Genomic DNA, 56,714 nt, shown 5'->3' with positions numbered 1-56,714 from the left:
CGGAATTGAGCTCGGAGGAGAAGAACGCCATCAGCCACCGTGGACAGGCGTTCCGTGCACTGCTTCCCGCGATCGTCGCGGCGTTGTCCGGGCCCAACGCCACGTAGCTTCTTCCCCTACGCGAAAAGGCACCCCGCTGTTGCGGGGTGCCTTTTGTGTTTCAGGGTTCAGGGAGCTTAGTGCTCGCTGTGCTTGCCGCCCTCGTGTTCGTCGATGAATTCCTCCACAGGGTCCGTGCCTTCGGCAGCGGCCCGGCGCTTGGCCATGAATCCACGCCCGATCTCAATGAAGATCGGGATGACTGAGATCAGGACGATGACGATGAAGATGATGTCGATGTTGTTTCCAACCCACTCAAACTGGCCAAGCCATGCGCCGAGCAGGGTAACGCCGCCGCCCCACAGGACGGCACCGATGACGTTGAAGAGGAAGAACTTACGCTTGTCCATCTGAGCCACGCCCACGATCACCGGCACGAACGTGCGGATGATGGGCACGAAGCGCGCCAGAATCAAGGCCTTGCCGCCGTGCTTTTCGAAGAATGCGTGGGCGCTCTCCACGTTTTCCTTCTTGAAAAGCCTGGAATCCGGCTTATTAAAGATGGCAGGGCCGGCCTTGGACCCAATGAGATAGCCGGTCTGGTTGCCAATGATCGCGGCCACGATGATCATGCCGCACATGGCCCAAAGATTGAACTCGATGGCACCCGTGGAGACCAGGAGTCCCGCCGTGAACAGCATCGAGTCGCCGGGAAGGAAGAACCCCACCAGGAGGCCCGTTTCTGCGAACACAATGGCGCAGACCAGAAGGACCACCCACGGCCCCAGGGGTGAATCACGGAGGAAGACGTCGGGGTTCAACCAGTCCGGCAGGAACGAAGCCATAGGCGGCTGTACCGGGCCCGCGCCCCCGAAAGTGGATACGGCAAGGTCGCTTATCGCAGAGAAGATCACCCATCAAGCCTACTTGACGGCCGTCGTCGTATTTTTCCCGGGGACCTCTTGACACTAGGTCTGTCAGTTGTATGGTTGGTTACATGAGTAATGAACCAATGAGGCGGTGGAGCTCATGATCGATGACAGCAAGCCGATCTTCTTGCAGATCGCCGAACTCATCGAGAACGGCATCGTGGACGGCACCATGGCAGAGGAATCCCAGGTGCCCTCCACCAATGAGTTCGCGGCCTTCCACCGCATCAACCCAGCAACCGCCGCCAAAGGCGTGAACGTGCTGGTGGATTCGGGAATTCTCTACAAACGCAGGGGGATAGGGATGTTCGTCGCCACAGGAGCCCGCGCCCAGCTGATAGCGCGCCGCACCGAAGAGTTTGTTGAGCAGTACGTCAAGCCGCTGGCAGTGGAGGCCCGGAAGCTGGGCATTTCGGCAGAGCAGCTGAACACCATGATCGAACGCAATTCCGGGCTGGCCCCGGACACCGGGACAGACAAGGAAAGGAGCGCGGCCCTGTGAACGAGACCATCATCGAGGCCCGTCATCTGGTCAAGCATTACAAGGAACTCAACGCGCTGGACAACGTCAATCTGAGCCTGACGGCCAACCGCATCTACGGATTGCTTGGGCGCAACGGCGCAGGTAAGACCACCTTGATGTCCATTCTGACCGCGCAGGCCTTTGCCACGTCCGGTGAAGCGCTCGTCTTCGGCGCCAGCGCCTACGAGAACGACGCCGTGTTGTCCCGGATCTGCTTCATCCGGGAATCGCAGAAGTATCCTGAGGACTTCCATCCGCAGCACGCCTTCCGCTCCGCCGCACTTTTCTACAAGAACTGGGACCAGGACTTCGCTGACCGCCTGGCAGAAGATTTCCAGCTTCCCCTCAAGCGAAGGATCAAGAAACTCTCCCGCGGCCAGTTGTCCGCGGTGGGAGTCATCATCGGCCTCGCCTCGCGCGCCGAGCTGACGTTCTTCGATGAGCCCTACCTCGGCCTTGACGCCGTGGCCCGCCAACTGTTCTACGACCGCCTCGTGGAAGATTATGCAGAACACCCGCGGACCATCATCCTGTCCTCCCACCTGATCGACGAGGTAGCGAACCTCCTGGAACATGTTGTGGTCATTGACAGGGGACGGATCATCATGGACGCCGACGCCGAAGAAATCCGGGGTTCGGCTGTGACTGTCTCGGGCTCCGCCGAAAAGGTGGACACGTTCCTGGCCGGCCGGAAGATCCTGCATCGCGAAACCCTCGGTTCCCTGGCATCAGTGACTGTGGATGAGGCGCTGGGCAGCCGCGATCGTGCCGAAGCGCAGGAGTTGGGCCTGGAGCTCTCGCCCGTCTCCCTGCAGCAGCTGGTAGTCCGCAAGACCATGGCGGGACCGGGAGCCACCGGAGCCGCGTCAAAAACAAACGATTTCGCCGATGACACGTTGGAGGCAAGGCGATGAGCAGGACCGTAGCAGTTGCCCGGATGCAGCTGATCAACAAGTGGACATACATCGGATGGCCCTTGACCATCCTGGCGGCATCGTTCCTGATGTCGATCGCCATCTTCGCGCTGATCCCAGTCACCGAAGGAAAAAACGGTGGCGGAAGCCAGGCACCCCTGTGGTACTTCCTGGTCCTCGGCATCCAAAGCATGACCTTGGTCTTCCCGTTTTCGCAGGGTCTGAGCATCAGCCGGAGGGCCTTCTACCTGGGGACCCTGGGCCTGTTCTCCCTCATTGCCCTGGGGATGACGGCGCTTTACCTGATCGGTGGCGTCATTGAGAAGGCAACCACCGGCTGGGGAGTATATGGGTACTTCTTCAACATTCCATGGGTAACCGAGGGCCCCTTGTACTCCACCGCAGCATTCTTCTTCGTGGTCATGATGTTCATGTTTATTGTCGGATTCTGGTTCGCCACCATTTTCAAGCGCTGGGGAACCACAGGCACCCTCATCTCAACCCTGGGCACGGGGTTGGTCCTGATTGGCCTGGCAGCTTTGGCAACATTGGCCGAATGGTGGGGGTACGTGGGCAACTGGTTTGCCCAACAGTCGCCCCTGAGCATCAGCGGATGGACGGCGCTCCTTTGCGTAGTCCTCGCAGCAGGTTCCTATGCAACCCTGCGCAGGGCCACTCCATAGAGGCCCAAATGTCACGTTGACCACAATGCAGGCCGGAAGGGCCGCCCCGCCGTGCAAATCGGCAAGGGCGGCCTTTTTCGGCTGTAATCTTGTCCAGTGGCATTGGACTTTACGGCGATCGACTTTGAAACAGCCAACGGCTTCCGGGGGTCGCCGTGTTCGGTGGGCCTCAGCAAAGTCCGTGGCGGCGTCGTGGTGGAGGAAGCCTCCTGGCTCATGCGCCCGCCGGAGAACCATGATCATTTCGAGTTCCACAACACCCGAATCCACGGGATCCGTGCCGAAGACGTGGCGGGGCGCCCCCGCTTCGGTGAACTCTTCCCGGAAATCGGCGCCTTCATTGGCAACGACGTACTCGCCGCCCACAATGCAGCCTTCGACCTCGGCGTGATTCGCTCAGGACTGGAAGTCTCCGGCCTTGCCGGACCCGCTTACGACTATGTGTGCACGGTCATGCTCTCCCGCCGCTGCTATTCACTGGTTTCAAATTCCCTGCCTTACGCCGCCGAGGAAGCCGGGGTTCCCTTGGTCAACCACCACGACGCCGCGGAAGATGCCCGCGCTTGCGCCGGCATTCTGGTGGACATTGCCAGGCGGAACAACGCCAACAGCATCGCCGAACTCTACCTATCCCTCGGCCTGAACCTGCCACAGCAACCCGCCTTCGATCCCGCGCATGGCCTCTCCAAGGCGACCATGTCCGCGCTCGCGGCACGGACCCGAAGCGCCGCCGAACGTACGCTCGAACGCGCACTGGGCGTTGCAGGAAGCTTCCAGGCCTGGCCGGAGGAGGGACCCAACCCGTTGCCCAACCCTTCCGCTGAACCCGGACATCCGCTTTTCGGGCAGACCGTGGTGTTCACGGGCGACCTCGCCATCACCAGGCCGGAGGCGAAGTCACGGGCCGCGGACATGGGAGCACGTCCCGAAAGCCGGGTAACAGCGCGGACTACTGTGCTGATAGTTGGTGACGGTTTCGTGGCAGGTGACTTGCGCGCAGGCCGCCTCACAGGCAAGGCCAAGCGCGTCCTGGAGCTGCACGCCAAGGGCCAGCAAATCGAGGTTGTCTCCGAAGGTGAATTCCTGCAGATGGTGGGCGGCGCATAGCTTCCAACCACGCGGTCAGCAGTTCATACTGCGCAACAAAGCTATCCGCTGGGAGAGCCGCACTCCTAGCCTTGGGGCATGGCCAAACCAGTCCTTCCCCAAGCACCCGCTCGCCAGCCTGCCGCTGCGGCTACTTCTGCTGGCGCTGCTACTTCTGACGGCGCTGCTCAACGCGGCGGGGTGGACTGGCGGGCAGTTTTTGCTTTCCCCAACCCGGTTAACGAGTACGCCGCCCGGATCACGGCCGGCTTGGTGGTGGCGGTGGCCGTCGCCACCCTCTTGACCGGCTGGGCTTGGGGGCTGGTGGCTCTGGCTGTGGGCTTCTGGCTCCGTGTGTTGTTCGGTCCGCGGATCTCCCCGCTCGCACTTCTGTCAGTGAAGGTGTTGGCACCCCGGCTTGGACACGCCAAGCTCGTTGCCGGTCCACCAAAGCGTTTCGCGCAAGGCATCGGCGCCGCCTTGACGAGTGCCGCCGTCGTGCTGTTTTTCACCGGTTTCCAGCCCGCCGCCTGGATCCTGCTGACGCTGCTGATCGTGGCGGCTTCGCTGGAAGCATTCGTGGGCTTCTGCCTCGGATGCGCGATCTTTGGCTTCCTGCAGCGCCGCGGCCTTATCCCTGAGGACGTGTGCGAAGCCTGCAACAACGTCACGCTCCGCAAGGCGTAGCCACTACCTACCCGGTGGTGACGGCAAGCAATCTGTCCGCCATACCGCGAATGACTTCCGGGGCCTCCAGCGCCTCCAGCCAATCGGCCGGCAAGCATGCCAGACCATAGTAGGCGCCCAGGATGTTCCCGGTTATGGACCCTGTGGAGTCACTGTCGCCACTGTGATTGATGGCCACGGCGATTGCGTTGCGGAAGTGCTCTGCCGGCGTGCCGCCTTTGGTTGCCAGCACCGCGTAAAGCCCGACGGCGAGCGCTTCCTCGGCGATCCAACCCTCACCAAGTGCTGTGGTCAGTTCTTCCGGGTCCAGAGGGGCGGGCCGCAGGGACAACTGCAAGGCTCCTTCAAGACGCTCCACCAGTTCGGGTGCTTTGGTAGGAACGGCGTTGACGTAGTTGAGCGCCTCGGTTGCTGCGGTGCGGACGTCCATACCGGCCACGACGTTGTGGATCAGCAGGCTGAAGGCGGCTGCGCTGAGCCGTGCTGAAGGGTGTCCGTGCGTCAACGACGCGGCGTCCGAACTGAGCTTGTACACGGCTTCGCGTGAAATGTGGGGGATTAGTCCAAACGGGGCTGAACGCATCACGGTGCCACACCCTTTGGAGTCGGCATTGACCGGACGGGCCACCGTTCCCATAGTGCCCGTTGCCAAACCGCTGAGGCAGGCGTTACCGGGTGCGCGGCGGTGGCGCAGGACCTCCTGGGCATCGATCCACCGCGGTTGCGGCACGGGAGCGGCGGAGTCAACAGCAACGTCCTGGGTGGCGAGCCAACGCAGGTAGGCAAGCCATAGGCAGGCGATCTCGTCCGCAGCTACGCCATCGTTGGCCCATTCGAGTGCTTCCACCAGGCCGTCAACGGTGTACAGCGTCATTTGCGTGTCGTCCGAGAAGTGGCTGGCGCCGTCGAGCTGACCGAAAGTCTTCAGGCCCTCGGAACCATACCGTGCGCGGATCGCGGCGATGGAGTCGAACTCCACTGCGTAGCCAAGCGAATCACCCAGTGCCCCTCCCAAAAGTGACCCATGGACACGGGACTCGAAGGATGGATCAGCGGGCGATTTAGGTTCAACACTCATGCCAGTAACTTACCGTGCCGTGAGGCCCCGCTGGTATGGTGGGGAAGCTGCCCGGCACTGACAAAACTTGGAGAGACATGGCGCGTGAACCTCAGTGGCGACGGACAGGCAAGACACCCGACTACAGGTTTTCTCTCGCCAACGAACGTACTTTCCTCGCATGGATCCGCACATCCCTGGCACTGCTTGCCGGGGCGGTTGCCGTAGACCAGTTGGCCCCGAACATCGCGCCCACCCCGGTGCGGCTGGTTCTTTGTGTTTTGCTTGCCTTGGTTGGCGCGGGGTTGGCGGCACTTTCGTATCGTCGTTGGGGTCAGATGGAAGCGGCGATGCGCAACGATCAGGCGCTCCCGTTCTCCCGGGTCATGCTGTTCATGACCATCGTGGTTGCCGTGGCGGCCTTCGCTTTCGCGGTGCTGATTTTGGTGGCGCGGTAACTATGGAAGTCCGTGACCCCGGATTGCAGCCTGAGCGCACTATCTTGGCATGGCGCCGGACGCTGATCTCCCTGGTGGTGGTGGACTTGTTCATTTGGCGAAGCTGGCTGACGTCTGAGCCCTCAACCGGCCACCTCGTCGCGGGCCTTCCCGGGCTTGATTACCAAGGCATCTGCGCTCTCGTGGCGGCTGCAGCCACCATCGTGGTGGCGGCAGTGGTGTGGGTTCGCTCACGGCAACTCCACGCCGGCAACGGGGCTGCTTCGGCCCGGCTGGTCCGGGTCAGCATGTTGGCTGTGGTGGGGCTCGGTGCTACCGCGATCGCAGCGATCGCCTTGGGCGGATAAGCTCGGAGGCGGGATTCAGCTGGCGCCCAGACTCGGCTGACAAAATGCTCAGTGGCCTTGAGCTTGCATGACCCCTGCAGCGTCGGTGCCAAGCATCAGCGTCCGCCGCGACCGAAGCCGGCCATACCGGCATCCAGACCAACCGAAGGACTCCTTGGACATGACCTCTCCTGTACAGGCCCCACCTGAACCCCAACCGGGACTTGTTGCCCGGTTGTCGGCTGAAGCTTTGGGATCGATGTTCGTTGTGGTTGTCGCGGCGGGAGTCGGGATTTTCTCCAATCCTGGTGGTGCCCCCGTGCCTGTTGCCCTTGCAACCGGCCTTGCGGTGACAGTGGCCATGCTGGCCTTCGGCTATGTCTCGGGAGGCCACTTCAACCCTGTGATCACTGTGGGCAATCTGATCGCCGGTCGAGTCCGGGCCGTTGCGGCCTTGGGCTATGTAGCAGCGCAAATTATCGGCAGCGTGGTTGGTGCTGCCTTGATCTACTTTGTGGTGAGCACGGTGCCCGTCCTTACGGACGCGAGGGCCGCTTTTGACGTCGTTGCACCAGGTTATGGCGACCACGCTGCCGCCCAAACACAGCTCGCCGGGGTTCTGTTGGTCGAGGTCCTAGGTGCAGCTCTCATCGTGGCTGTGTTTCTTGGCGCGACCGCCGGCCGCCGCGCTGTTCCGGCTATGGCCCCCTTCGCCGTCGGCTTGGCTATGGCTGTCCTGCTCCAGCTCGGACAGGTACTGGGAAACCTTCCCTTCAACCCTGCGCGGGCAACAGCGCAGGCATTCTTCAGCTCGTCCTGGGCGCTTGAGGGTCTGTGGCTCTTCTGGGTGGCCCCGCTGATGGGCGCCGCGCTTGCAGGCCTTGCCTTCCGCGGCTTCCAAGGCCTCTCCACGACTGCCGTGGCGGCGCCTGGTGACATTCAAGGCGGCAGCGATGGCGTCAACGACTCTTTTGATGCCAACGATGAGCCGGACGAGGACACCGGGGCCAAGGACGCTGCTGCGGAAGCAGACGGTTCCCCTTCCCGCGCAGTGCCGGCCACGCCGGTCAATGATGACGCCCGGGACTTCTTCGACGGTAAAAAGGGCAAATAACCCTACGGGCTCGACGGCGGACGGCTCGCCTGCGCTTTATTGTCGGTGCCCCCGGTTAGCTTAAAAATATGCGGCTACTTCACACTTCCGATTGGCACCTTGGCCGGTCTTTCCACGGCGTTGGCATGCTCGATGCCCAGCGGAGCTTTGTGGACCAGTTGGTATCACTGGTGGAAGCCAAGTCCGTTGACGTCGTGCTGATTGCCGGGGACGTCTATGATCGTGCTTTGCCCGGATTGGATGTGGTCAAGCTGCTCGATGACGCACTGGTGCGCATCACGCAGGCAGGAGCCGCAGTGGTCCTGACCAGCGGCAACCACGACTCCGCGATCAGGCTGGGCTTCGCTTCCCGCTTGTTGGAACGCGGAGGCGTCCACCTCAGGACCAAGGTGGAGGAACTCGACGTACCGGTGCTTTTCCCGTTGGCAGACAAAGGGGCTGGCAAAGACGGCGTGGGGAACGGCCAGGTGGCGGTCTACGGCATCCCCTATCTTGAACCGCGGCTTGTGGCTGAGCGGTTGGGAGCTGAGAACGCCAACCATTTTGATGTGACCCTGGCCGGAGTGGAACGGATCCGGCGTGATGTTCAGGCGCGTCGTGCATCAGGACCGGTGTATCCGGTGGTCCTCGCGCATACCTTTGCCAGTGGGGGCATTACCTCGGAAAGCGAACGGGATCTGAGCGTTGGCGGCTTGGGCGCGGTTCCCCTGGATCTCTTTGAAGACTTCGCCTACACAGCTTTAGGTCACCTCCATGGGCGGCAGGAGCTGGCACCCAATGTCCGGTACTCCGGTTCTCCCTTGGCCTATTCGTTCTCGGAAGCCAAGCACCACAAGGGTGCCTGGCTGGTAGACCTCGACGCCAGCGGCGCGATCGCCGTTGACGAGGTCCTGTGGGAGGCTCCCAAAGCGTTGGCCACCTTGCGCGGAACGCTGGAGGAGCTATTGGGCGGTGAAGAGCACGCGTGGGCAGAGACAGCCTATTGCCAGATCACGCTGACGGACGCGCAACGTCCTGGGCAGGCCATGGAGAAGGTGCGCACACGTTTCCCGGACACCTTGGTCCTCTCCTTCGATCCCCAAGGTGGTCAGTCACGGCCCTCCACCAGTTACAGCAACCGCCTCGCCGCGGCAGAAGACGACCTCGGTGTCTGCTGCGGTTTCCTGGAACATGTACGGGAACGCGGTGCAAACGATGCAGAAGAAGCTGCCCTGACGGAAGCACTTGAAGCCGTCCGGCTGCAGGAGGCTGAGCTATGAGGATTCATCGTTTGGACATCGAAGCTTTCGGTCCGTTTGCAACACCCCAACACATTGACTTTGACCAGCTCAGTGCGCAGGGCCTTTTCCTCCTTAACGGCGCCACAGGCGCCGGCAAGACCAGCATTCTGGATGCCATCTGCTTCGCCCTGTACGGGTCCGTTCCCGGCGCCCGCCAGGAAGGCAAACGGCTCCGAAGCGATCATGCTGCGCCGGGTGCTGAGCCGCGGGTGGTGTGTGAATTCTCTGCGCGTGGCCGCCGTTTTGAAGTGACGCGCTCCCCGGCGTGGGACCGTCCAAGCGCCCGCGGCCGCAATGGATTCACTACCCAGCAGGCCAAGACCCTTCTCAGGGAACGCGTAGCCGGGAGCTGGGAGGAGAAGTCGTCCAGGAATGACGAGGTAGGGGCTGAGCTTTCGGACGTCCTGGGAATGGATCGGGAGCAGTTTACCCGTGTGGTGATGTTGCCACAGGGCGACTTTGCCGCTTTCCTGAGGTCCAAGGCCAACGACCGACTGGACCTGCTCCAAAAATTGTTCGGCACGCAGCGATTCGAAGCGGTGGAACGCCAGCTCCTGCAGCAAGCCGCCGATGCCGCCCGCGCTGTGCAGGATAATGCCTCCGAACTCCAGCAGCTACTTGACCGGGTCGCATCTGAGCATGACCATCTGGATCTTCCTGCAGCTGCTACTCCGGCTGCCGACAAGGAGCCAAACCAGAAGCCGGGGCAAGAGCCAACGCCGGAACCAGGCAAGGAACCGGAAGCTTGGCTGGCCGTCATGGAGGCTGAAATTCACTCTGAATGGCAGCGTCGGCAGGACGAGGCAGCGGAGGCAGAATCAGCGGCCACCCGCCTGCTGGAACAATTCCACGAGGCTCAGGAGAGGTCGCTCAGACATGGTCGGCTGGGCGCTGCGATGCAACGGCGGGTGTTGCTTGAACTGGCAGCGCCCCGAGCGCTGGAGAACAAGGAGACGCTGGGCAGACACCGGCGTGCCGCCGTTCTCAGCGGCCAGCTCGAAGCTGTCGATTCGACGGCGCGCAAACTCGAAGCCGCCGCAGCGCGGGCTGCCGGTGTGCGCGGGAAGCTTGGTGCAGCTGGCCTGGACGCCGCTACTACGGATGTAGCTTTGGAAGCCGTTAAAGCCGTCTGCGCAGTGGTTGAGGCACGGCTGCCCGATGAACAACGTCTGGAAGTCATCACGGCACGTTTGGCAACCATGCGTGGTGATATCGCCGAACAGCAGGCCGCTGCCGGCGCTTCGGCCGGTCTACTGGAACAGTTGCGCTCCGACGTGTCCACCGTGGAAGCAGAGATCCAGCCTCTGGAACCGTTGGCTGGCCAGCTCACGGAACTGGAGCGGGAGGCTGCTGGTGCCGCCGAGCTGGTAGGGATTGTGGCCCGCCACGCAACGGCCACCAACGAGTTGGACGGGATCACCCTGAAGCATCTTCAGGCTCGGACCGAATCGCAGGACCTCCGGCAGCAATGGCTTGATGTCCGTGAACTGCGTTTGGCCAACGCTGCGGGGGAGCTCGCTGCGGCGTTGGAAAGCGGTAAGCCGTGCGCCGTGTGCGGAAGTGAGGAACATCCCAACCCAGCCGAAGCCGTGCAAACGGCGCTCTCCCTCGCCCAGGAAGAGGAAGAAGCCAAGGATCGGTTTGAGGCCAGCGAAAAAGCCTTGGCGCTCCTCGCTGAGCAGCTCTCCTCCGCAGCGCAGGTGCTCGCCGGACTGGTGGCCCAGGGAGGTGCAGTGGATGCTGCTGAAGCAGAATCCAAGCGGGCGTCTGCCCAGGAGGCTGCCTCGACGGCTCGCAAGGCGGCGGTGACATTGGAGAAGCTTCGCGCCCGGCACGAGGCCCTCAGCAAGCGGATCGCCCTGGTGCAACAAGAACACGACGCTTCCGCGAACGCTGCGGCCCAGGGGTCTTCGGCAGCACAGCTGCTTCAGGAGCAGTGTGCTGCCCTTGAAGTAGAACTTGCCGGTTTGAAGGACGGCTTCCCCAGCCTTCGCGAGCGGCTGGAAGCACTCGTCGATGAGCGCGGGCTTCTGCAGGCGGCCGTGGATGCAGAGCGGGAACTGGAACAGGCACAACAAGCCTGCGAAGCCGCAGCCGCTTCCCTTGACAAAGCCTTGGTGGAATCCGGATTTGCTTCGGCTGACGAAGCCCGCCGGGAGATCCTCCCGCCCGCAGATGTGGTGGGCCTGGAAAAGGATCTGGCCGATTTCGAGGCCGAATCGTCCCGCTTGGATGAGCTGTTTGCCGGTGAGGACCTGATCCTTGCGGCCAAGGAAGCCAGCATCGGCGAACTCCCCTTGGCCGAAGCCGAGCTTGCCGAGGCGAAGCTTCTTGCTTCAAAGGCCGCCGATGACGCACGGGCCAAGGAATTGGCAGCCGGCCTTGCCGGCAAGTCAGCGGACGCTGTTGCCCGCCTGGGGAAGGAGTACCGGACCCTGGCCCAATCGGGAAGGGAACCTCGGCGCCGGGCACATATGCTCGCAGAATTGGCCGACACCGTAAGGGGCTCGGGTGATAACAACTACCGCATGAGTCTGAACACTTATGTCCTGGCGGCAAGGCTGGAACAGGTAGCCATTGCAGCCTCCGAGCGGCTCGTGGCCATGAGTGATGGCAGATACACCTTGCAGCATACGGACGCCAAGGCCGCCAGAGGCGCAAAGTCGGGCCTTGGGCTGGAAGTCGTGGATGAATGGACCGGTCAGCGGCGGGACACTTCCACGTTGTCGGGCGGTGAATCCTTCATGGCGTCATTATCCCTGGCGCTGGGCCTCGCCGATGTAGTGCAGCAGGAGGCCGGCGGAGTCGATATTGAGACGCTGTTTGTGGACGAGGGCTTCGGCAGCCTGGATGAGCAATCCCTGGAGCAAGTGATGGACGCCCTTGAGGGACTGCGCGACGGCGGCAGGGTAGTTGGCCTTGTCAGTCACGTCGCGGAGATGAAGCAACGGATCACCAACCAGCTGCAGGTGATCAAGGGCAGGCATGGTTCCAGCGTGCGGATTGCCGACGCTGTACCGGTCTGAGGCGTATCCGATAGACTTAACCCGTTACACCGGGTCGCGCGCATCGGGAGGAGGGACGATGCGCATCCTTTAGCGAACCCGGATTGATGGAAAAAACTTCTGTAACGTCACAGCCTGCACCCCAGGCTCCCTCCCGCCCCTCCCGCCTGCCGGGCCGTTTCGCTCGGCTGCCTGAACTGGCGGGACCTGGTTTCCTGCCCTTGGGGCTCTTCGCCAGGCTACCCTTGGCCATGCTGACCGTGGGCACCCTGACCTTGGTCACAGCCGTCAGCCACTCCTACGCCATCGGCGGCATGGCAGCCGGAGCCGTCGGTATCGGCTCGGCGGTGGGGGCTCCCGTCCTGGGCTCCCTGGCCGACAGAGCCGGGCAACGGATCGTGCTGCTTGTGGCGGCAGTGGTCAACACCCTTGCTGTAGTGGGGCTCCTTGCTGCTGCGTACCTCACTACCGGTTACGGTTCCGAGGGCGAGGCGGCTGGTGTCCTCATTGTGGCCTTTCTCGCTGGCGCCAGTTGTCCCCAGGTGGGGCCCATGGCCCGTGTTCGGTGGATGGCGCTGACCACCCGTAATTTGTCCCCGGCTGCAGCAAACGGGGCCAGAAGCGTAGCAGCCAACCGGGCCGACCTTGATACCGCTCTGTCCTATGAAGGCACCGCTGACGAGGTCACTTTTGTCCTGGGCCCCGCCTTGGTGGGTGTTCTTGCCAGCTTGGTGGCACCCTGGTTGCCGCTCGCTTTGGCCGCTGTCATGACCATCACCCTGGTTCCGGCCTTCGCCGTCCATCCAAGCCAACACGCGGTGGTGCCCGCACCCCGCAAGCCGCGTACCGGCGTCGCGCCTTCCAATGGACAAGCCTCTATTGGCGAGCACTCCGCCCAAGTCCCTGCGCAGCGGCGTCATCGTTGGGCCGGAGCCGTGGTGGCCGTTCCCGTGGTGGCCATGGTGTGCATGGGTACGTTCTTTGGAGCTACCCAGAACGCGCTGAGTGCCTTCTCGGCGCAGTACGCTACGGCCGAGATCGCCGGACTGCTGTATGCAGTGATGGGGCTTAGTTCAGCTGTGGCGGCGCTGTCTGTAGCTTTCTGGCCGCAACGGTTCAGTCTGGCTTCCCGTTGGGTCGCCGCAGCGCTGGCGATGTCCGTTTTGTCGCTCCTGTTGCTTCTCCCTGCTGGTATTTGGCCCATGATCTTTGTCCTGCTGATACTGGGAATCCCCGTGGGGCCAGTGATGGTCACCGTCTTCAGCATCGGCGGCGTGGTGGCTCCAGCCGGTCGCATGGCCACTGTGATGACGGCGCTCGCCAGCGGAATCGTGGCAGGAACAGCGTTGGGCTCCTACCTGGCCGGGCAATTGGCGCAAACGCAGGGGCCGGGCGCAGCCTTTGTCGTCTCGATGGCGGCTGCAGCAGGGCTGTTGCTGCTGGGTGTCCTCACATCCTTGGTGATGATGCGCCAACCTCAGGGGTAACCGCTATGCGGCACTGCGGTAGCCGGTGGGGGAGTTCCCGAAAGCTGCGCGGAAGATGCGGCTGAAATGGGCTGCATCGGTGAACCCCCACCGCGCCGCGATGGCTGTTACAGGTCGATCGGCCAGCACAGGATCTCTAAGGTCCCGCCGGCACCGTTCCAGTCGCCGTTGCCTGATGGAGGAGGCTACCGTGGTCCCGATTTCCTGGAAGAGGTCGTGCAGATGCCGCGTTGAGATGTAGTGGGCCGCGGCAATGCTTCCGGGGGAGAGTCCAGGATCACCGAGGTTGGCCTCGATGTAGTCGTGAATGCGGCCAAGCAGCAGCAGATGCGGATCCCTGCCCGTCTCGATCAGTTGATCGAGCTCACCGTTGAAAAGTGTAGTGACCAGGTCCAAGGCGTTGTGGACCAACCGGAGTCCATTGGCCCCGGAGAGGGCCTCAAGGTTGTCGGCCAGTTTCACCAGGAAGGGGCTGATGAGCTCGCCCAGGCCCTCATCGCCCGGAATTCGCAAGGCTGTCACATGTCCCATGGCTTCGGCGGGCAAGTCCAACAAAACGTGCGGGAACATGAGCACCAACGTGCGGAAGTCGTCGTCGAAGGTTAATTGATACGGACGCGAGGTGTCGTAGATGGAGAGGTCCCCGGGGCGGAGCACGGCCTCGCGCTCGTCCTGAACCAGGCGGCCCGATCCACCGAGCTGGATGCTGAGTTTGAAAAAGCGCCCCGTGGACTTGGCAATCAGCTCCGGCGTGCGAAGCACAGTGTGGGGCCCGGCTGTAATCTCCACCACGGAGATCTGCCCCAGCACTCGTGCCCTCATCATGCCGTGGAAGTCAGTGCCCGGGAAGGAAGAGCTGTTGGGGCCCGTAGCCAGCAGGGGCACGAAAGAGCTGGAGATTGCTTTGCTCCACTCCTGGAACGACTCCGCCACAATGGTTTCCACAGTTGCGGGGCCCATATCAGCCGCGACGGTCATCAAACTCCTTTTCAGTGGCCCGCGGCGCCGGTGCCACTGGGGCAGGGAATGCCGGGTTTGCGGGCGTGAGCTTGCCCACGATTCTACACCGGCGCCCGCATGGGCTCGTGCTTGCGTGCAGCGACAAACTCCCTGCCGTGTGAGACAAGTCACGCGACGCCGCTGCGGTGGAAGATTGCGGAATGACACACACCGTGCCGCGCAATCTCCAGCGGCACCGAGGCAGGAGCACACTATGAGCGTGGACAACCCCGTCAAGGGCAGCGCCCCCGGAGCCGTAAGCACCAAGGGTCGGCTCGGCGTACCGGCAGTAACCTTCATGATTATCGCGGCCTCGGCGCCGCTGACCGTGCTGGCGGGCGGCGTGACCACCACTTTCGCGGTCACCGGGGTCACCGGCGTGCCGTTGTCCTTCTTGATCCTTGGTGCAATTCTGGCGCTTTTCGCCGTGGGATACGCCGCCATGAGCCGGCACGTCACCAACGCAGGAGCGTTTTACGCATACGTTGCGCAGGGCATCTCAAGGCCAGCCGGGGTGGGCGCGTCACTGATCGCCCTCATGGCATACAACCTGATGCAAGTGGGCATCTACGGGCTGTTCGGCTTTACGGTCTCGTCACTGCTGTCCGCCCGCCTTGGTATCAGCATGCCGTGGTGGCTCCCCGTGCTGGTGTGCATCGCGATCGTCGGATGGCTGGGGGTGAACAGGGTGGACCTGTCCGCTAAAGTCCTTGGCGTCCTGGTGGCACTGGAGTTCCTGGTGGTCATTGTGTACGACGTCATCAGCCTCGCGGTGGCTCCAGAAGGTATCAGCGCTGCAACTCTAAGCCCCGAAAGCCTGTTCGTTCCCGGTATCGGAGCGGTACTCTCCTTCGGCATCGCCGCTTTCATGGGATTCGAATCCGCCGCCATTTATGGTGAAGAGTCCAAGGACCCACAACGCACGGTCGCAAGGGCAACGTTTGCTGCGGTTGGCATCATCGCTGTCTTCTATGCAGTCTCTGCCTGGGCCATGACCGTGGGAGCGGGACCGTCCGCCGTGATTGAGACTGCCACCACTAATGGCCCGGACATGATCTTCGCCTTCCTGGGCGACCACGGTGGCGTGTTGCTCAGCGACATCGCCCAGGTCCTCTTTGTCACCAGCCTCTTCGCCGCACTCGTTAGCTTCCACAACGCGGTGGCCCGCTATTTTTTCTCCCTGGGTCGCGAGCGCGTCCTGCCGTCTGCGCTGGCGAAGGTGCGGACCGAAAGCGGGGCGCCGTTCGCCGGTTCGCTGGCGCAGACGGTGATTGCCGTCGTCGTAACCGTCGCCTTTGCCATTGCCGGTGCGGGTTCCGAACTGGGCGAGCTGTACCCCGTGCTGACCATGTTCACATGGCTCACCAACAGCGGAGCCATGGGGCTCGTGCTGCTCATGACCGTAGTGTCGGTGGCGGTGATCGGGTTCTTCCGCCGGCAGCAGCACGGGGCGGGCCTGTGGGTCAGGGTGATCGCTCCCGGCCTGGGGTTCGTGCTTCTGGCTATCGTCTTTGTGCTCATCATGGCCAACTTCAACGTCTTGCTGGGGCAGACCGAGTCAACGGCGGCGACGTTCGTCCTCCCGATGCTGGTGCTGCTGCCTGGGCTGGTTGGCGTCATGTGGGGATTGCGGCTCCGGCGCTCTCAGCCTGACGTGTACGCCCGGATCGGCCATGGCTCGGAGGGCTAACGCAGCGTCAGGCCAGTTGGCTTTCGATTCGGGCAGCGCTGTCCGCGAGCGCTTTGCCGACTTCGTCGGGGTCCTGATCCAAGCGGATATAGACGACGGCGATCGCTGCCGGCCGCCCGCCCGGGACCCTGATGGGGGCGGCAATGGAGGACAATCCTGCAATGACTTCGTCGTGGCTGGTGGCGTACCCCAGGCGGCGGGCTTCGTGGGCTTCGGCGCGGTAGGGGTTCGGAGCGCCTACCTGCTGCCAGCGCTCTTCGGTCATGGTTGATTGGATGGCGATCCCGGGGGCGCCGGTGGCGATGGGGTGGCGGTTGCCCGGGTGCTGGGCCAGGGCGGCGCCGGAGTGCCGCGGTTCAACGGTGACAAGGTTGACGCACTCCTGGTGGTCCCAGACTGCGACGAAGGCGGTCATATGCAGCGTGTTGGCAAGTTGGGTGAGCTCGGGCAGCGCCGCAGTTTGCAGGCTTCTTGAAACACCGCGGGCCAGGACGGACAGGCCCGGGCCGGGTTGAACGCGCCCGGAGTCGTCGCGCACCAGCAGCGAGTGGTCTTCCAGCGTCCGCAGGATCCGGTAGGCCACGGAACGGTGTACGCCAAGGGCCTCGGTGAGTTCGGCGATGCTGAGGGGCCTTTCGGCGGCCGCCAGAATCTCCAGCGCGCGGATTCCGCGTGAGAGGGTTTGCGACGGCGGAGCTTGCGTTGGTGCTTCCGTTGGGCCCTTGACGTCGCTGCGGGGGTTCATGCGAACCATTCTATGGTGGCCCACACCGCAGGGGTCTGTGCTTTGGCTCACAGGTTGTAGTATTCTTTCCTAACTGACCGTTCTGTCGGTTAATGCACGTCAAGCGCCGACCAGTCACTCTCACCCCATGGAGTTCCAATGACCGCAACTTCCACTGTCGACTCTCCGTCAGGACCCAGCAGCAAGCGCGAGGAGCGCAGGGTACTGGCCGGGACGTTGGTGGGCACCACCATTGAGTGGTACGACTTCTTCATTTTCGCCCAGCTCACCGCCACCCTGTTGGCGCCGTTGTTCCTTTCTCCCTTGGAGAAGTCCAACCCGGGAGTAGCCCAGCTCCTGTCTTTCGCCACGATCGGCATCAGCTTCCTGTTCCGTCCCCTCGGGGCCTTTGTGGCCGGACACCTCGGCGACAGGATGGGCCGCAAGGCTGTGCTTGTCATGACGCTGGTGATGATGGGTGCTGCCACTGCGCTGATCGGCCTACTGCCCACCTACGCCACTATTGGCCTTTGGGCCCCCGTCCTGCTGATCACCCTGCGCGTTGTCCAGGGATTCTCGGCCGGTGGGGAATGGGGCGGCGCTGCACTGATGGCCGTGGAGCATGCACCTCTGAAGAAGCGCGGGCTTTTCGGCGCCTACCCGCAGATCGGTGTTCCGATCGGCATGATCCTGGCCACGGGGCTGTTGTTCCTGCTGCAGTCGGGGATGTCCAAGGAAGACTTTGCCTCTTGGGGATGGCGTGTGCCGTTCCTGCTGTCCGTGGTCCTCATCGTGGTGGGATACCTGATCCGTCGCGCCGTTGGTGAGAGCCCCGTCTTCAAGGAGATCGCCCAGCGCAAGGCTGAAAGCAAGGCGCCCCTGGGTGAACTGTTCCGTAAGAACAAGAAAGAAGTTGTTCTTGCTGCCTTGATCTTCATCGCCAACAACGCTGCCGGCTACCTGCTGATCGCCTTCTTCATCTCCTACGCCACACGTACCTTGAAGATGCCTACGCCTCAGGTCTTGCTGGCCACCACCATTGCGTCCTTCGGGTGGCTCATCTTCACCATGGTGGGCGGTTGGTTGTCGGACAAGATTGGTCGCGTCAAGACGTTCCTGATCGGTTATGGCCTGGTCTTCGCGTGGATGATTCCCATGTTTGTGCTGATCGATTCCAAGGACATCGTGCTCTACGGAACTGCACTGTTCGTCCTCACTATCGGACTGGGTCTGTCCTACGGTCCAATGTCCGCCATGTATGCGGAGATGTTCCCGGCCCAGGTCCGGTACTCGGGAATTTCCATCGGCTACGCGCTCGGTGCAATCCTGGGCGGCGCTTTCGCTCCGCTCATTGCCCAAGCTCTCCTGGATACCACCAAGTGGTCCGGATCGGTGGGCATCTACATCATGGTTCTCTGCGTGATCTCCGCAATTGGCGTGATTTTGGCCAAGGAAACCCGTGGCCGTCCGCTGGGGTACAGCGTCCACCACTAACAAATGGCAAACAAAAGACGGGTGTGGTCCACAGGGACCGCGCCCGTCTTTGCGTTCAGACCACGACGGCGGCTACTTACGGCCGCTGGCACCGGCACCTTCCAACTGGCCTACGACGTCGGCGTCGGACAATTGCTCGAAGCGTTCATAAAATGCGCCAACTGCATGGAACTTGCCGGGCGTGTGCAACGCGATCACAACGTCGCAGACCCGGGCCAAGGAGGTTGAGGCCTCCAGGGAGGCGACCGGCACTGCAGCGATGACGGTGCCGGCCCCGCCGGCCCGGACGGCCTCCACGGCTGCCCGCATGGTGGCGCCGGTGGCCAGTCCGTCGTCGGCCAACACCACTGTTTTTCCGCGAAGATCGTGCTCGATGCCGGGGTATTTGTGGGCACGGCGGATGAGTTCGGAACGTTCATGGGTTTCCACGGCATCCAAAGCGGACTGGGAGATTCCGTGCGCGAGAATGAGCTCCTTCAGGGGCCTGTTGACCATTCGCAGGACGTCGCCCTGCGACCACGCCAGCGCCCCGAAAGCGGTCTCGTCACGGCCGGGGATCCCCAATTTTCGGACCAGCACGGCGCCAAACGGCAGGTACAGTTCTGCGGCCGCGGCTGCGGCTACCGGGACTCCACCACGGGCCAGGCCCAGGACGATGGTGTCTGGCCGTTCCCTCAGTTGGGGGAGTGCTTCAGCCAGGCGTCGACCGGCTTCCGCGCGGTCCTTGAAACGCATGCCCATCTGCTCCACTTCCACGTAATTCGTTGCACTCCCAAGCCTACAGTCCACACCTTGCCCGGTGGCGCGCCCACTGAAAGCATGGCCTTGTGAACAAGCCCATCGGATATTGGATCAAGAGGCTCGACGCCGCACTGGAAATACAGCTGGACGCCACCCTGGCCAGGATCAAACTCACCCGGCGCCAATGGCACACCTTGGGCACGCTATCGGAGGGTGCCATGCGGCCGGATCGATTGGAGGACATCCTGCAGCCGCTGTGGGGCGGCGATTCCCGGCTGCGCGAACGCGAACTTGCGGCCTTGGTGGGGCGGGGAATGATCATCATGATCGACGACAGGCTGGCGCTGAGCGACCGGGGCCGCGAGAAATACCACGAGGCCCAGCGCTTGGTGGAAGATGCGCGTCAGGACCTGTCCATGGGCATAGGCATTGACGAGTACGCGATGGCCCTGAGCGTGTTGGAGCGCATGAGCCTGAACGCGGAGCGACTGGCCCGCTGAGACCTACACGCCGAGGAACTCGACCGCAGCTTCCTTGAAAGCCCGGCTAGTAATGACATTGGTGTGGGTGCGTCCCGGGATCACCAGGGTCTCCACCATGCCGCCACGCTTGCCGGCAATGGAGGCCAGCTCCGGCATGGTGGCTGCCCGTTCGTCTTTCTCTCCTGCCACGAGCAGCAGTGGCATGTGAGGGGCGGCCTCTGCAGGATCGAAAGGTTCGCCCTTGATGGCTTCGATGAGCGACAACATGGCAAACAGGTTGTTGCTTGGAAGCATTTGGGCCATCTTCAGCAGGCCTGCCGTGGACCCGTCCTCGATGGGTGTACCGTCGGCCAGATGCCGCTGCGCGGCCACGAGGTCGAAAGCTGCCAACGGATCCGCCGAGCTCGGCCCGCCCAGGACGATGCGGTGAACGAGGTCCGGCTGGGTGGCGCCGAACTCCCACGCCAGCCTGGAACCGAGCGAGTAGCCAATGACGTCCAGTCCCGTGGAAGGATCGCCTTCGCGCAGGGGCCGGGCGCCGGCGTCGGTCACTATTTGGAGAAGGTCGGCGCGGATGCGGCTGGGCGTGTACGAATCCAGGTCCTCAGGGGAGTGGCTCCGGCCGTGACCGGGCAGGTCTACGGTGATGACCCGGCGCCCTGCGTCCTGAAGCGTGGTGATCCAACCGCTGTCCACCCAGTTCAGTTTCGTGGAGGAAGAGAAGCCATGGATCAGCAGGACGGGGCGCAGCCCGGCGTCGGTAGTCGGCTCATGGACTTCCACGAACAGTCCGGGGTCGGTGCCCTCCACTGTGTGCCCGTGCTGTTCCATGGTGTGCCTTCCGGTCATCACGTCAGTCCTCATCCAGTACGGCGCTCAGGCGGACCCGGCGCTTGGGTGCTTCGTCCTTCGGAACAGTGCCCACGATCCCGGCAGTGTCATCCGGAACCTCGAACACGATCAGCGGCTCGCCAACGTTGATCGTGTCACCGGGCGCTCCGTGAATACGCACCACTTTACCCGCCTGCGGGCTGGGCAATTCGAGGGCCGACTTGGTGGTTTCCAACTCCACGATCGCCTGGTTGCGTTCCACCTGCTGACCGGGCTCCACGAGCCAGTCCAGCACTGTTGCCTCAATCAAGCCCTCGCCGAGGTCCGGAAGGGGGAAGGAAATTTCAGCCACGGCGGTACTCCAGTACGCGTTGGATCCCAAAGAGGATGCGGTCGATGTTGGGGATGTATTCGTCTTCCAGGTCTCCGGAGGGATAGGGCACGTCGAAGCCCGTCACGCGTTCCACCGGCGCTTTGAGCGTCGCGAAACAGCTCTGCGTGATGAGTTGGGCCACTTCGGCGCCCAGGCCTGAGGTCAGCGGCGCTTCATGGACGACGACGGCGCGGCGCGTCTTCCCGACGGAGGTCGCCAACGCTTCCGCGTCGATCGGTTTCAGCCAGCGAAGGTCCAGGACTTCGACGTCGATGCCGTCTTCGGCCGCCAGTTCGGCAACCTGCAGGCAACGGGCCACCATGGCGCCCCACGCCACGAGGGTCAGGTGCCTGCCTTCCCTCGCCACGCGGGCGCCGGTGAGGTTGCTGCCGTTGTCCGCTCCGCCGTCGTGCGCTGCAGTGGCCGCATCCACCGAGGTGAGGTCCACCGGTCCCTTCTGCCAATAGCGGGACTTCGGTTCCATGAAAATGACCGGGTCCGGTCGAGCTGCCGCGTACTTGAGCAGGTGGTAGGCATCGTTCGGGGTGGACGGTGATACCACTTTGAGCCCCGGAACGTGGGCGAAGAGCGCCTCCAAGGACTCTCCGTGGTGCTCGGGTGCACGGATACCGCCAAAGCTGGGCACGCGCAGGGTGATGGGCATGGGCAGGGTCCCGCGGCTGCGGTAGTTCATCCGTGCGATCTGGCAGACGATCTGGTTGATGGCCGGATACGCGAAGCCGTCGAACTGGACTTCGGGGATGGGGTGGAAGCCTGCCACGGCCAGGCCCACGGACATTCCGAGGATGCCGGATTCGGCAAGCGGGGTGTCGAAGACGCGGTCCTCGCCGTGCTTTGCCTGGAGGCCGTCGGTGATGCGGAAGACGCCGCCCAGCCGGCCGCAGTCCTCGCCAAAGATGACCGCCTTGGGGTTCTCGGCCAGGATCTCGTCCAGGGCACGGTTGAGTGCTTGCTGCATGGACAGTTGCTGAACGCCAGCTGCGGCAGCTTCAATGCCTGGCAAGGCAGTCATGGTCTCAGACATGTTCGGACTCCTCGCGCCACGCGGTGGCCTGGGATTGAAGGGCGGGCGTTGGTTCCTGGAAGACCAGGCCGAACATTTCGGCGCCGGGGCGGGGGCCCAGGTCCTCGATGCCGGTACGGATGGCTTCCTCTTCTTCTTCGGCCTTCCGCTGCGCTTCGGCGAAGAAGGCCTCGTCTGCAACCCCTTCGTCGAGCAGCCGCTGCCTGAAGCGCTCCAGCGGATCCTCGCCGGCGTCGGTGCGTTCCTCGTCCAGCGTGCGGTAGCGGCCGGGATCGTCGGCGGTGGAGTGCGGCCCGCGGCGGTAGGTCATGGCTTCAATCACCACGGGTCCGTTGCCGGCGCGGCAGTGCGCTAAAGCGGAACGAGTGGCTTCGAAAACAGCTACCACGTCATTTCCGTCCACCTGCAGGGACGGGATTCCGTACCCGGCAGCGCGAGCCGCGACCGATCCGCCGGCTACCTGGCGTTCCGTGGGGAGGGAGATGGCCCAGCCGTTGTTCTGGATGAAGAACACCACGGGAGCCTTCATGACTGCCGCGAAGTTCATGGCTTCGTGGACGTCGCCCTGCGAGGAGGCGCCGTCGCCGAAGTACGTCATGGCAACGCCCGTTTCACCCTCCGCGTGGCCGGAAAGGGTTTGGCCATGGGCCCAGCCGACAGCGTGCAGGACGGAGCCCGCAACCACGGCCTGAATGGGTGCGAACCTGGATTCCAACGGGTTGTACATACCACCGTGCCACGTGGCCTTATGGGTGGACATGTAGCCCACCATGTCCAGGCCCATCGCCCGGGCAACGCCCATCTCTCGGTAGGTGGGGAAGACGAAGTCACGGGTCCGGTCAACGGCGTAGCCGCTGCCTACCTGGGCGGCCTCCTGGCCGAGCTCCGGGGCGTATCCCGGGATGATGCCTTGGCGCTGCCAGGCGACGGCTGAGGTGTCCAGATGCCGGACGGCTGCCATCAGGGTGTACAGCTCACGGAGTTGATGGTGGGTTAGCGGGGCCGCGTCATCATCGACGGCGGCCAGCACGGCTTTGGTAGTCATGGCTGTGACCCTAGTCACCCATTACGCCTGTGCGCAATCAGTGCAGTTCTAGCGGCACACTTTGTACATTTTGGGCATACAAAGAAGCCCTACACAGTACAAACTGTGCAGGGCTTCCTGATGATGATGATGAGCAGCTGGCTACTCGACCGGCGTGGTCTGCCTGCCAGCCTTGGCCCTGGCGTTGAGGAAGCAGCCGGCGGCGATGACCATGATCAGGATGAACGTTCCGATCAGCTGCCCGGCACTTTCCGGGTTGGCGAAGCCCACCACCAGGATGAGGCCCAACAGGACAAGGCCCACGATGGTGAGGAAGGGGAATCCCTTCATGCGCAGCGGCAGCTCGGTGCCGTCCCGGTCAGCCCTGCGGCGCAGGATGAACTGCGAGACCAGTGCGGTGCCCCACACCACGAGGCATGTGGATCCCACAAGGTTCAGCAGAGCCGGCAGGATCTTCTCCGGAAACAGCAACTCAAGGACCGTGGCGATGAAGCCGAAGGCAACTGAGATGCCGACTGCGGCGACGGGAACCTTTGAACCGCTCAGGCGGGACAGGAAGCGTGGAGCTTCGCCGCGCTCTGAGAGGGAGAAAATCATGCGGGAGGCGCCGTAGAGGTTGGCGTTGAGGGCGGACAGCAGGGCGACGACGGCTACCAGGGTGATGGCCGCTCCGGCGCCGGGGATTCCTGCAAGGTCCAGAACTCCGGCGAATGGGGACTTCAATCCTTCCGATCCCACCGGAAGGACGGCTGCGATCACGAACACCGAGCCGATGTAGAAGACCAGGATGCGCCAAACAACTGTACGGATGGCCTTGCCTACGCTGTGGGCGGGGTTCTCGGTTTCGGCGGCGGCGACGCTGACGATCTCGGTTCCACCGAAGGCGAAGATCACGACGAACAAGGCGGCCGCGATGCCGCCGATGCCGTTGGGGGCAAAGTCGCCAAACGCTGAGAATCCGGGGGAGGGCACGTTAGGCAGCCAACCCAAGAGCAGGGCTGCGCCGATCAGCAGGAAGATCACGATCGCTGCGACCTTGAGGATGGCGAACCAGAACTCGAACTCACCAAAGTTGCGGACGCCCACAAGGTTGATGCCCGTGAAGACCACCATGAAGACCAACGCTAGGACCCATACGGGGATGACGGGCCAGATCGAGAACAGCAGACCGGCTGCTCCGATGGCTTCGGCTGCAATGACTACTACCAGCTGCAACCACCACAACCAGCCGATGGTTCCGCCGGCGGTCTTGCCCATGGCCTTCTCCGCGTACACGGAGAACGCGCCGCTGTTCGGGTTGGCTGCCGCCATCTCGCCAAGGGCCCACATGACCAGGATGATCAGCGTACCGGCGACGAGGTAGGAAATAAGGACTGCCGGACCGGCCGCCTGAACGCCTGCCCCCGAGCCGAGGAAGAGGCCCGCGCCGATCGCGCTGCCTAGCCCCATCATGGTGAGCTGGCGCGGCTTGAGCGAATGGCCGAGGCCGGATGTTGGCGCAGGAGCCGCGATGGACTTCGTTGTCATACGTGTCTACCTTCTATGGATTACATGCTGGTTTGGCGTGCTGGCCTCATGGGTTTGGCACGCGGGCGTCGACGACGCAGCAAGAGCCGTGGAATAATTCTCGCAGTTTGTAAGATACATCACTTTTTGCTGTAGCGATGTGATGGGTAAGTTACCCCGGGGACAGGAACTTTGATGCTGGTGGATGCGCTTGATGCAAAAATTGTACGTTTCTTCACTGATTCACCGCGATCTTCAGTGCTGGAAGCTTCCCGCGTGCTCAGGGTTGCCAGGGCGACGGTGCAATCCCGGATAGACAGAATGATTGAAAACGGGGTCATCGGTTCCTGGGTTCCCCAGCCTGATCCCGCCAACTTCGGCTTTCCGGTGGTGGCGTTCTGCTCGGTGACCATCACCCAGGAAATCGGCCACGATGCCATCATCGAAAGCCTCAGTGCCATCCCGGAAATTATCGAGGTTCACACTGTCACTGGAAATTCGGACCTGATGGTGCGGATCGCCGCGCGGTCCAACCCTGATATGCAACGCGTCCTTGATGCCATGATCGCCACCAAGTCCGTGGTCCGGTGTTCGTCGGTCATCGTCCTGAACAGCCACATCCAGGGCCGCACGCTCCCGCTGATGGAAGCTGCCGCCAAGCCAGTGTGACGTAAAGCATTTTGCTCCGCGTCGATCGAGCCGTACCATTAGTTCTAGTCAACATGACTTTAACTAGCGCTTCACTGACCGGGGAGCGTTTCGGACGGCGATGAAGCGAGGTGAACGCCGTGAACACCAACTCAGCCAACGTTGCCGAGCGGCGGCTTGCACCGCCGTCGCTGGCTATTTCAACGGTGATTTTCGCCCTCCGCCCCAGCGAGACATCCGGGCGCCCAACCCTGTGGTTGCCGTTGGTACGGCGTATCCGTGAGCCTTACAAAGACATGTGGGCGCTCCCGGGTGGACCGTTGGCCCACGACGAATCCCTCCAGGATGCGGCTTCACGGAACCTCCGCGAAACCACCGGCCTGGCGCCTCACTACCTTGAGCAGCTCTACGCTTTCGGCGGCCTCCATAGATCGCCCACCCAAAGAGTGGTCTCCATCGTGTACTGGGCACTGGTGCAACCCACTGAAGCTGCCCTCGCTGACGAGTCCGAGAATGTGCGCTGGTTCCGGGCAGACAAGCTCGCCGAACTGGCCTTCGACCACAACGCAATCGTGGACTACGCCCTGTGGCGGCTGCGCAACAAGATGGCCTACGGGACCATCGCCTACCACCTGCTGGGAGAGTTTTTCACCCTCGCCCAGGTCCGCGAAGTCTACGAGGCCGTGCTGGACCGCCAGCTCGATCCCGCTAACTTTCGCAGGCACGTCAAGGCAACACCGGAAATCGAAGAAACCGGTGAATACCTTCAAGGCGGAAAACACCGCCCGCCACGCCTCTACCGCTTCACCGGCACGCCCGGCCTCGGGCCAGATAACAGGAGTACACCATGAGCAGCGTTAACACTGCCGTCCAGCTGATCACTCGCGAAGAAGCCGAGAAAGGCCTCTCCCGCGCAGGGGCCACGTGCAGCCCGGCCTTGGCCAGGGGCCCATGGGAGTACGACCTCGCCGAAGCACTTGCCGGCGAACCTGCTTATGGCCCGGGTGCTTCCAGCGAGGATGTCGCTCCCAAAGCCACACCGCGCCAGGGCCAGCTGCCCGATGAGTACAAAAAAGCCACCGACGCCGAACTTGACGCCCGCATCCGGGCCGCCAAAGCGACACTCGGGGACCGGGCCGTCATCCTGGGCCACTTCTACCAGCGTGACGAAGTCATCCAGTACGCGGACTTCGTGGGCGATTCCTTCCAGCTCGCCAACGCTGCCCTGACCAAGCCCGACGCCGAAGCGATCATCTTCTGCGGTGTGCACTTCATGGCCGAGACAGCGGACATCCTCTCCACGCCCGAACAGGCCGTCATCCTGCCAAACCTTGCCGCGGGATGCTCCATGGCTGACATGGCAGATGAAGACTCCGTGGAGGAATGCTGGGAGCAGCTTGAAGAAATCTTCGGCACGGACCCGGATGCCTCCGGCCGGGTACCCGTCATCCCTGTCACCTACATGAACTCCTCTGCAGCACTCAAGGCGTTCTGTGGCCGCAACGGTGGGATCGTCTGCACCTCGTCCAACGCCAAAGTGGTTCTGGAATGGGCGTTCGAACGCGGTCAGCGCGTTCTGTTCTTCCCCGATCAACACCTGGGCCGCAACACCGCCAAGGCACTGGGCGTCCCGCTTGAGCAGATGCCCATGTGGAACCCGCGCAAGGAACTTGGCGGCAATGACGAACAGGTACTACAGGACTCCCGGGTCATCCTCTGGCACGGCTTCTGCTCAGTCCACAAGCGCTTCAACGTGGGCCAGATCGAGAAAGCCCGGCAGGACTTCCTGGGCGTCAACGTGATTGTCCACCCCGAATGCCCCATGGAAGTAGTGGACGCCGCAGACTCCGCAGGATCCACCGACTTCATCAAGAAGGCCATCGCCGCCGCCACCGAACCCACCACGTTCGCGATCGGCACCGAGATCAACATGGTGAACAGGCTCGCCGCCGAATATCCGCAGCACACCATTTTCTGCCTCGATCCCGTCATTTGCCCCTGCTCCACCATGTACCGCATCCACCCCGGATACCTCGCCTGGGTCCTGGAGGAACTCGTGGAAGGACGCATCGTCAACCGCATCACCGTTGACGACTCCGTGCAGGACAACGCCAAAATTGCGCTCGAACGCATGCTGGCAGCCAAACCTGCCTAAAACCGACGGCACCACAAAGCCGGCATCACCGTCCGGGCGCATCAAGACCCGACTAGCCGAATCGAGCCTCATATGACTACAGAGAGCCTTACCGGCGGGGCCGCCTCCCAAAGGCTGGTCGTCGTCGGAAGCGGCATCGCAGGTCTGTACTCAGCCCTTCTTGCTGCCGATGCCGGCGCGGAAGTGGTGCTGCTGACCAAAGGTGCGCTCGCAGACAGCAACACCTACTACGCCCAAGGCGGGATTTCCGCTGTGCTGGACGAGCCGGCCCCCGGCGATACTGTGGCAGCCCACATCGCCGACACACTCAAAGCCGGGGCCGGCCACTGCAATGAAGAAGCAGCACGGGTGCTGTGCACTGAGGCCCGGTTGGACATCGCAGGACTGGCACGTTTCGGCGTCCACTTCGACCTTGACGACGACGGCGATCCCGCACTGGGTCTCGAAGCCGCCCACTCAGCTCCCCGCATCCTCCACGCCGGTGGCGACGCTACAGGAGCCGGAGTGGCGGCCGCGCTGATCAAAACCGTGCTGGACTTCCAAGCCGCAGGAAAGATCCAGGTCATAGGGCACGCCCACGTGACATCGCTCTCCTTGGGGGGACCGGGCGGCGGCCGTGTAGTGGGAGCGAACTTCCTCCACGATGGCCGCCACCTCGGCGTCCACGGCGACTCTGTGTTGCTCGCCACCGGGGGAGCCGGCCAGCTGTTCGCCCAAACCACCAATCCCTCAGTGGCAACAGCGGATGGCCTGGCACTGGCGTGGCGTGTTGGGGCGGCCGTGGCAGACCTTGAGTTCTTTCAATTCCACCCAACGTGCATGGTTCTCCCGACTGAGGCACGGGAAGCAGAAGGCAACAACGACCCCCTGCTCATCTCCGAAGCGGTACGGGGCGAGGGCGCCATCCTGGTAGATGCCACCGGTCACCGCTTCATGCCCGACTACCACCCTGATGCCGAACTCGCACCCAGGGACGTCGTCTCCCGCAGCATCGCCCTTCACCTCACAAAACTCGGCGACCCCAACGGCCACGTGTTCCTGGACGCCACCGTGATTGAGGAAAGCCGAGGAAAAGGCTTCCTGGCCAAGCGTTTCCCCACCCTCAGCAAACGCACCCGCCAAGCCGGCGTTGACTGGACCACCGAGCTTGTTCCTGTAGCACCCGCGGCCCACTACTGGATGGGCGGCGTGGTCACCGACCTTTACGGCCGCACCTCTGTTCCCGGGCTACTGGCCGCCGGCGAAGTGGCGTGTACCGGGGTGCAAGGTGCCAACCGGCTGGCCAGCAATTCCCTGCTCGAGGGCCTCGTGTTCGGAAGGCGGGCTGTTGAAGCGTTCCTCCTTGGTGACCGCGACGCCGCAGGCCCCTTGGCGCCTGCGCTCGCGCCTCGTACCGGCGATCGCCTCGCAGGCTCGGCGGCCGGTTCGGGCGCTCACGCGACAACGGCGCTGTCGGAACCTCCGGCCCCGCTACTGGGTTCGGAATTGGAACTTGAGCCGGTGCCTGCTCCTGTTTCCTGGGAGTTTGAGTCTTTGCCGGGGCCGGGGGCTCGGGAGGTTTCTTTTGCGAAGGCGGGGGTGTTTTCGCGGGGGGCACTGCGGCGGTTGATGACTGCCAAGGCCGGGGTCTTGCGTGATGGTGCTCTGATTCGTGAGGCCGGGGTGGCGTTGGCTGCCTGGGCAGAGGATGTGCTTCCACTGAATGTTCCTGAGTCTTTGGATGTCCGGGAGCATGAGGATTCCAACCTCTTGTTGGCGGCGCAGTTGCTGGTGCATGCTGCCCGGGAACGGCGTGAGTCCTTGGGGGCGCATTACCGCAGCGACAGCTGGGAGGACCCCGGAGTCGTCGAAGATATTGACAAGCGTTACACCATGAGCCGGAAAGTGAGCCTCGTCCATGACTAACCTGACCCTCCCCGCTGCCCCCGTCCGGGACATCCTGGAACGGGCGTTCGCGGAGGACGCGCCCAGCGGCGACATCACCTCGCAACTACTGATCCCCGCCGACGCCCGGGCAACTGCAGTGTTGAATGCGCGAGTCCCCGGGGTCTTCAGCGGCGGTCCCGTTTTCCGTGATGCCATGAAGCTCGTGGACCCGGACACGGAAGTGGAATTGCTCCTCGCCGACGGTGAGGCCTTCGACGCCGGAACACACCTCGCGCGGGTCAGCGGCAGCGCCCGCTCGGTGCTCCTCGCCGAAAGGGTGGGCCTGAACCTGGTGCAGCGGATGAGCGCCATAGCCACCAAAACGGCGGAATTCGTCCGGCTTGTGGAAGGGACGCGCGCCCGGATCACGGACACCCGCAAGACCACCCCCGGACTTCGTGTGCTGGAGCGCTATGCGGTGCGCTGTGGTGGGGGAGCCAACCACCGCTACAGCCTCTCCGACGCCGTGCTGGCCAAGGACAACCACCTGGCCGTCATGACCGGAGGCGACTCCAGCAAACTGACCGAGCTGCTGATTGCAGCCAAGGCCCAGCTTGGCCACACCACCCACTTCGAGGTGGAAGTGGACCGGGCCGAGCAGATTGAACCCGTGTTGGCTGCCGGTGTGGACACCATCATGCTGGACAACTTCTCCATCGAACAGCTCCGTGCCGGGGTCAAACAGGTGGACGGACGGGCCATCGTGGAAGCCAGCGGCAACGTGAACATCAATACCGTCACCGAGATCGCTTCCGCCGGCGTGGACGTAATTTCCATTGGTGGCCTGACCCACAGCGTGAGCGCCCTCGACCTGGGGCTGGACGTCGTTCTAGAGACAGCCTGACCATCCCATGATCTTCCTTGACGCCGCAGCCACCACTCCGGTTCGCCGTGAGGCCCTTGAAGCCATGTGGCCTTACCTGAGCGGCGAGTTCGGCAACCCCTCCAGCCACCACAGCCTGGGCGAAACGGCAGCGGGTGCGCTTGCCGGAGCCCGTTCCGGCGTCGCGAAGGTCCTGAACTGCCGTGCCGGCGAGGTGACCTTCACTTCCGGCGGCACGGAAGCGGACAACCTTGCCGTCAAAGGCATAGCGTTGGCGCGGAAGGCGGCTGATCCGTCGCTGAACCGTGTGGTGATCAGTGCCATCGAACATCCCGCAGTGGAAGAATCAGCCCGTTACCTGGAACGGGTGCATGGATTCACCGTGGATGTGCTCCCCGTGGACGGGAAAGGTCTGGTCTCCATTGATGGCTTAAGGTCGGTCATAGGCCCCCACACCGCTCTGGTGAGTGTCATGTACGCGAACAATGAGGTCGGAACCGTCCAGCCCATTGCAGCCTTGGCCGCAGTGGCCCGGGAACACGGAGTGCCGTTCCACACGGACGCAGTGCAAGCCGCTGGGTGGTTGCCGGTGGACGTGAAAGCGCTCGGTGTGGACGCGTTGAGTATTTCCGGACATAAACTTGGTGCGCCCAAGGGATCCGGTGTCCTGTTCACCAAGGGGCGGCTTCGGGTGGAGCCCCTGGTGCACGGTGGCGGCCAAGAGAAGGCAAAGCGCTCGGGCACAGAGAACGTGGCAGGGGCTGTTGCGTTGTCCACGGCGCTCAAGCTCTCCCACGCTGAGCAGCCCCATCAAGCAGCGCGCGTTTCGGATCTCAGGGATCAGTTCATCCAGCGGATCCTCGCCACCGTACCTCACGCCCTGCTCACAGGACACCCCATCCAACGCCTGCCCTCCGTAGCTTCTTTCTGCTTCCCCGGAACCAGCGGCGAGTCTGTGCTGCTTGAGCTGGAGCGGCTCGGCGTGGTGTGTTCCAGTGGATCGGCCTGCGCGGCGGGATCCGACGCACCCTCGCCGGTGCTCCTGGCCCTGGGTATCGCCCCTGAAACGGCCCAGACGGCGGTGCGTTTCAGCTTCACCTCAACTGTCACCGACGCCGAACTGGAACAGGCAGCCGCTGCCGTGGAAACCGCCGTCGGACGCGTCCGGAACCTGGCTGTCCCCCAAGAAAAGCAGTAATTACTACCTGGGTGATCACACGTGCCGCGCGCGCCTGAAAATCCAATGCCGCAGCAGGGTAAACCGGACCGCCGTGGCCACGAAACCGGACAACGTGGTGGTCCACAACTCTTCGGTGACCGTGGCTTCGGGCCGAAGAAGATGCAAAACACCCAGGCTCCCGCCGGTGATGATCAGCGCGATGCCAATCACAATCACCCCACTGAGGTGGTCTTGCGCACGTTTCCTGCGGCCGGTGATTTTGAACGTCAACCGTCGATTCAGGGCCGTGTTCATCAACGACGTCAGAACCAGGGCAACTGCGTTGGCCAGCTGGGGATCGATCCACGGACGCAGCACAGCGTAAATGGCCAGCGAACTCGCCGTGCACACCACTCCGACTCCGGTGAAGCGGATCAATTGCCGAACAACCGGGTACTTCAGGACGCCGCGATGCCGTTTGCGTTGACGCGGGGGCTTTTGAGAGGGAGACGGGCGTAGCTCAGTGGCCTCCGCAGCTATCTCCATGGGGTTAAGCCTGACACACTATGCGGGCTGCTGTTCCCAGGAAGCGCCTGTCACGGGGTTGTGAAGCTCGCCGATTCCTTCCACGCGGCACACCACGGTGTCTCCCGGTTGGATTCGTGCGCACTCCGCGGGGAACCCTGTGAGCACAAGGTCGCCGGGCTGGAGCGTTATGAATGAGCTCAGATAGACCATGATTTCGTCCACTTTCCAGCCCAGGTCCGCTGAACTCGCAGTCTGCAGCTCCTTGCCGTTGTGCACAATCCCGATCTCCAGGTTTGAGTCATCCAGGCTGGTGACTATCCACGGACCTGCGGGAGTGAAGGTGTCCTGGCTTTTGGCGCTGATCCAGAGTTCGTCGGACTTCTGGAGGTCGCGGGCGGAGACGTCGTTACCGATGGTGTATCCGAGAATTGCCGACCTCGCTGTTTCCAAGGTCAGGCCTCGGGAGGCACGGCCGACGACGACCGTCAGTTCAGCCTCCGGGTCCACGTAACCAACGGTGGAGCTCAACTGAATTGCTTCGCCCGGTCCGATCACGCTTGATGCTGCTTTGTGGAAGGCCTGTGGCGGCAGGTCCCGGCCAGGCTGCCCGGTGTTGTGCGCCATGCCGAAGACGTTTGCAGGTACCGAGGGGGCCAAAAAAGTGAACGCATCCTGGCTGACCACCGCCCCGGGTTCCCACCCGTTTCTGGCCGGGCTGCTGGCATTGGCCCTCGACGTCGGGAAGGGGGACTCCACCACAGTCCACTGTGTGCCTTCCGCCGAGTCGAAATCCCGGGCGTCGTTGGCCACAAAGAACTGCTCGTCAGGAGACTGGCGGGCCAAAGTTTGATCGGTGGCAGTTGCGATCGGAACGGGCCGGACTCGGGCGATGCGACGGGAAAAAGGCGAAGTCATGATGACATCCTACGTCCTTCCTGGCCGGTGGGTTGCGTTGTGGGGCCCGCTCTGCATGCTTTGCCACTCCCTTAGCGAGCAGAGCGGGCCTCACAACTCATCAGATGAGGGGCGCGGATCCGAATGCCACGCTGAAGCGGTCACACCACAGCACCACGGATGTCAGCCCCGTGATGTCCGTTCCTGGCGGAAGTAGGTAGTTGTGATTGCCGTGCGTGGCTTTGACCGCACCGAGATCCACGTATCGGCCGGACCGGTATTTGAACCAGTCGCCGCCGGCCGGCAGGCTGCTCAACCAGACTTTGACGTCCGGGCCGTCGCTGCTGGCCATGTCCTCGAGCCGCAGCAGATGGCTGCCATCGGCAAGTCTCACCAACCGGGCAGTGCCTGTGGTCTCATGCTCTTGGGATTGGAAAGTGCCCGAGCCAAGAACCACCGGTGCCTCGGGAGTTGCGGGTAAGGGAATTGCGGGAGCCTGTGCGCTCGCGGAAGCGGGAGCCTGTGCGCTCGCGGGAGCGGGCGCGGCAGGCAGGGCTTCGTAGACGCTGCTGCTGGTGAAGATGCGCCACGGCTGGAACAGGGCGGCCGCCACAACCACTACGGAAAGGACCACCACCCCTGCCACAACCGCTAGGATCCTGTGGGCCCGGATCATGCGCTGCAGTCTGTTCATGCTTCAAAGTTAGGCTTCGCGGCAGGGCTTTGGGGGTTCTTTTGCTTACAGGACGGTGACGCCTTCTTCCAGTGCCGTGGAAGGAACTCCTGTGCAGAAGGAAGCGCCGTGCAGGATGAACACAGGACCCGGGCTTAGAATCCGTTCCATGCGTCTGGCGATTATCGGGTTGGTCCTCCTTGTGGCTGGTGGGGTCACAGTGGTTACGGGTGTCCTGCCCTGGCAGGAGGTGGCAGTCCTTGCAGACCGGGTGGCACCCATCCTGGGTTTTGTCATTGCCATGACGGTGGTTACGGAACTTGTCAGTGAGGCCGGCGCCTTCCAGTGGATTGCCCGCCATGTGCGGGGGTGGGGGCGTGGACGCAGTGTCATGCTGTGGTTGCTGCTGGCGTTGTTTGCCACACTCAGTACCGTTTTCCTGTCACTGGATACGACGGCGGTGCTGCTCACCCCGGTGGTGGTCACCGTGGCCCGCCAGGCGGGCCTCCCCGTTCTGCCCTTCGCCCTGACCACGGTTTGGCTGGCCAACACTGCCAGCTTGTTGCTTCCCATCTCCAACCTGACCAACCTTTTGGCGCAGCACAATCTCGGTGGCATCAGCCCGGCACAGTTCGCGCAACTGATGTGGGCGCCCTCGCTCGCGGCAATTGTGGTGCCCTTGGCATTTGTTGCTGTGGTTTTCCGGCGGGAGCTTCGCAAAACCTACGCGCTCGATTCCGCCCGTCCGGCCCCGACCACCTCATCCACGGCAGCGCCGGACAAAGTCCTGCTCCTGGTCAGTGCGATCGTCCTGGTGTTGCTGTTGCCGGCGTTGGTATCCGGTGTCGCCATTTGGATTCCCGCCGCGTTGGCTGCCGCGATACTCGCCGTGACCTTCGCCGTCCGCCGACCCAAGGTGCTCAAGGTGGCCTTGATCCCGTGGTCCTTGCTGCTCTTTACCTGCGGCCTCTTCCTTGTAGTGGAAGCAACGCAATATCTTGGCGCATCAGTGCTGCTTGGCCAGGTGGCAGGGCAGGGGAACGGGTTCCTTGAGCTGCTGAGGCTGGCCATGACAGGCGCCCTTGGCTCAAACGTCGTCAACAACCTGCCGGCTTACCTTCTGGCCGAGCCACTGGCCGGAACTCCTACCAGGATGGCTGCGCTGTTGGTGGGGGTGAACGCGGGACCCCTGATCACTCCGTGGGCCTCTTTGGCCACCTTGCTATGGCACGACCGCTTGGTGCGGATGAATGTACTGATCAAGTGGAGGGGGTACGCGGTCTTCGGCCTGATGGTGGCGCCGCTGACAATAGTGGCGGCCATTGCGGCCCTCGCAGTTGTCGGCCCCGGAGGGGTGTTTGGTTAGCCGAGATACTGTTCGCCCACTGGGACCTCGGCAGCCAGGCGGTTTGCTGGTCCCGCCAGCGGACACGCCCAGGCCTCGTTGTAGGCGCAAGATGGGTTGTACGCGAAATTGAAGTCCAGGACAAACTCTTGGTCTGCGCCGGATCCCCGCGTCCCATGGAACGAACCCTTGACCGTGTCCACCAAGTACCGTCCGGCGCCGTAGCTTCCGCCGTCCTTGCCTGCAGTGGCGTCGCGGAACGGCACGAAGATCCCGCCCCCGTAGCTCCTGAGCTTCCAGGCCGCCAACGAGCCCAGCCCGGGGAGGTCGAAAGTGCCGATTCGGACGAATGGCACCAACCCGTCAGTCCCCGTCTCAACGTTCATTTCCTGGCCGGCTCCCTCGGGTGACAAGGCGGCGTACCTCCGGAAGGAGGAATCGTAGTCAGCTGTTGGCAGTCCGGAGAAGGAAGCCTTCATATCGGCGGTGAGCGCTGAAGCCGGATGCGTAGCGAACATCAGGTCCCGTTCCTGCCGCCAAAACACGTGGGCGTCGAACGGGTTGGTGGCCGCGAGCTGGCGCACTTTGTCGTAGAGGGCGAACGTCCGCAGGCGCCAATCAGCAATATCAATAGCTGACATGGCGGGAATGTCGTCTTCGAAATAGTCCTTCTGGTCAGGAGCCATACACTCAGCCTAGTCCTGTGCGTGTCGCAGGACTGCCGCCGATAGGCTGTGGGCATGAAGGGCATCCTGAACCTGCGCTGCAATCCGATGCGGCTTGCCGTGTTTGCCGTGGCGGTCACAGTCCTCGCCGGCACAGCATCCTGCTCCGCCGAGAACAAGGGCCCGCAAGTCAACTCCACTACCGGCTCCCAACCAAATAGTTCGGAATCGGGAACGGCAACACAGGGCAGCACGACGCCGGCGACAGGCACCGGCGAAACTCCAAGCACCGGCGGGAGTACTTCGGCCAGCCCCGGGTCAAGCCCGGTGGCGACGGCGGTGTCCTGGAAGACGTACACGGACTCCGCCAAAACCGTCAGCTTCGAGTTACCTCAGGAGTGGATAGCCCAGTCGGTAACGCCGGAGGCGGGATCGTTGGCCAACGCTGTGAAGGTGGAGGTCAAGGATGCCGAGGGGCGGTACATAGCCACGCTACACACCGGGTTGCCTACGACGTCGCCTGCCGCCTGCCCGGCCGGTCAGGCACGCCCCTATGTGGTGATCAGCAGTGTGCCATTGGACATTCCCCACTCGGATGGCCAGGACACCATTGATCCGCGAGTAGTCTTCCGCGTGGTTCAGGGCTACAAGTTCTTCGGCTCTTACGGCATCACCAATATGGTGGCGGGAGTGGACGGACAGGCCTGCGAACTGAGGAACCGGGTTCAGGGCCCAGCCGGCAAGGGCGACATCACCTTTGGGGATGTCCCGGTCATCCATGCCTTTGCCGCTGATGAGAAGGTGGCACCGGCCAAGTCTTTCGATACCTTGGACCTGGCTGCAAAGTATGCGGTCCACGGTTCTGAATTCGCCAATGTCCAGCGGATGCTACTGTCGCTGAAGGTTAATCTGTAGCTCTGCGATTGGCTGATTCACATAAATGGCGGCAATGGGGGCTGTCCGCCGCAACCCACCCCGGAGATCAATGGAACGCAATGTTGCTGCCTCACTCGTGTTCAAGACTGCAGCCAACACCAAGGTGGCCATGGCCATAGCCGTGGCCAATAATCGTGGTTACCGCTCTGTGAACGAAAACCTGTCCATCACCAGCGGTGGTGCCGAGGTCCCCTTTGCTGAACTCAGCGATCACCACGGCGGCCGCTTTCACTACCTGGAATTCAGCGAGCCGAGCGAGGTGACTGTGGACTACCGGGCAACGGTTCATGGCTTTGGGGAGCCGGATACATCCAGTCCGATGGAACTCATCAGGTACGTCAGGCCCAGCCGGTATGCGGAGTCGGACAGGCTGCTGCCTACCTCCTATGCCGAGTTTGGAAGCCTGCACGGTGCCGAGCTGCTCCATGCCGTCCGCAATTGGGTCAACGGGGAACTGCGTTACGTCAGTGGGTCCTCCCGGGGGACAGACGGCGCCGTGGAAACCCTGCTGCACCGCAAAGGTGTGTGCCGCGACTTCGCACACCTTGCCATTGCCCTCCTGCGGTCCAAGGATGTTCCCGCGCGGTTGGCGGCGGTGTACGCCCCCGGGCTAAGTCCCATGGATTTCCATGCTGTTGCGGAGGCGCACATCGACGGCGCCTGGCACATCATTGATCCCACTGGTCTCGCGCCCCGCGAATCCATGCTTCGCATCACCGCAGGCCGGGACTCCTCGGATACGGCCTTCCTGTCCACCGTGGGCGGCAGCCTGACCCTCAAAACGCTCAAGGTCAGCGCATCGGTCAACGGGGAGCTCCCGGTGGAGGACCCCCGGGAGCTCATCAGCTTGCGCTAGTGTCCGGCCACCGAGGCGCGGAGTTTCTCCGTGAGCCGCAGAAGCTCCTGCTGCTCCTCGGCCGTGAGCGCGGGCGCCACCAAGTTGGCGATGTCGCGGACATGTTCGCGGCCGATGGCCTTTTGGAGCTCGCTTCCGGCTTCGGTGAGTGAGAGCAGGACTCCGCGGCCGTCGTCGGGCGCTATGGTCCGCTCCACCAGGCCGCGCTTCTCCAGGCGGTCCACCAAGCGGCTTAAGCTGGACTGGCTGAGCAGGACCTTGTCATTGATCTCATTCAGGCGCAGCTGGCCCGAAGGGCAGCGGGAAAGCGTGAACAGGACGTCGTACTCCTTGACAGGAAGTGCCTTGAACGCCGGCCCGGACTGAAGCTTCCGCATCACCGCCACCTGGGAACGGAACAACGACTCCCAGGTTTCGGCGGCGAGGCGCACGGCGGAGGATGCCGAAAGGCTGGACATCAGGCGTCCTGCCCCGCAGCACCAGCACCAGCAGTAGCGGACGCGCTGACCTTGGCCTCCAACGCGGCGGCAACCCGTGAGGCGTGCGTGGGTGCGTCCGGCACATTCGCAGGCTTCATGGCGGCGTACTCCTTTCGAAGAACCGGCAACACCTCTTCGCCGAAGAGATCCAACTGCTCCAGGACGGTCTTCAGCGGCAGTCCGGCGTGGTCGATCAGGAACAACTGGCGCTGGTAGTCGCCGAAGGCCTCGCGGAAGGTCAGCGTCTTCTCGATGACTTCCTGCGGGCTGCCCACGGTGAGGGGAGTCTGCGAGGTGAAGTCCTCCAGGGACGGTCCGTGCCCGTAGACGGGCGCGTTGTCGAAGTATGGCCGGAATTCCTTCACGGCGTCCTGCGAGTTCTTCCTCATGAAGAACTGTCCGCCCAAGCCAACGATTGCCTGCTCCGGAGTTCCGTGGCCGTAGTGTGCGTAGCGCTCACGGTACAGGCCGATCAGCTGCTGGTAGTGCTCCTTAGGCCAGAAGATGTTGTTGGCGAAGAAACCGTCGCCGTAGTAGGCGGCCACTTCTGCGATCTGAGGCGTGCGGATGGAACCGTGCCACACGAAGGGGGCGACGTCGTCGAGCGGACGCGGCGTGGAGGTGAAGTTCTGCAGGGGTGTGCGGAACTTGCCGGACCAGTTGACGGTGTCCTCGTCCCACAGCTTGCGGAGCAGGCTGTAGTTCTCGATAGCCAGCTCGATGCCGTCCTGGATGTTCTTTCCGAACCAGGGGTACACCGGAGCTGTGTTGCCACGACCGAGCACCAGGTCCACGCGGCCATCAGAGAGGTGCTGGAGCATGGCGAAGTCTTCGGCGATCTTGACCGGATCATTGGTGGTGATCAGGGTGGTTGCCGTGGACAACGTGATGCGCTCGGTCTGGGCTGCGATGTAGGCCAGGGTGGTGGTGGGGGAGGAGGAGAAGAAGGGCCGGTTGTGGTGCTCGCCCAGGGCGTACACATCCATGCCGATTTCTTCGACCTTTTTGGCGATGGCGACGGAGGCCTTGATGCGCTCGTTTTCCGTGGGCGTGCGGCCCGTGGTGGGGTCAGTGGTGATGTCGCTGACGCTGAATACGCCGATCTGCATGATGTGCCTTTCTCCCTGCCCGAAGTCCCGGGCTCTGTAAACAGTGTACCTCAAACTAGATGCATTTGCATGTATCGATACCTGTAACAGGACAGGCCCGGGAATTGTTCCCGGGCCTGTCCACTACCAGTGCTTCTGTTGGGGGAGCCCGCTATTCTGCGGGATTATGGGCCGCACGGCGGCCAGTGACGCGTGGAATCATGCCCGTGGTCCAGTCCTGGAAATCTCCCGATGCGGAGCCGCCGTTCCCACCGGGTCCGTCGCCGGGAGCAGCCGTGGACTTGTCCTGCAAAGCCTTCAGCAGGTCCTTCTTTTCCCGGCGCCCCTCCACGAGTTTGTAGAGCACCGGAACCAGGACCAACGTCAGGGCCGTGGACGAAACCAAGCCACCGATCACCACGATTGCCAGGGGTTGGGAAATGAAGCCGCCGCCACCAGTAAGGCCTAAAGCCATGGGAGTCAGGGCGAACACCGTCGCCAAGGCGGTCATGAGGATGGGCCGCAGGCGCCGGCGCGCACCGTGTGTGATGGCATCGGCAACGTTCATGCCCGGAGAGCCGTCATGTGGCTTGCGATATTGGTTAATCAGGTCGATCAACACAATGGCGTTGGTCACCACGATGCCCACCAGCATCAGCATGCCGATCAGTGACGGCAGCCCCAAGGGAACGCCGGTGATCAACAGCAGTCCCACGGCGCCGGTCGCGGCGAACGGTACAGAAACCAACAGGATGAGCGGCTGGATGAGGGACTTGAAGGCGGCCACCATGATCACGTAGACGATGGCAATTGCCGCCAGCAGGGCCAAGCCAAGCTGCCGGAAAGACTCCGCCTGCTGCGTTGTGGCACCACCGATGGTGGCGGTGACCCCCGCAGGCAAGTCCACAGCCGCCAGCCGCTCCTGCACCGCTGCGCTGACACTGCCCAGGTTGGATCCGGACGGCGTCACGGTCACTTTGGCGGTTCGCTGCCCGTTGCTGCTGGTGATGGACACCGGGGTGTCAACCTGCTCGACGGCGGCAATCGTCTCCAGTGCCACGCCGCCACGGGCTGTGGGAAGCTGGAGTGCCCGAACTGCGGCAATGCTGGTAAAGCGCGTGCCCTCACCGATCTGCACAGGGTAGTCGTTGGTCTCGATCCGAACGGTACCGGCCGGAATGGGGCTGACCGTGGAGGCCAGGAAGGCTCCTACTTGTTCTTCCGTCAGGCCTGCCGCCACGGCCTTGGCCCGGTCAACACGGACCTGGACCACCGACTGCTTGGAAGCAAGGTTCGTGGCGACCTCCGAGCTCCCAGGAACGCCTTCCATAGCCTTGACCATGGCATCACTTGCTGTCTGCAGGTCAGCGGAATTAGCGGCCCTGATGGTGATATCCACCGTTGAGGATGTCCCGAATCCGCCCTGCTGCGATCCCACCGTCACCTTCCCGGGGGCCCCTGCCAGCTTGGCGCGAACCTCATCCTGGAGTTTGGTTTGGTTCACTTTCTCGTCAGTGACAATGGTGAATGTCGAGTTGGAGGAACCAGTGGAAGTGAGTGCAGCGAAGCCGGTCTGGGCGTTTCCGGAAGTGACCTGCACGTCCTTGATGCCCGCAATGCCCTTGAGGGACTCCTCAATCTTGGAGGCTTCATCGCTGGTGGCCTGCAGGCTGGTGCCCGCTGGAAGGACTTGGCGCACAGTCATGCTGTTCTCGCCGGAGCGGCCCAACAGATCGGTAGACAGAAGGGGCGAGACGGCGATGGTGGCCACCAGAATCAGTGCTGCTGCCGACAAGGTGATAACCGGATGCTTTTGCGTCTTGGCGAGAAGAGGAAGGTAGCCTCGCTGGAGGCGACTGCGCTCCTCGGCCTCTTGGGCTTTCCGGGCGGCTTCCTTGGCGGATGCCTGTGCCTCAGCGCCTCTTCCGGGCGAGGAAAGGAACCAGTAGGCCAGGACCGGAACGATTGTCAGGGAAACCAGCAGTGATGACAACAACGCAATGGTTACGGTCAGGGCAAAGGGCCGGAACAGCTCACCGGCGAGGTCGCCGACGAAAGCGATGGGCAGGAATACGGCCACAGTGGTCAAGGTGGAAGCCGTGATGGCCCCGGCCACTTCCCGGATGGACGTCAGGATGGCTGTCAGCTTGTGTTCGCCGTAGCTCAAATGCCGCTTGATGTTCTCGATCACCACGATGGAATCGTCAACCACCCGCCCGATCGCAATGGTGAGGGCGCCCAAAGTAAGGATATTCAGCGAGTATCCCGTGGCGGAGATGCCAATGAAGGTGATCAGCAGGGACAGCGGGATGGAGACGGCCGTGACCAACGTTGAGCGTACGGACATCAGGAAGACCAGGATGACAGCTACGGCGAAGCCAAGGCCAAGGAGCCCTTCGGTGGTGAGGTCCTTGATGGACTTTTCAATGAAAGGAGCTTGGTCGAAGACCGGCGTGAAAGTCGCGTTGTTGCCGAGTTCCTCCTCCATAGGGCCGACGGCGTCCCTCACGGCGTGCGAAATCGCCACCGTATCGCCTTCCGGCTTCTTGGTGACGGACAGGGCCAATGTGGGCTTGCCGTTGGTGCGGGTGATGGACGTGGCGGCGTCGTCCTCGATGCTGACATCGGCAACAGCCCCAATGGTTGCAGCCGTTTTTGCGCCGGCCAAAGGGAGTCCCTTGATGATGTCCAGGGAATCCACCGGGCTGCCGAGCTGGAGGGAAAGGGTCTTGCCTTGGTCCTCAATGGTGCCCACGGGGACCAACGTGCCGTTGTTCTTGAGCGCATTGCTGATGGACTGGACAGAGGCCCCTGTAGTTGCCAGATCAGCGGGGCGGGGCTGGATCAGGATGTGCTGGCTGGAGCCGCCGGTCACGTCGGCGCCACGGACGCCGTCGATCTTCTGCAGGCGGGGAACGCTGAGTCGAAGGAGGTCGGCGTTGAGTTCGCTCAGCGGCTTGTCCGACGACACCGCCAAGTAGACAATCGGGAAGTCGCTGATGTTACCGGCGATGGACTGGGGCTCGACGTCGGCCGGCAGCACGCGTTTGGCATTGGAAATCGCCCGGTCAATCTGGTTCCGCGCCCGGTCCAGGTTGGAGCCGTACGTGAACACCATAGTGATCTGTGAAACGCCGTTGCGGGACGTCGATGTGGTGGATTCAAGCCCCTCCACGCTGTTCAAAGCTGTTTCCAGGGGCTGGCTCAACTGCTTGTCCACAACCTCCGGCGAAGCGCCCGGCATGGAGGTCACCACGGTGATCTGCGGGAACTCGATGGACGGAATGAGTTCCTGCTTCAGCGACCCCATGGTGATCACGCCGAACACCGCCGCAAAGACGGTGATCAGCGCGATCAGGGCCCGGTTTCCCAGGGACAGTTTGGCCAAGCGGAACATTGCATTGACTCCTGCGGTCTACGTAACGATTCGGCTGAGGGAACCGGCCGCAGCCCCGGGTGTGGCCTAGCTTTGGATGGCGTTAGCCACTTCCAATTGCAGGGACCTTGCAGTGCTTGCTTCCAGTTCGGCCGCCAGGTCCGCATTCTCGTTGAGCTTGACGCCGTAGCCCGGCATCATGTCCTTGAGTTTGGACTGCCAACCCTTGAAGTTCTTGGGGAAGGACTTCTGCAACAGTTCGATCATGATGGGCACGGCGGTGGACGCGCCCGGAGAAGCGCCCAGCAGCGCGCCGATCGAACCATCGCGGGAAGCGATGACTTCGGTGCCGAACTGCAGCACGCCACCCTTCTGTGGGTGCTTCTTGATGATTTGTACACGCTGACCGGCGGTGATCAGTTCCCAATTGCCGCCGGATGCTTCAGGGTAGTACTCGCGCAGGGCCTCAACCTTGGCCTCGTGCCGCTTGGCAACCTCCTTGATGAGGTAGGCGGTGAGGTCCATGTTGTCCTTGGCCACGGCCAGCATGGGAATGATGTTTCCCGGGCGGATGGACAGCGGAAGGTCCAGGTAGCTGGAGGTCTTCAGGAAGTTGGTGGAGAACCCGGCGTACGGGCCGAAGAGGAGGGAGCGTTTTCCGTCCACATAGCGGGTGTCCAGGTGCGGGACGGACATTGGCGGCGCGCCGACCGAAGCCTGGCCGTAGACCTTTGCACTGTGCTGGGAAGTCACGGCGTCGTCGGTGCAGCGGAAGAACTGGCCGGAGACGGGGAAGCCGCCGTAGCCTTTGCTTTCAGGGATGCCGGATGCCTGAAGCAGGTGGAGTGCACCGCCGCCGGCTCCTACGAAGACGAACTTGGCATGGATGCGGCCGTGTTCGCCTGACTTGGGGTGCTTGATGGACAGATCCCATCCACCGCCTGCTGCGCGGTGGATGTTGGTGACGTCGTGGCCATAGTTGACCTCGGCGCCGCTGCTCTGCAGGTAGCCCGTCAGCTCGCGGGTCAAGGCGCCGAAGTCGACGTCGGTGCCTTCAGCTGCGCGGGTTGCGGCCACGCGCTGCTTGCGGTCGCGGCCCTTGACGATCAACGGTGCCCATTTGGCGATCTGGTCCTGGTCCTCGGTGTACTCCATGCTGCGGAACAGCGTGTTGGGCTTCAGGGCCTCGTACCGCGTTTTGAGGAAATTCGCGTGATTATCGCCGATGACGAAGCTCATGTGCGGAACTGTGTTGATGAAGCCTTTGGGAGACCCGATCACTTTGCTGTCCACAAGATGGGACCAGAACTGGCGGGACAGCTGGAACTGTTCGTTAATGTGCAGGGCCTTGGACGGGTCTACGGAACCGTCTTTTGCTGCGGGGGAGTAGTTCAGCTCACACAGCGCGGCATGGCCGGTGCCGGCATTGTTCCAGGGTCCGGAACTCTCAAGCCCTGCTTCGTCGAGTCTTTCGAACATGGAGATGGTCCAGGTGGGTTCAAGTTGCTTGATGAACGCACCAAGGGTGGCACTCATGATTCCGCCGCCAATAAGGACGACGTCGGCATGTTGAGTCTTGGAAATGAAGGTCACGATCAATCTCCGTTAGCGGCGGCACTGGCTGTCACAGAATATCCCCGTGCAGTCTCAATACTGAAATTGCGGGGAATCGTCAAGGCTTTAGGCGGACGTTTGTGAAAACTTCGTTGAGGACGGGGGAAGCTGGGTAGCTTTCAACCTTGTTGGACAGAGCCAGCGCCGAGATGGGGAAGGCTATGGGCACAGCCGGTACCGACGCCGCGATCTCAGCATTGATGGCCTGGTACTGGGCGTTGCGTTCATCGCCTTCGGGCATTGCCCGTGCGCGTTCTATCTTGTGGAAGACTTCCGAGTCGGCGTATCCGAACTCGGCGCGGGTTTCGCCAAAAAGGGGTCCGAGGAAGTTGTCTGCGTCCGCGTACGAACCGTTCCAGCCCAGGAGGTGAAGGCCCCGGTCGCCGGCCGACTGGACGCTTTGGAGGTAGCCATCTTCCCAGTCGATGGGAACCGGTTTGATGTTGAAGCCGACGGCGACGAGTTGGCGGCTGAGCTCGGCGTAAATCTTTTCCGGGGTGGGCATGTATGCCCTTGTGGCGTTGAGGGGGTAGTAGAACTTCAGCTCCTCACCCTTATAGCCGGCTTTCTTCAAGAGCTCCTTGGCCTTCTCTGGGTTGTACCCCAGGGAGGGGGCATTGTTGTTGAAGCCGCTGAGCTTGGGTGGCACGAATTGTGATGCCTGCGCCGTGTTGTCGATGAAGAACTTCCGGATCAACGCTTCCTTGTCGATCGCCATCTCGATTGCTTGGCGCACTTCGGGCTTTTCCAGCGGTGCAACAGCTTGGTTGATCCCCAGGTACATCACCGAGAAAGGGTCGCGCTGGATGATCTGGACACCCTTTTTGACCAGTTGGTCAAAAGTCCCTGAGGTCACAAGGTCGTAGGCGTCGATCTTGCCATCCAGAAGGGCCTGCTGGCGTGATTCCGCGCGATCGTAGGGGATGAAGTTGATGGTTGCGATCTGTCCCTTGTTTCCCCAGTAGCCCTTGTAGCTGGACAACGTGAGCTTTTTCTCATCCCACGCGGTGAATGCATAGGGGCCTGTGCCCACGGGATGGCCGGCGTAGGTGGACATGGCTTGGCCGTTGCGTACTTGGTCAAGGACATTGGCTGTCTTTGCCTGCAAAGCAGCCGGGGAAGATATTGCGAAGGCTGGCAAGGTCAACGCCTGAAGGAATCCAGTGAAGGGCCGCGTCAGATTGATCTGGACGTCGGTGGCCGAAACCACCTTGCAGTCTTTGAAAATGGAGAATACCGGCTGATCCGAGTACGCCTTGAAAACGCTCTGAAAGGAGATGCCCGGCGCCTGATTCCTGAGCTCCTCGGGAAACGTGAACCAGCGGTTGAAGTTGGCGCATACGGCGGTTGCATCCAGGGTAGTGCCGTCGTGGAAGGTCACACCGGACCGGAGCGTGAAGTCGTAACTGAGCCCGTTGTTGCTGTCTTTCCACTCGGTGGCGAGGAGGGGCGTGGTTTGACCTGTTTCGCCATCCACCCCCACAAGTCCTTCGAGGACTTGGCGGGTGACACGGTAGGACTCGGAATCGGCGGTCATGGCGGGATCCAGGCCCAAGGGCATGGACGCCGTGCCGAAATTGAAGGTTGCTGTCGGTTCAACCGCGGGGGAGCTGCCGGTGGATGACGACGGCGACGGGCCCGGGGTTCCGGTGCACCCTGCCAGTCCCAAAGCCAGTACGGCAGCTCCGAACTGCATGCCCAGGCGCCGCATTTTGCTGCTTGCCACTCGTGTCCCCTCAAGCCGGTTGGAAGTGCTGTGGCCGGCTTCGGCCAGACCGCATTCCAGTCTAGTTGAACGTCCTGACTGCGCTTCCCAGCGGACTTTCAGGTGCCCCGGCTGCATGAAAATAAAATACCCCCGGTCTTGCAACCGGGGGTATTTCCGTATCTGTGCGCAAGGGGGGACTTGAACCCCCACGCCCGAAGGCACAGGAACCTAAATCCTGCGTGTCTGCCAATTTCACCACTCGCGCTGGCAGGCAATCCGACCGCCTGAAAGGACGGTCGCTGCCATATACCGGCCTCCAGTGTACCCGTTACTTGTCCAGCTTGAGATCCCGCCGGAGCTTGGCTACGTGCCCGGTGGCGCGCACGTTGTACTGGGCCAGGGAAACCTTTCCATCGGGATCAACCGCAAAGGTGGATCGGATCAATCCCATGTAGCTGCGGCCGTAGTTCTTTTTCTCACCCCAGGCCCCATATGCCTCGGCGACGGTGTGATCCTCGTCCGATAGCAGCCGAAAGGTCAGTTGTTCTTCTTCGGAGAACTTGGCAAGTGCCTTGACGGGGTCGGGGGAGACACCCACCACTTCGTATCCTGCAGCCTGCAGTGACCCCAGGGAGTCGCGGAAATCGCGTGCTTCCTTGGTGCACCCGGGAGTGGAAGCGGCCGGGTAGAAGTAGAGGATGGTTTTTCGTCCGCGGAGGTCCGACAAGCTCACGCTTTTGCCGGTCTCATCCTGAAGTGTGAAGTCCGGGGCGGCATCTCCCGGGATAAGTCGTTCAGCCAAAATGTTCTCCTTACCAGTGGTCGCGATTTTCCAGTTTAGTGGGCGAGGCCGCGTCCTCACCGCTTCCGCGCATATACTGTCGGCATGCCAGATATGGAGAGATGGCCCACCACCCGTTTGCTTTCGACAGCCGCGCGCCTGGTGGAAATCTCGTGGAACGAAAAATTGAAGTCCATCGGTCTTACCCACGCCGGTGTCATTGCCATGCAGGTGTTGGCTGCCAAGGGTGCCATCACGCAGGCGGCTCTGGCCGAAGTTGCGCGGGTCAAGGCCCAAACAATGGGTACCACCCTCGCGAGGCTGGAGCTGCACGGGCATGTCACCCGACAACGCAGTGACTCCGACCGCCGAAGTCACGTGGTGACTCTTACTGACGCCGGCATTGCAGCTCTTGCAGAGGCAGTAAAGCTTGAGCAGGATGTTCTGTCCCCCGTTGCCGTGGACACCGTCCGGCTGCGGGAGGAACTTCGGTTGGTCGTCCGGGGCCTGGCGGGGTTGCCCGCGCCGGAGCAGGAAGCCCACACGGAAAACACCGACTTGCCGCAGGCCTGACCTGAGCCCGTTGCCGGGCTTCCTGCGGGAAGCTCGGCATGGAAACGCGAAAGGCTCCGGATCGTAGATGCGATCCGGAGCCTTTACTTTGTGGTGCACCCCCCGGGACTCGAACCCGGAACCCATTGATTAAGAGTCAATTGCTCTGCCAGTTGAGCTAGAGGTGCAGCTATTGTTTCGGCTTATGAGGGAATTTGCATTCCCCGTTGGCCTCTGCAACGACAAATAACTCTACACCAGTTTTTTGTGGTCACGGACCACATTCGGCCCTGCGTGATGAACGCCATGTGGTCGGTGCAGGAAGCGGCATGAATTAACACAAAAAAGGCCTTGGCGTGATATTCACACCAAGGCCTTTTGTTTTGTGCACCCCCCGGGACTCGAACCCGGAACCCATTGATTAAGAGTCAATTGCTCTGCCAGTTGAGCTAGAGGTGCAGCTGTTGATTTCGATCCCAAGGGCAAGCTTTTATTTCCCCGGCGATCTCCGCAACGACATGTAACTCTACACCACTTCTGTCCAAGTGTGAAATCCGCGGCATACCGCCACTGGCATCACGGCGCAGGCCTCAAAATCAGCGCAAAATCAGGGTTTCTGTTGTTGCTGATGACCCAGAGTGTGCCATCAGGAGCGCGGGCTACATCCCGGAGGCGCCCATATTCTCCTGTGAAGTAGGCCACAGGGGAGCCTGCGGTCTCCCCGTTAAGGGGAACCGCCCAAAGCCGTTGTCCCCGGAGCGCCCCTGTGTAGGCAACGCCGTCCACGATTTCCAGCCCACTGGGTGAGGCGTCGGACGTTGAGGGCCAGACGACCTTCGCGTCGATCAGGCCGCTGCGGCCGGGCGCTCCAGTCACGGTGGGCCAACCGTAATTGCCTCCAGGGGTAATCAGGTTCAGTTCGTCATCCACGTCAGGACCAAATTCACTGGCCCAGAGTCGTCCGGCGTTGTCCCAGGCCAGGCCTTGCACATTCCGATGCCCGTAGCTGTACACGGGATTGTCGCCGAAAGGATTCCCTGGCGCCGGGCGCCCCTCCGGAGTGAGTCGTAGGATTTTGCCGCCCAAGGCGTTCGTGTCCTGCGGCTGCTCCCGACGCTGAGAGTCACCGGTTCCGACGTAGAGGAACCCGTCCGGGCCGAATCGAATCCGGCCGCCGTTATGAGTGGAAGCCTTGGGCATTCCGGAGAAAATCACTTCAGCCTTCCCCAAAGTCACCATGCCGCTTGGATCCTCGGTCAGTTTCATGCGCACAATCCGGTTGTCGTCCGAGGACGTGAAATATGCGTACATCCAGCGGTCCGTTACGAATTCCGGCGAGAGGGCAAGGCCCAACAGCCCGCCTTCTCCGCCGGGTTCGACGCCGGGCACCTCGCCTAAGGTAGTGGCTTGACCGTCCCGGATGCTCTTTACCTGAGCGGTGTCCCGCTCGGACACCACGGCAGTGCCGTCCGGCAGGAAGACCACCGACCACGGCAGCTGCAGTCCGACGTCGAGTTTTTGGGTGACTTCCGGAGTTTGTGGCGCGGCGGGCTTGGATTCGCCGGCTTGCGTGGACTGAGACCCCGGCGAAAGGGACCCGCCCAGTGCGGTAGCGGTGCCCTGACTTGCCGATGCCGCTGGTGTTGCCGCTGTGCCCGGAGACGACGGACTGCCCGTACATCCAGGCAGGACAACCAGGATTGCCAGCAACAGGGCATAAGAAGTAGCGGGCACCCAACGATCGCGGGTTTCCGAGGGGCGCCTTCTTGTATCCCCGACCGCTGCGTTCATGACCGCTGGGGGAAAGTCAGTGCCTGTTGCGACGTGGAGGCCGGAAACCGGCAGCTTCGGCGTGGGCGGATGATTCGAACCAAACGTCGGCGGCAGCGTCGTCATAGCCTGCAGTGTCTTCGTCGAAGTAGGTCATGGCGGACGCGCTGGCCTTGACGGGATAGGAGTCCCCGGGTGCGCTGGAGGAGCCCGTGCCGTAAGGGTGCTCGACGGCCAGATGACCAGTGCCCGCCGAGTCTTCGGCGGCAGCGGACTCGGCCCCCGGCAGGGTGGGTGAATGTGCATCGGTGTACTCGTGGTGATGGACCGGGGTACCGCTTGCATCGGTCCATGAAGATTCCCACTCCGCCTTGTCCTCAGCGGTATCCCTTGCGGCCGTGTCATCAGCCTTGGGGGCGGAGGTTGCCGTTGTGGAACCCGAGTCCCAGTCGTCAACATCGCCGGCGTCAGCCGCGTGGACCTTGGCGTCAGTATCCACGACGGGCTCGTCCACCACTGGTTCGTCAATGACAGGATCGGCCACTGAGGGGGCTGCGATGACGGGTTCCTCCACCGTCAATCCGGGTGTGGAAGCCGGGTGGACGTCAGAGGCGGCAACGGCGGGTGAATCGTCGACGGCGGTACGCGGCTCGGTCTCTACATCGGCCGCGGCGGGGGAGGCCCCGTGCGCTTCTCCGGAAGGTGCGGGTACGGGTGGGGCGGGTTCGTCGGCACGGGCTTCGATGACCTCAGGCTCCCTGACATCGGGTTCGTCGGCACGGGGGCCACTGCCCTCGGAGGCCGCTTTGCCGAGATTGGTCACACCTGCCAGGCCTGCCACCCCTGCTGCGGCTGCACCGGCATCCGGGATGGATCCCGTACTGGCGGGCGCCGTCGCTGCCGGGGGAGTGGTGCCGGATACCCCGGCGGTGCGATCCTCGGCGGTGGCGTGGGTTGAGGTGGGATCGGCATTCCGCGTCTTGTTGCGGTTCATCAGCCACCAAACAATAGCGACGACCAAAACAATGACAATGACCCAAATTAACCAGTCCATGGTGGAGGCCCTTCTGCTCACAGGGTTGCAGCTCGTGGTATTCCCGACGTTACGTGCCTGCTAATGGGCTGTCCAGCGTTTGACCTGCTGCTTCGCCCGAAAACATCTCCCTACTGACCATTTGTGGAGCGGCGGATGGATGACGCAAAGACCGCACCATGGAAAAAGTATGGGCTTAATGCGGCGTGCAACAGCGCCGGCAGAGGCCCGGTAGACATAGACTTTGGACCATGAGTGACGCCACCCAGATTGCGACAGAGAATACCCCGGACATCAAACCCCGCAGCCGGGTGGTGACCGACGGCATTCACGCGGCGCCGGCCCGTGGCATGTTCCGTGCGGTGGGCATGGGCGACGGCGACTTTGCCAAACCTCAAATTGGTGTCGCGAGTTCGTGGAACGAGATCACACCCTGCAACCTTTCCCTGAACCGCCTTGCCCAGGGCGCCAAGGAAGGTGTCCACGCCGGCGGCGGTTTCCCCATGCAGTTCGGTACCATCTCCGTTTCGGACGGTATCTCCATGGGCCACGAGGGCATGCACTTCTCCCTGGTCTCCCGTGAGGTGATCGCGGATTCCGTGGAGACAGTGATGCAGGCCGAACGCATCGATGGCTCTGTGCTGCTGGCAGGCTGTGACAAGTCCCTCCCGGGCATGCTCATGGCTGCTGCCCGCCTGGACCTCGCGTCGGTCTTCCTTTACGCAGGCTCCATCATGCCGGGCTGGGTCAAGCTTGAAGACGGCTCCGAGAAGGAGGTCACCCTCATCGATGCCTTCGAGGCAGTCGGTGCCTGCGCTGCGGGCAAGATGAGCATGGAAGACCTCACCCGGATCGAAAAGGCCATCTGTCCCGGCGAAGGCGCCTGTGGTGGCATGTACACGGCCAACACCATGGCCTGCATCGGTGAGGCCTTGGGCATGTCCCTTCCGGGTTCAGCCGCCCCGCCGTCGGCAGACCGCCGTCGTGATGATTTCGCACGCAAGTCCGGCGAAGCGGTAGTTAACCTGCTGCGTCTGGGGATCACGGCCCGCGACATCATGACCAAAAAGGCGTTCGAGAATGCCATTGCGGTCACCATGGCCTTCGGCGGTTCCACCAACGCTGTGTTGCACCTGCTCGCGATCGCCCGGGAAGCCGAAGTAGAACTGACGCTGGACGACTTCAACCGCATTGGCGACAAAATCCCGCACTTGGGGGACCTCAAGCCTTTCGGCCGCTACGTCATGACCGACGTCGACAAAATTGGCGGCGTGCCGGTCATCATGAAAGCACTGCTCGACGCCGGACTGCTGCATGGTGACTGCCTCACCGTGACCGGCAAGACCCTCGCCGAAAACCTCGCCTCCATCAACCCGCCTGACCTTGATGGCAAGATCCTCCGCGCCTTGGACAATCCCATTCACAAGACCGGCGGCATCACCATCCTGCACGGTTCCATGGCCCCGGAAGGCGCCGTAGTGAAAAGCGCCGGGTTCGATGCGGATGTCTTTGAAGGAACTGCTCGTGTCTTCGAGCGCGAGCAGGGCGCGCTGAGCGCGTTGGATAACGGTGAGATTAGCAAGGGTGACGTGGTGGTTATCCGCTACGAAGGGCCCAAGGGCGGGCCGGGCATGCGCGAAATGCTGGCCATTACAGGAGCCATTAAGGGCGCAGGGCTTGGCAAAGACGTTCTGCTGCTGACCGACGGCCGCTTCTCGGGTGGCACAACAGGATTGTGCATCGGCCACGTTGCGCCGGAAGCCGTCGACGGCGGGCCCATTGCCTTCGTGAAGGATGGCGACCGCATCCGTGTGGACATCGCCGCGCGCTCTTTCGACCTCCTGGTGGACGACGCCGAACTCGAAGCCCGCAAGGAGGGCTGGGAGCCGCTGCCCGCAAAGTTCACCAAGGGCGTGCTGGCCAAGTACGCAAAGCTCGTCCACAGTGCCTCCACCGGGGCGTACTGCGGATAATTCCTGCCGTGGACTCCGACTGTTGAGACACAGTCGGAGTCCGGCAGGCGGACATGGCTGTCCAAATAGTGAGATACGATAGTGGTCAATTGACACGTATCTCACTTTGAGGGAACACTGAACGCATGATCACATTCGTTACCGTTGGCGTCGTCGTCCTTACCAAGCGCGTGGCTTAGCCCGACTGGTAACGAACCGTCACGCGCAAACCCCTCGAAGAGCCGGAAGGCTGAGGGGTTTTTTTATTCCCCGAAGCAAGACCCATCTAATGAAGATCCACTAAGGAAGAGTCCGATGAGCAAAGGATCGCCGATCAGCCCCTCGCTGATGGCTGCAAAGTCCGCTGGAGCCCACAAAGCTCCGGAAAAGATCGACCGTACGGCTGAAGCCGTCGTCGTCGACGCTGCTGCACCTCTCTCTCCTGTACTTGGGCCGAACACTGTTGTACCCCCAACGGTGATGTCCGGCTCACAAGCAATTGTCCGCTCGCTCGAAGAACTCGGCGTGGACGATATTTTCGGTTTGCCCGGTGGCGCGATCCTGCCCACCTACGACCCCTTGATGGCCTCCAGCATGAATCACATCCTGGTCCGTCACGAACAGGGAGCCGGCCACGCCGCGCAAGGCTACGCCATGGTTACCGGACGGGTTGGCGTTTGCATCGCCACCTCAGGACCCGGTGCCACCAACCTCGTTACCGCCATCATGGACGCCCACATGGACTCCGTGCCGATGGTAGCCATCACCGGCCAGGTTTCCAGCGGAGTCATCGGAACCGATGCCTTCCAGGAAGCGGACATCGTGGGAATCACGATGCCCATCACCAAGCACTCGTTCCTGGTCACTGACCCCAATGACATCCCGCACGTCATGGCAGAGGCTTTCCACCTCGCATCCACGGGCCGCCCGGGACCTGTCCTGGTGGACATTGCCAAGGACGCCCAAGTTGGCCAGATGACCTTCTCCTGGCCGCCGAAGGTTGACTTGCCGGGCTACCGTCCCGTCGTGCGGGGACACAACAAGCAGGTCCGTGAAGCTGCCAAGCTGATCGCTGCTTCCAGCAAGCCGGTCCTGTACGTGGGCGGCGGCGTGGTCAAGGGCCATGCTTCTGCCGAGCTCATGGAACTCGCGCTTGCTACCGGCGCTCCCGTGGTCACTACCTTGATGGCCCGCGGCGCCTTCCCGGATTCCCACCCGCAGCACGTTGGCATGCCAGGCATGCATGGTTCCGTCTCTGCCGTAACCGCGCTCCAGCAGGCCGACCTCCTGATAACGCTCGGTGCAAGGTTTGATGACCGCGTCACCGGCGTGCTGAAGACCTTTGCCCCGTTTGCCAAGGTCATTCACGCTGACATCGACCCCGCGGAAATCTCCAAAAACCGCACTGCCGATGTTCCGATCGTTGGCTCGGTCAAGGAAATCATTCCGGAACTCACCGAGGCCGTGAAGACACAGTTTGAGCTGAGCGGGACCCCGGACCTGGATTCGTGGTGGGCCTTCCTGGGCAACCTCCGCGACACCTACCCGCTGGGTTGGACGGAGCCCGAGGACGGCCTGACCGCCCCGCAGCGCGTGATCAAGCGCATCGGCGAACTCACCGGTCCGGAAGGCATCTACGTGGCCGGCGTGGGCCAGCACCAGATGTGGGCCGCGCAGTTCATCAAGTACGAGCGCCCCCACGCCTGGCTGAACTCCGGTGGCGCAGGAACCATGGGATACTCGGTTCCTGCAGCCATGGGCGCCAAAGTTGGTGAACCGGACCGTGTGGTGTGGGCCATCGACGGGGACGGCTGCTTCCAGATGACCAATCAGGAACTGGCCACCTGCGCCATTAACAACATCCCCATCAAGGTGGCCATCATCAACAACTCCTCGCTGGGTATGGTCCGCCAATGGCAGACGCTGTTCTACGAGGGCCGTTACTCGAACACGGATCTGAACACAGGCCACGACACCATCCGGATTCCGGACTTCGTCAAGTTGGCTGATGCCTACGGTTGCGCCGCACTGCGTTGTGAGCGCGACGAAGACATTGACGCCACCATCCAGAAGGCGCTGGAAATCAACGACCGCCCGGTGGTTATCGACTTCGTCGTCAGCCCCAACTCGATGGTGTGGCCGATGGTGCCTTCGGGCGTCAGCAATGACCAGATCCAAGTTGCCCGCAACATGACCCCGGAATGGGAAGAGGAGGACTAGGCATGAGCCGTCACACACTGTCCGTTCTGGTCGAAGACAAGCCCGGCGTGCTGACCCGCGTGGCCAGCCTCTTCGCCCGGCGCGCGTTCAACATCAATTCCCTTGCTGTGGGACCCACTGAGGTTCCGGGCATGTCCCGCATGACGGTTGTCGTCGACGCCGACGGCGACCTCATTGAGCAGGTCACCAAGCAGCTCAACAAGTTGGTCAACGTGATCAAAATTGTTGAACTGACTTCAGAATCTTCCGTACAACGTGACCACATCCTGGTCAAGGTACGTGCGGATGCCGCGACACGTCTGCAGGTAACCCAAGCTGCAGACCTGTTCCGTGCCGCAGTCGTCGACGTGTCCACAGACTCGTTGGTGATTGAGGCAACCGGTACCCCCGAGAAGCTCGCCGCGCTGCTGTCAGTGCTCGAGCCGTTCGGCATCCGTGAAATCGTGCAGTCCGGCACCTTGGCCGTTGGACGGGGATCCCGCTCCATGAGTGACAGGGCGCTCCGCTCCGCGTGAGCCTTGCGTCCAGTACCGCAGCACCACTATCAATATCTACGAAAAACCACTCAAGAGGAGTTACGCAAGTGACTGAAATGTTCTACGACGATGACGCAGACCTGTCGATCATCCAGGGCCGCAAGGTAGCAATCGTTGGCTACGGCTCGCAGGGCCACGCCCACGCACTGAACCTCCGCGATTCCGGCGTCGAGGTCGTTATCGCGCTCAAGGACGGCTCAAAGTCGGCCGCCAAGGCAGAGGACGCAGGCTTCACTGTCAAGAACGTTGCTGACGCCGCCGAATGGGCCGACGTCATCATGATCCTGGCACCGGACCAGCACCAGCGTGCGATCTACAACGACTCCATCAAGGACAAGCTGACCGAGGGCAAGGCACTTGCGTTCGCACACGGCTTCAACATCCGTTTCGGCTACATCGAAGCTCCGGCCGGCGTTGACGTCATCCTGATCGCCCCGAAGGCTCCCGGCCACACTGTGCGCCGCGAATTCGAAGCCGGCCGCGGTATCCCGGACATCATCGCTGTTGAGCAGGACGCATCCGGTTCCGCTTGGGACCTGGCGAAGTCCTACGCCAAGGCAATCGGTGGGACCCGCGCCGGCGTCATTAAGACCACCTTCACCGAAGAGACCGAAACCGATCTCTTCGGCGAGCAGTCCGTCCTCTGCGGCGGCGTTTCCCAGCTGGTCCAGTACGGCTTCGAAACCCTGACCGAAGCCGGCTACCAGCCGCAGATCGCCTACTTCGAGGTTCTCCACGAGCTCAAGCTCATTGTTGACCTCATGTGGGAAGGCGGCATTGCCAAGCAGCGCTGGAGCGTTTCCGACACCGCAGAGTACGGCGACTACGTTTCCGGCCCGCGCGTCATCACCCCCGAGGTGAAGGAAAACATGAAGGCTGTCCTCGCGGACATCCAGAGCGGTGCTTTTGCCAAGCGCTTCATCGATGATCAGGATAACGGTGGCGCCGAGTTCAAGGAACTGCGTGCCAAGGCTGAGCAGCACCCCATCGAAGAGGTCGGCCGCGAACTGCGCTCCCTGTTCTCCTGGCAGCAGCAGGACGCTGACTACGTTGAAGGTTCCGCAGCCCGCTGATCCTTCCGTGCCGGCCTGAAGGCCGCACACTACGACGCCCGTCCGGCGAACACAGCCGGGCGGGCGTTGTTGCGTATGATCCGCTGTTTCTCCACCGAATAGCACAGCAGTGTGGGCTGTGAACTTCTTCACAACCGCCGCCGGTCCGGCCGTAACATCGCTCCCCGGCAACGGAATCCCGGCCCGGATTCGATATTCTGGGCTGGTCCCGGCGCCGTGCCCCGGGCCACGCATCCGCTCCTTGTCCAGTTCTGTCCAAAGTTGTCCAAAGTAAGGTGCCACCCGTGTCAGCCAGCAAACCCGTCGTCCTCCTCGCCGAGGAACTTTCGCCCGCCACAGTCGAGGCATTGGGCCCGGACTTTGAAATCCGACAGACCGACGGCGCCGACCGTTCCCAGCTGCTGTCCGCCATTGCCGACGTCGATGCCATCCTGGTCCGGTCTGCCACCCAAGTGGATGCCGAAGCAATCGCGGCGGCTAAGAACCTCAAGGTCATCGCCCGTGCTGGCGTAGGCTTGGACAACGTGGATATCAAGTCTGCAACGCAGGCCGGCGTTATGGTGGTCAACGCCCCGACGTCCAACATTGTTTCTGCCGCTGAGCTCACCGTGGGTCACATCCTGAGCCTCGCGCGCCACATTCCGCAGGCCAGCTCTGCGTTGAAGAACGGCGAGTGGAAGCGTTCCAAGTACACCGGAATCGAACTTTTTGAGAAGAAGATCGGCATCATCGGCCTGGGACGCATTGGTGCTTTGGTGGCTGCACGCCTCCAGGGTTTCGACACTCAGATCCTGGCGTACGACCCCTACATCACGTCCGCCCGCGCAGCCCAGCTGGGCGTCAAGCTGGTCACACTGGATGAGTTGCTGGAAAACTCGGACTTCATCACCATTCACATGCCTAAGACACCTGAAACGGTGGGGATGCTCGGCGCCGATGCTTTCCGCAAGATGAAGGAAACGGCCTACGTGGTCAACGTGGCCCGCGGTGGCCTCGTGGACGAGGAAGCACTTCACATTGCGCTGAAGGAAGGCCAGATTGCCGGAGCAGGCGTTGACGTCTTCGTCAAGGAGCCCAGTACGGATCTGCCGTTCTTCGAGTTCGACAACGTCATTGTGACCCCCCACCTCGGGGCATCCACGGATGAGGCCCAGGAGAAGGCAGGCGTTTCAGTTGCCAAGTCCGTGCGCCTCGCCCTCGCCGGCGAGCTGGTACCGGACGCCGTGAACGTAGCCGGCGGAGTCATTGCTCAGGACGTGCGTCCTGGCATCCCGCTGATCGAGAAGCTGGGGCGGATCTTCACCGCGCTGACCCACGCTTCCTTGACGCAAATCGACGTTGAGGTAGCCGGTGAGATTGCCGCACTGGACGTCAAGGTGCTCGAGCTCGCCGCACTGAAGGGCGTT

The 56,714-nt window shown here is 62.4% G+C and carries 52 protein-coding genes and 3 tRNA genes (2 of these 55 running past the window's edge); 30 read left to right on the top strand and 25 right to left on the bottom strand.

Annotation, left to right across the window (positions count from 1 at the left end; all coding sequences use genetic code 11):
* Window positions 1-107 carry the 3' end of an RdgB/HAM1 family non-canonical purine NTP pyrophosphatase gene (rdgB, locus tag LDN70_RS13060; RefSeq protein WP_223940501.1) on the top strand. The gene continues 556 nt to the left of window position 1, outside the view, so 107 of the gene's 663 nt are visible here — the last part of the coding sequence; the start codon falls outside the window, past its left edge; its stop codon occupies window positions 105-107.
* 69 nt (window positions 108-176) lie between these two features.
* Here the strand turns inward: rdgB and LDN70_RS13055 are convergent, their stop codons facing one another.
* Window positions 177-938, bottom strand: a complete 762-nt coding sequence (locus LDN70_RS13055; RefSeq protein ID WP_187697156.1) for a DedA family protein — start codon at window positions 936-938, stop codon at window positions 177-179.
* Between the two features lie 130 nt (window positions 939-1,068).
* Between LDN70_RS13055 and LDN70_RS13050 the strand changes: the two genes are divergently transcribed.
* The 5 genes from LDN70_RS13050 (at window position 1,069) to LDN70_RS13030 (ending at window position 4,861) form a co-directional block, all read left to right on the top strand.
* Window positions 1,069-1,470, top strand: a complete 402-nt coding sequence (locus tag LDN70_RS13050) for a GntR family transcriptional regulator (protein ID WP_223940500.1) — start codon at window positions 1,069-1,071, stop codon at window positions 1,468-1,470.
* The gene (locus LDN70_RS13045) at window positions 1,467-2,405 is read left to right on the top strand and encodes an ABC transporter ATP-binding protein (RefSeq protein WP_142938681.1); all 939 of its coding nucleotides are present in this window, start codon (window positions 1,467-1,469) and stop codon (window positions 2,403-2,405) included. The genes LDN70_RS13050 and LDN70_RS13045 overlap by 4 nt, the downstream gene beginning before the upstream one ends.
* Window positions 2,402-3,088, top strand: a complete 687-nt coding sequence (locus LDN70_RS13040; RefSeq protein WP_223940499.1) for a hypothetical protein — start codon at window positions 2,402-2,404, stop codon at window positions 3,086-3,088. Before LDN70_RS13045 ends, LDN70_RS13040 begins: the two co-directional genes overlap by 4 nt.
* 96 nt (window positions 3,089-3,184) lie before the next feature.
* Window positions 3,185-4,195, top strand: coding sequence for a 3'-5' exonuclease (locus LDN70_RS13035; RefSeq protein WP_223940498.1), 1,011 nt, complete (start codon window positions 3,185-3,187; stop codon window positions 4,193-4,195).
* A 78-nt stretch (window positions 4,196-4,273) separates the two neighbouring features.
* A complete protein-coding gene (locus tag LDN70_RS13030; RefSeq protein ID WP_223940497.1) occupies window positions 4,274-4,861 on the top strand; it encodes a DUF4395 domain-containing protein in 588 nt (195 codons plus the stop codon).
* A gap of 7 nt (window positions 4,862-4,868) precedes the next feature.
* On the opposite strand, the gene LDN70_RS13025 is transcribed toward LDN70_RS13030, so the two are convergent.
* A complete protein-coding gene (locus tag LDN70_RS13025) occupies window positions 4,869-5,939 on the bottom strand; it encodes an ADP-ribosylglycohydrolase family protein (RefSeq protein WP_142938684.1) in 1,071 nt (356 codons plus the stop codon).
* Window positions 5,940-6,016: 77 nt separating this feature from the next.
* On the opposite strand from LDN70_RS13025, the gene LDN70_RS13020 reads away from it, so the two are divergent.
* The 6 genes from LDN70_RS13020 to LDN70_RS12995 all read left to right on the top strand — a co-directional run bounded on the left by LDN70_RS13020 (window position 6,017) and on the right by LDN70_RS12995 (window position 13,588).
* Window positions 6,017-6,376: a YidH family protein gene (locus LDN70_RS13020; protein WP_286198858.1), complete on the top strand. Its 360-nt coding sequence runs from the start codon at window positions 6,017-6,019 to the stop codon at window positions 6,374-6,376.
* Window positions 6,377-6,378: 2 nt separating this feature from the next.
* Window positions 6,379-6,723, top strand: a complete 345-nt coding sequence (locus LDN70_RS13015; RefSeq protein ID WP_142938686.1) for a DUF202 domain-containing protein — start codon at window positions 6,379-6,381, stop codon at window positions 6,721-6,723.
* Between the two features lie 160 nt (window positions 6,724-6,883).
* On the top strand, window positions 6,884-7,816 hold the full coding sequence (locus LDN70_RS13010; RefSeq protein ID WP_223940495.1) for an aquaporin: 933 nt from the start codon (window positions 6,884-6,886) through the stop codon (window positions 7,814-7,816).
* Between the two features lie 68 nt (window positions 7,817-7,884).
* On the top strand, window positions 7,885-9,075 hold the full coding sequence (locus LDN70_RS13005; protein ID WP_223940494.1) for an exonuclease SbcCD subunit D: 1,191 nt from the start codon (window positions 7,885-7,887) through the stop codon (window positions 9,073-9,075).
* Complete coding sequence (locus tag LDN70_RS13000; protein WP_223940493.1) at window positions 9,072-12,122, top strand: AAA family ATPase; 3,051 nt, start codon at window positions 9,072-9,074, stop codon at window positions 12,120-12,122. Before LDN70_RS13005 ends, LDN70_RS13000 begins: the two co-directional genes overlap by 4 nt.
* Window positions 12,123-12,208: 86 nt before the next feature.
* The gene (locus tag LDN70_RS12995; RefSeq protein WP_223940492.1) at window positions 12,209-13,588 is read left to right on the top strand and encodes an MFS transporter; all 1,380 of its coding nucleotides are present in this window, start codon (window positions 12,209-12,211) and stop codon (window positions 13,586-13,588) included.
* Window positions 13,589-13,591: 3 nt separating this feature from the next.
* On the opposite strand, the gene LDN70_RS12990 is transcribed toward LDN70_RS12995, so the two are convergent.
* Window positions 13,592-14,566 (bottom strand): AraC-like ligand-binding domain-containing protein, encoded by a 975-nt coding sequence (locus tag LDN70_RS12990; RefSeq protein ID WP_142938691.1) that lies wholly within the window; start codon window positions 14,564-14,566, stop codon window positions 13,592-13,594.
* A gap of 235 nt (window positions 14,567-14,801) precedes the next feature.
* Between LDN70_RS12990 and LDN70_RS12985 the strand changes: the two genes are divergently transcribed.
* Window positions 14,802-16,277 carry an APC family permease gene (locus LDN70_RS12985; RefSeq protein ID WP_223940491.1) on the top strand — a complete coding sequence of 492 codons (1,476 nt, stop codon included), beginning with the start codon at window positions 14,802-14,804 and terminating at the stop codon, window positions 16,275-16,277.
* A gap of 7 nt (window positions 16,278-16,284) precedes the next feature.
* Here the strand turns inward: LDN70_RS12985 and LDN70_RS12980 are convergent, their stop codons facing one another.
* Complete coding sequence (locus LDN70_RS12980; RefSeq protein WP_142938706.1) at window positions 16,285-17,031, bottom strand: IclR family transcriptional regulator; 747 nt, start codon at window positions 17,029-17,031, stop codon at window positions 16,285-16,287.
* A gap of 129 nt (window positions 17,032-17,160) precedes the next feature.
* Between LDN70_RS12980 and LDN70_RS12975 the strand changes: the two genes are divergently transcribed.
* The gene (locus tag LDN70_RS12975) at window positions 17,161-18,495 is read left to right on the top strand and encodes an MFS transporter (protein WP_142938693.1); all 1,335 of its coding nucleotides are present in this window, start codon (window positions 17,161-17,163) and stop codon (window positions 18,493-18,495) included.
* 72 nt (window positions 18,496-18,567) lie between these two features.
* On the opposite strand, the gene LDN70_RS12970 is transcribed toward LDN70_RS12975, so the two are convergent.
* Complete coding sequence (locus LDN70_RS12970; protein WP_208096097.1) at window positions 18,568-19,236, bottom strand: phosphoribosyltransferase; 669 nt, start codon at window positions 19,234-19,236, stop codon at window positions 18,568-18,570.
* Window positions 19,237-19,322: 86 nt separating this feature from the next.
* Here LDN70_RS12970 and LDN70_RS12965 point away from each other — a divergent pair, with 86 nt between their 5' ends.
* A complete protein-coding gene (locus LDN70_RS12965; RefSeq protein ID WP_142938695.1) occupies window positions 19,323-19,736 on the top strand; it encodes a winged helix DNA-binding protein in 414 nt (137 codons plus the stop codon).
* A gap of 3 nt (window positions 19,737-19,739) precedes the next feature.
* Here LDN70_RS12965 and LDN70_RS12960 read toward each other — a convergent pair whose 3' ends face one another.
* From LDN70_RS12960 to LDN70_RS12940, 5 genes are all read right to left on the bottom strand, one after another.
* On the bottom strand, window positions 19,740-20,567 hold the full coding sequence (locus LDN70_RS12960; RefSeq protein ID WP_142938696.1) for an alpha/beta fold hydrolase: 828 nt from the start codon (window positions 20,565-20,567) through the stop codon (window positions 19,740-19,742).
* A gap of 4 nt (window positions 20,568-20,571) precedes the next feature.
* A complete protein-coding gene (locus LDN70_RS12955) occupies window positions 20,572-20,901 on the bottom strand; it encodes a biotin/lipoyl-containing protein (protein WP_014922133.1) in 330 nt (109 codons plus the stop codon).
* Window positions 20,894-21,967: an alpha-ketoacid dehydrogenase subunit beta gene (locus LDN70_RS12950; RefSeq protein WP_142938697.1), complete on the bottom strand. Its 1,074-nt coding sequence runs from the start codon at window positions 21,965-21,967 to the stop codon at window positions 20,894-20,896. The genes LDN70_RS12955 and LDN70_RS12950 overlap by 8 nt, the downstream gene beginning before the upstream one ends.
* The gene (locus LDN70_RS12945) at window positions 21,960-23,012 is read right to left on the bottom strand and encodes a thiamine pyrophosphate-dependent enzyme (RefSeq protein ID WP_223940490.1); all 1,053 of its coding nucleotides are present in this window, start codon (window positions 23,010-23,012) and stop codon (window positions 21,960-21,962) included. The genes LDN70_RS12950 and LDN70_RS12945 overlap by 8 nt, the downstream gene beginning before the upstream one ends.
* Window positions 23,013-23,153: 141 nt before the next feature.
* Window positions 23,154-24,539 carry an amino acid permease gene (locus tag LDN70_RS12940; protein ID WP_223940489.1) on the bottom strand — a complete coding sequence of 462 codons (1,386 nt, stop codon included), beginning with the start codon at window positions 24,537-24,539 and terminating at the stop codon, window positions 23,154-23,156.
* Window positions 24,540-24,713: 174 nt separating this feature from the next.
* Here LDN70_RS12940 and LDN70_RS12935 point away from each other — a divergent pair, with 174 nt between their 5' ends.
* The 6 genes from LDN70_RS12935 (at window position 24,714) to LDN70_RS12910 (ending at window position 31,268) form a co-directional block, all read left to right on the top strand.
* Window positions 24,714-25,187, top strand: a complete 474-nt coding sequence (locus tag LDN70_RS12935) for an Lrp/AsnC family transcriptional regulator (protein ID WP_014922130.1) — start codon at window positions 24,714-24,716, stop codon at window positions 25,185-25,187.
* Window positions 25,188-25,297: 110 nt separating this feature from the next.
* Complete coding sequence (locus LDN70_RS12930) at window positions 25,298-26,017, top strand: NUDIX hydrolase (protein WP_142938700.1); 720 nt, start codon at window positions 25,298-25,300, stop codon at window positions 26,015-26,017.
* Window positions 26,014-27,321, top strand: coding sequence for a quinolinate synthase NadA (nadA, locus tag LDN70_RS12925; RefSeq protein ID WP_223940488.1), 1,308 nt, complete (start codon window positions 26,014-26,016; stop codon window positions 27,319-27,321). The genes LDN70_RS12930 and nadA overlap by 4 nt, the downstream gene beginning before the upstream one ends.
* A gap of 72 nt (window positions 27,322-27,393) precedes the next feature.
* Window positions 27,394-29,226, top strand: coding sequence for an L-aspartate oxidase (locus LDN70_RS12920; protein WP_223940487.1), 1,833 nt, complete (start codon window positions 27,394-27,396; stop codon window positions 29,224-29,226).
* On the top strand, window positions 29,219-30,091 hold the full coding sequence (gene nadC / locus LDN70_RS12915; protein ID WP_223940486.1) for a carboxylating nicotinate-nucleotide diphosphorylase: 873 nt from the start codon (window positions 29,219-29,221) through the stop codon (window positions 30,089-30,091). Before LDN70_RS12920 ends, nadC begins: the two co-directional genes overlap by 8 nt.
* Before the next feature lie 7 nt (window positions 30,092-30,098).
* A complete protein-coding gene (locus LDN70_RS12910) occupies window positions 30,099-31,268 on the top strand; it encodes a cysteine desulfurase family protein (protein WP_142938708.1) in 1,170 nt (389 codons plus the stop codon).
* A 15-nt stretch (window positions 31,269-31,283) separates the two neighbouring features.
* Here LDN70_RS12910 and LDN70_RS12905 read toward each other — a convergent pair whose 3' ends face one another.
* The 3 genes from LDN70_RS12905 to LDN70_RS12895 form a co-directional block, all read right to left on the bottom strand.
* Window positions 31,284-31,775 (bottom strand): GtrA family protein, encoded by a 492-nt coding sequence (locus LDN70_RS12905; protein WP_142938709.1) that lies wholly within the window; start codon window positions 31,773-31,775, stop codon window positions 31,284-31,286.
* An 18-nt stretch (window positions 31,776-31,793) separates the two neighbouring features.
* The gene (locus LDN70_RS12900) at window positions 31,794-32,672 is read right to left on the bottom strand and encodes a fumarylacetoacetate hydrolase family protein (protein WP_223940485.1); all 879 of its coding nucleotides are present in this window, start codon (window positions 32,670-32,672) and stop codon (window positions 31,794-31,796) included.
* Window positions 32,673-32,772: 100 nt separating this feature from the next.
* Entirely contained in the window at window positions 32,773-33,345 is a 573-nt protein-coding gene (locus tag LDN70_RS12895; RefSeq protein WP_223940484.1) for a DM13 domain-containing protein, read from the bottom strand.
* 148 nt (window positions 33,346-33,493) lie between these two features.
* On the opposite strand from LDN70_RS12895, the gene LDN70_RS12890 reads away from it, so the two are divergent.
* Window positions 33,494-34,690 (top strand): SLC13 family permease, encoded by a 1,197-nt coding sequence (locus LDN70_RS12890; RefSeq protein WP_223940483.1) that lies wholly within the window; start codon window positions 33,494-33,496, stop codon window positions 34,688-34,690.
* Here LDN70_RS12890 and LDN70_RS12885 read toward each other — a convergent pair.
* Window positions 34,687-35,355: a DUF1684 domain-containing protein gene (locus LDN70_RS12885; protein ID WP_166840260.1), complete on the bottom strand. Its 669-nt coding sequence runs from the start codon at window positions 35,353-35,355 to the stop codon at window positions 34,687-34,689. The two genes, LDN70_RS12890 and LDN70_RS12885, sit on opposite strands and share 4 nt — an antisense overlap.
* A gap of 54 nt (window positions 35,356-35,409) precedes the next feature.
* Here LDN70_RS12885 and LDN70_RS12880 point away from each other — a divergent pair, with 54 nt between their 5' ends.
* A complete protein-coding gene (locus LDN70_RS12880; protein WP_166840262.1) occupies window positions 35,410-36,249 on the top strand; it encodes a hypothetical protein in 840 nt (279 codons plus the stop codon).
* Between the two features lie 70 nt (window positions 36,250-36,319).
* Window positions 36,320-37,126: a transglutaminase-like domain-containing protein gene (locus LDN70_RS12875; RefSeq protein ID WP_142938715.1), complete on the top strand. Its 807-nt coding sequence runs from the start codon at window positions 36,320-36,322 to the stop codon at window positions 37,124-37,126.
* On the opposite strand, the gene LDN70_RS12870 is transcribed toward LDN70_RS12875, so the two are convergent.
* The 7 genes from LDN70_RS12870 to bcp form a co-directional block, all read right to left on the bottom strand.
* Window positions 37,123-37,584, bottom strand: a complete 462-nt coding sequence (locus tag LDN70_RS12870) for a MarR family winged helix-turn-helix transcriptional regulator (RefSeq protein ID WP_223940482.1) — start codon at window positions 37,582-37,584, stop codon at window positions 37,123-37,125. The genes LDN70_RS12875 and LDN70_RS12870 overlap by 4 nt on opposite strands.
* Complete coding sequence (locus LDN70_RS12865; RefSeq protein ID WP_142938717.1) at window positions 37,584-38,714, bottom strand: LLM class flavin-dependent oxidoreductase; 1,131 nt, start codon at window positions 38,712-38,714, stop codon at window positions 37,584-37,586. Before LDN70_RS12865 ends, LDN70_RS12870 begins: the two co-directional genes overlap by 1 nt.
* Window positions 38,715-38,865: 151 nt before the next feature.
* A complete protein-coding gene (locus LDN70_RS12860) occupies window positions 38,866-42,090 on the bottom strand; it encodes an efflux RND transporter permease subunit (RefSeq protein WP_166840268.1) in 3,225 nt (1,074 codons plus the stop codon).
* A gap of 66 nt (window positions 42,091-42,156) precedes the next feature.
* Window positions 42,157-43,662, bottom strand: a complete 1,506-nt coding sequence (locus LDN70_RS12855) for a malate:quinone oxidoreductase (RefSeq protein WP_223940481.1) — start codon at window positions 43,660-43,662, stop codon at window positions 42,157-42,159.
* A gap of 79 nt (window positions 43,663-43,741) precedes the next feature.
* Window positions 43,742-45,409, bottom strand: coding sequence for an ABC transporter substrate-binding protein (locus LDN70_RS12850; RefSeq protein WP_374206963.1), 1,668 nt, complete (start codon window positions 45,407-45,409; stop codon window positions 43,742-43,744).
* Window positions 45,410-45,574: 165 nt separating this feature from the next.
* Window positions 45,575-45,656: transfer RNA gene (locus LDN70_RS12845), tRNA-Leu, on the bottom strand.
* A 63-nt stretch (window positions 45,657-45,719) separates the two neighbouring features.
* Entirely contained in the window at window positions 45,720-46,193 is a 474-nt protein-coding gene (bcp, locus tag LDN70_RS12840; RefSeq protein ID WP_223940480.1) for a thioredoxin-dependent thiol peroxidase, read from the bottom strand.
* 84 nt (window positions 46,194-46,277) lie between these two features.
* Here bcp and LDN70_RS12835 point away from each other — a divergent pair, with 84 nt between their 5' ends.
* Window positions 46,278-46,745, top strand: coding sequence for a MarR family winged helix-turn-helix transcriptional regulator (locus LDN70_RS12835; RefSeq protein WP_142938722.1), 468 nt, complete (start codon window positions 46,278-46,280; stop codon window positions 46,743-46,745).
* A gap of 91 nt (window positions 46,746-46,836) precedes the next feature.
* Here the strand turns inward: LDN70_RS12835 and LDN70_RS12830 are convergent.
* The 4 genes from LDN70_RS12830 to LDN70_RS12815 form a co-directional block, all read right to left on the bottom strand.
* A tRNA-Lys gene (locus LDN70_RS12830) sits at window positions 46,837-46,912 on the bottom strand.
* 198 nt (window positions 46,913-47,110) lie between these two features.
* Window positions 47,111-47,183, bottom strand: a tRNA-Lys gene (locus LDN70_RS12825).
* Between the two features lie 117 nt (window positions 47,184-47,300).
* On the bottom strand, window positions 47,301-48,515 hold the full coding sequence (locus LDN70_RS12820; RefSeq protein ID WP_223940479.1) for a PQQ-dependent sugar dehydrogenase: 1,215 nt from the start codon (window positions 48,513-48,515) through the stop codon (window positions 47,301-47,303).
* Between the two features lie 16 nt (window positions 48,516-48,531).
* On the bottom strand, window positions 48,532-49,548 hold the full coding sequence (locus LDN70_RS12815) for a sunset domain-containing protein (protein ID WP_223940478.1): 1,017 nt from the start codon (window positions 49,546-49,548) through the stop codon (window positions 48,532-48,534).
* A gap of 230 nt (window positions 49,549-49,778) precedes the next feature.
* Here LDN70_RS12815 and ilvD point away from each other — a divergent pair, with 230 nt between their 5' ends.
* The 5 genes from ilvD to serA all read left to right on the top strand — a co-directional run.
* Window positions 49,779-51,500 (top strand): dihydroxy-acid dehydratase, encoded by a 1,722-nt coding sequence (gene ilvD / locus LDN70_RS12810; RefSeq protein WP_223940477.1) that lies wholly within the window; start codon window positions 49,779-49,781, stop codon window positions 51,498-51,500.
* Between the two features lie 294 nt (window positions 51,501-51,794).
* Window positions 51,795-53,699, top strand: coding sequence for an acetolactate synthase large subunit (locus tag LDN70_RS12805; protein WP_011775175.1), 1,905 nt, complete (start codon window positions 51,795-51,797; stop codon window positions 53,697-53,699).
* Between the two features lie 2 nt (window positions 53,700-53,701).
* The gene (gene ilvN, locus LDN70_RS12800; protein WP_011775174.1) at window positions 53,702-54,214 is read left to right on the top strand and encodes an acetolactate synthase small subunit; all 513 of its coding nucleotides are present in this window, start codon (window positions 53,702-53,704) and stop codon (window positions 54,212-54,214) included.
* A 68-nt stretch (window positions 54,215-54,282) separates the two neighbouring features.
* Window positions 54,283-55,308 carry a ketol-acid reductoisomerase gene (gene ilvC / locus LDN70_RS12795; protein WP_142938726.1) on the top strand — a complete coding sequence of 342 codons (1,026 nt, stop codon included), beginning with the start codon at window positions 54,283-54,285 and terminating at the stop codon, window positions 55,306-55,308.
* Window positions 55,309-55,592: 284 nt separating this feature from the next.
* Window positions 55,593-56,714: the 5' portion of a phosphoglycerate dehydrogenase gene (gene serA, locus LDN70_RS12790; RefSeq protein WP_142938727.1), read on the top strand. Its footprint extends 474 nt past the window's final position; 1,122 of the gene's 1,596 nt are visible here — the first part of the coding sequence; it begins with the start codon at window positions 55,593-55,595; the stop codon falls past the right edge of the window.

Origin of the sequence: Arthrobacter sp. StoSoilB22 (genome assembly GCF_019977315.1) — a bacterium.
Lineage (GTDB): Bacteria > Actinomycetota > Actinomycetes > Actinomycetales > Micrococcaceae > Arthrobacter.
Note: the sequence above shows the minus strand (reverse complement) of the source record. Positions and strands in the feature narration are given on the sequence as shown.

Excerpts from the sequence above, each read along its gene's own strand:
- LDN70_RS13015 (WP_142938686.1), top strand. The coding sequence starts at position 6,379 with ATGGAAGTCCGTGACCCCGGATTGCAGCCTGAGCGCACTATCTTGGCA.
- LDN70_RS12865 (WP_142938717.1), bottom strand. The coding sequence starts at position 38,714 with ATGCAGATCGGCGTATTCAGCGTCAGCGACATCACCACTGACCCCACC.
- LDN70_RS12975 (WP_142938693.1), top strand. The coding sequence starts at position 17,161 with ATGACCGCAACTTCCACTGTCGACTCTCCGTCAGGACCCAGCAGCAAG.
- LDN70_RS12890 (WP_223940483.1), top strand. The coding sequence starts at position 33,494 with ATGCGTCTGGCGATTATCGGGTTGGTCCTCCTTGTGGCTGGTGGGGTC.
- LDN70_RS13050 (WP_223940500.1), top strand. The coding sequence starts at position 1,069 with ATGATCGATGACAGCAAGCCGATCTTCTTGCAGATCGCCGAACTCATC.
- LDN70_RS12805 (WP_011775175.1), top strand. The coding sequence starts at position 51,795 with ATGAGCAAAGGATCGCCGATCAGCCCCTCGCTGATGGCTGCAAAGTCC.
- LDN70_RS12820 (WP_223940479.1), bottom strand. The coding sequence starts at position 48,515 with ATGAACGCAGCGGTCGGGGATACAAGAAGGCGCCCCTCGGAAACCCGC.
- LDN70_RS12990 (WP_142938691.1), bottom strand. The coding sequence starts at position 14,566 with ATGACCGTCGCGGCTGATATGGGCCCCGCAACTGTGGAAACCATTGTG.
- ilvD (WP_223940477.1), top strand. The coding sequence starts at position 49,779 with ATGAGTGACGCCACCCAGATTGCGACAGAGAATACCCCGGACATCAAA.
- LDN70_RS13025 (WP_142938684.1), bottom strand. The coding sequence starts at position 5,939 with ATGAGTGTTGAACCTAAATCGCCCGCTGATCCATCCTTCGAGTCCCGT.
- LDN70_RS12875 (WP_142938715.1), top strand. The coding sequence starts at position 36,320 with ATGGAACGCAATGTTGCTGCCTCACTCGTGTTCAAGACTGCAGCCAAC.
- LDN70_RS12995 (WP_223940492.1), top strand. The coding sequence starts at position 12,209 with ATGGAAAAAACTTCTGTAACGTCACAGCCTGCACCCCAGGCTCCCTCC.
- LDN70_RS12935 (WP_014922130.1), top strand. The coding sequence starts at position 24,714 with ATGCTGGTGGATGCGCTTGATGCAAAAATTGTACGTTTCTTCACTGAT.
- LDN70_RS12980 (WP_142938706.1), bottom strand. The coding sequence starts at position 17,031 with ATGGTTCGCATGAACCCCCGCAGCGACGTCAAGGGCCCAACGGAAGCA.
- nadA (WP_223940488.1), top strand. The coding sequence starts at position 26,014 with ATGAGCAGCGTTAACACTGCCGTCCAGCTGATCACTCGCGAAGAAGCC.
- LDN70_RS12910 (WP_142938708.1), top strand. The coding sequence starts at position 30,099 with ATGATCTTCCTTGACGCCGCAGCCACCACTCCGGTTCGCCGTGAGGCC.
- LDN70_RS12835 (WP_142938722.1), top strand. The coding sequence starts at position 46,278 with ATGCCAGATATGGAGAGATGGCCCACCACCCGTTTGCTTTCGACAGCC.
- LDN70_RS12870 (WP_223940482.1), bottom strand. The coding sequence starts at position 37,584 with ATGTCCAGCCTTTCGGCATCCTCCGCCGTGCGCCTCGCCGCCGAAACC.
- LDN70_RS12885 (WP_166840260.1), bottom strand. The coding sequence starts at position 35,355 with ATGGCTCCTGACCAGAAGGACTATTTCGAAGACGACATTCCCGCCATG.
- LDN70_RS12905 (WP_142938709.1), bottom strand. The coding sequence starts at position 31,775 with ATGGAGATAGCTGCGGAGGCCACTGAGCTACGCCCGTCTCCCTCTCAA.
- LDN70_RS13040 (WP_223940499.1), top strand. The coding sequence starts at position 2,402 with ATGAGCAGGACCGTAGCAGTTGCCCGGATGCAGCTGATCAACAAGTGG.
- LDN70_RS12895 (WP_223940484.1), bottom strand. The coding sequence starts at position 33,345 with ATGAACAGACTGCAGCGCATGATCCGGGCCCACAGGATCCTAGCGGTT.
- LDN70_RS12970 (WP_208096097.1), bottom strand. The coding sequence starts at position 19,236 with ATGGGCATGCGTTTCAAGGACCGCGCGGAAGCCGGTCGACGCCTGGCT.
- LDN70_RS13020 (WP_286198858.1), top strand. The coding sequence starts at position 6,017 with ATGGCGCGTGAACCTCAGTGGCGACGGACAGGCAAGACACCCGACTAC.
- LDN70_RS12860 (WP_166840268.1), bottom strand. The coding sequence starts at position 42,090 with ATGTTCCGCTTGGCCAAACTGTCCCTGGGAAACCGGGCCCTGATCGCG.
- LDN70_RS13010 (WP_223940495.1), top strand. The coding sequence starts at position 6,884 with ATGACCTCTCCTGTACAGGCCCCACCTGAACCCCAACCGGGACTTGTT.
- LDN70_RS12960 (WP_142938696.1), bottom strand. The coding sequence starts at position 20,567 with ATGACCGGAAGGCACACCATGGAACAGCACGGGCACACAGTGGAGGGC.
- LDN70_RS13030 (WP_223940497.1), top strand. The coding sequence starts at position 4,274 with ATGGCCAAACCAGTCCTTCCCCAAGCACCCGCTCGCCAGCCTGCCGCT.
- nadC (WP_223940486.1), top strand. The coding sequence starts at position 29,219 with ATGACTAACCTGACCCTCCCCGCTGCCCCCGTCCGGGACATCCTGGAA.
- LDN70_RS13000 (WP_223940493.1), top strand. The coding sequence starts at position 9,072 with ATGAGGATTCATCGTTTGGACATCGAAGCTTTCGGTCCGTTTGCAACA.
- LDN70_RS12880 (WP_166840262.1), top strand. The coding sequence starts at position 35,410 with ATGAAGGGCATCCTGAACCTGCGCTGCAATCCGATGCGGCTTGCCGTG.
- LDN70_RS12815 (WP_223940478.1), bottom strand. The coding sequence starts at position 49,548 with ATGGACTGGTTAATTTGGGTCATTGTCATTGTTTTGGTCGTCGCTATT.
- ilvN (WP_011775174.1), top strand. The coding sequence starts at position 53,702 with ATGAGCCGTCACACACTGTCCGTTCTGGTCGAAGACAAGCCCGGCGTG.
- LDN70_RS13005 (WP_223940494.1), top strand. The coding sequence starts at position 7,885 with ATGCGGCTACTTCACACTTCCGATTGGCACCTTGGCCGGTCTTTCCAC.
- LDN70_RS12940 (WP_223940489.1), bottom strand. The coding sequence starts at position 24,539 with ATGACAACGAAGTCCATCGCGGCTCCTGCGCCAACATCCGGCCTCGGC.
- LDN70_RS12945 (WP_223940490.1), bottom strand. The coding sequence starts at position 23,012 with ATGACTACCAAAGCCGTGCTGGCCGCCGTCGATGATGACGCGGCCCCG.
- LDN70_RS12920 (WP_223940487.1), top strand. The coding sequence starts at position 27,394 with ATGACTACAGAGAGCCTTACCGGCGGGGCCGCCTCCCAAAGGCTGGTC.
- LDN70_RS12985 (WP_223940491.1), top strand. The coding sequence starts at position 14,802 with ATGAGCGTGGACAACCCCGTCAAGGGCAGCGCCCCCGGAGCCGTAAGC.
- LDN70_RS12900 (WP_223940485.1), bottom strand. The coding sequence starts at position 32,672 with ATGACTTCGCCTTTTTCCCGTCGCATCGCCCGAGTCCGGCCCGTTCCG.
- LDN70_RS12950 (WP_142938697.1), bottom strand. The coding sequence starts at position 21,967 with ATGTCTGAGACCATGACTGCCTTGCCAGGCATTGAAGCTGCCGCAGCT.